Below are 57,671 nucleotides of genomic sequence, written 5' to 3' on the forward strand. Positions count from 1 at the left end.
ATTAAAAGCCCTAGAAACATGATTCAGGCTTCAAACGGCGATATCTTTGTAGTACTTTCCAATTCTGAACGTACAAAAACGGAAAAAATAAAAAATGACATCAGCGGAAAAAGCGATGCTGAAGTTGACGGAAAATCAGCCAACCGAATTATTTTATATCGTGACGCCAACAAAGACGGAGTGGCAGAATCATCATCTGTTTTTTTGGATAATCTAAATCAGCCTTACGGAATGTTGATTATTAAAGATAAATTTTACGTTGCCAACACCGATGGACTTTGGGTATATCCGTACAAAGAAGGCGAAACTAAAATTACAAAACCCGGAAAAAAGATTGTGAGTCTTCCAGCTGGAGGTTACAATAATCACTGGACGAGAAATATAATTGCCAATAAAGATCAGTCGAAAATTTATATTTCGATTGGTTCCGGAAGTAACGTTGGCGAAAACGGGATGGAATATGAGGTGAGAAGAGCCAATATCCTTGAAGTAAATCCTGACGGAAGCGGCGAAAAAATCTACGGAGCCGGACTTCGAAATCCTGTCGGCATGAGCTGGAACCCTTCTACCGGAGAGCTCTGGACGGTTGTGAATGAAAGAGATGAATTGGGTGACGAGCTTGTTCCGGATTATCTGACAAGTGTAAAACAAGGTCAATTTTACGGCTGGCCGTATGCCTATTTCGGGAAAAATGAAGACCCTAGAAGAAAAGGAGAAAAGCCTGATTTGGTGGCAAAAACAATTGTTCCGGATGTTCCTCTGGGATCTCATACAGCGTCTTTAGGTTTAACATTTTACACAGGAAATCAGTTTCCTGAAAAATATAAAAACGGAGCATTCATCGGACAGCACGGTTCGTGGAATCGCTCTTCACTGGTTGGTTATCAAGTAGCTTTTGTGCCATTCAAGAATGGAAAAGCTTCAGGATCATATCAGCCATTTTTAAGCGGATTTATTGCAAATGAAGAAAAAGGAGATGTTTACGGAAGGCCTGTAGGTGTTTTGCAAATTGCGGACGGTTCGCTCTTGGTTGCTGATGATGTAAGCGGAATTGTGTGGAGAGTGGCGCATACTAAAAAGTAAAGTATACAATCAATATCAATTTAAATGCAAAAAAATTACATCAAATTTTGTGGTATGAAATATGCAAGATTCGTTTAATAACCAATTGAAATTTTAAAATTTTAATTATTAAAGTTAAACGTCATGAAAAAATTATTGATATCAACAGTTTTGTTATTAGGATTATCGTTCAATGCTTACGGACAGAAACGTCCGCCTGCACCACCACATCCGTCTAAAACACAATTAGCAAATAGCAAAGCAAGTGAGCTGGATAAAAGATACAGAACCGAAAAGAAAATGATTATGAATCATCCGGTTGCGACTAAGAAAATGAAAAACGAACAGTTAAGAGCTTTGAATCTGAGATATCAGAATGAGAAGAAGCTACTTAGAGCGGCAAGATAAAGATTTCATAAAGACTATTTCACCCCATTGAAATTGAAAACAAAAATGCAAAGAAAAGAAGCTATTTCAACAGAGATAGCTTCTTATTTTACAGTGGATTATTTTAAAAATCTTTGCCAGATAAATGAATTAAAGGGATATCTATTTTAACACCTAAATGAAAAATTCCGGCATCAAATACTTTGTTATTTGCATCTTTTCCAGTGTTATATGGCTGAAATCTAAATCCTCCCGATATTACAAAAGGTGAATTTTTTATCCCCATCAAAAACGTAGTACCCAAACTGAAAACTTCAGAAAAATGAACGTCTTTTGCATAGTCTTTACCTGGTTGTACCAAATAATGATTAACCACATTTCCCAAATCTACAACATCGACTGTAAAGCCATAATTATCATACCAGCCATTTCTTGACCAAGTAAAAGCAATGCCAATCGGTGCCGTTATACCGTAGACGGGTTGAGAACCAATTGTTGTACTTTTCAAAGACATCAGCCCACCGCCAAATGCACCTACATAAGCGTTTAAATCTATTGAACTAGGTTGTTTTCTTTTCAATTTGTAGGAAGTTGGTGGTAAGGCATAAGAATCGATAATACCAGCTAACTGGTGTTCGTCTTTTACGGTTATTACATCGCCGAAAAAGGAGAGGAGGTTGGTGAGCTGTTTGGTGTATTTGTTATCATATTTTTCCATTAAATTTAAGCTTTGCTGTTTAATAAAATTAGTATCTAACTTTTCAAATATTTTATCAATGTTTTGTTCATTGCCAAAAGCGCTCATAGCTGTATTGGCGGTTTGTATATAGCTGATTAACTGAATGAGCTGCGTGTGGTCTATTCCCAAAGATTTTGATAGACTCACTAAGTTCTCAATTTTATAATTTTTTAATAAATTTTGCAAAAGTTCAATCTTTTCATTTTTGTTTTTAATATTGTATTGTGCAATACTTAAATAGTTGTTAAAATCTTCTAATGAAATATTTTTATGTTCTGTCATGTCATTAATTATGAAGCATATATTTTTACTATCCAAAAAATAAAAACGAACAAAATCTGTGTGATAATTTGGGGTGTTATCTTTGTTAAGAAAATTAATTTTTTTAATTAAAAATGAAGGTTGATTTATTTTTAGTGAGGGTTTTTCTAGTTTTTTATAGTATGTAATTGATATTTTTATATTTTTTCCACAATCAAAAAAATATTCAAGGGAATTTTCTGAATTTATAAGAGTTGGTTTAAGAGTTGTTATCAACTCAAAAGTCTGGTTTGCAGCCCCTACATAATCATTGCTTTGAAAATGTTCATATATTGACATTCCGGTTTTGATATATTTTATTTTGCTTTCAATTTCTGACGAATTAAACAAATCTTTATTTTGTAGATTTGTCGTCATTTGGTTAAGCACATTCCACACATTATAAAAGTTTTTAGAAGCCAAATCGTCTTTTATTTCTTCTTTTTTTGTTTTGTATTCATTCCTAATTTTGTCGAATTGGGAAAGTGAGATTAGTATATTTCCAATCCATTTGTTTATTTTTTCTTTTTTTTCGGTATCTACAATTGGTTTTCCATTAATATATTTATCACAGGTAAGAGAATCTAATTTGACTTTAGTACCATATTTAAGGGTAAGCAATTCGAGTAGAATCTTGTATTCCTGATGATTGAGGCCTGCAATTTCTTCATAAGACAAAAGTCTGTAAACATCTTTTCCGTCGATATTATCAATTGAAAAAAATTCGTTGGTAACGATGTAGAGAAGAGTGCTGCTGTTATCAATAAGTCTATTAATCTCCTGATTTACTTTATCCTTTCCATTTTTCTCTACTTCTAATCGTGGATTAATGTAAAAATATTTAATGATGTCTCTATAATTATATTGTTCGGTCATTAGTCTGTTCAAATCATATCCAAACTCCACAGACTGTCTTAGTCTTGCATGATTTATGGAGTCTTTAATGATTACCTTTTCCACCCAGGGGCTTTGAACTAGATTTCTTGGCATTTCTACGAAATCTTTAGCAATAGCATATTTCCAAGTCGCATTAAATGTTGGGACTTTATAATTTTCAGCTCCTTCCATAACCTTTATAGTCTCTGGGAAAACATCTAAAATCATGGGGTTATTCATTTTTAAACGAATCTGATCCATAAACCAAATGGCAGCTTCCTGTTTTGCTCTTTTTGCCAAGAAAATTGCCATTGCTTCAATCATTTGAGATTGGCTCGGTATTTTGATTCCTGAAGAACCTGTTTGTGCTTGGGCTGTTTGAATTTGGGAGTTGATGATAATCTGTTGTTCTTTTGAAACTGAAAAGTTAGAGACACTTGATACTTTTTTTATGTCTTCTTTTAGTTTTGTAGATAGTGTTGAGGAATTTTTATCTAATGAGATTTGAACAAACTCATTTGCAAAAATTTCAAGATCGTTAGTCAATAAATCAAAATCATTTGAATAAGTTGATATTAGTTTAGAAATGATTGTTTCTCTAATTTCTTTTTTTAGTGTTTCTAAGTTTTTAAAATAAAAGCTTCCATTTTTATCCATGTAATAGGAGCTTAGAATTTTTTTCTTAATATCATCTGGGAGTTGATTAAATTCTATACTAGAAAATAAATATTTAAGATTTTTTACTATCTGTTTTCTCTCTTCATCTTGCTCATTTTGAAGAAGTGTATTTTTTAGGTCTTCTAAACTTTTAATTATATATATATTATCTGCTTTATCTACTTTATCTACATTTGTATAATAATCACTTATAATTTGTTTTAATTTTTGTTCATCAAACTTATGTGTGCTTTTATAATTTTCAAGATCTTGATACGAGTGAGTTGCTTGTAGTTTATTAGTGGATTTTTCAAAATCTCTTATCTCTTTATCTAAAGAATCTAAATTTGTATTCTTTTTTTTAATTAGGTTGTACATCACTTCTAAAGTGAGTTTGGTTTTCTTACTTGTTTCTAAAATAATATCCTTATGATCAACTTTAAAATTTGGATTGCTGCTAATCCAAATTTTTACTTGTATAGCTTTGTCATTTTTTAATTTTTGAATAAATTCGCTTAATTCTGAAAACTTTAATTGACTGTTAGTAATTAAAGATTCATCATTAATAGTGCTTTTTAATGCATAGTAAGTTTTATCTCTTTCTTCCACAGACATAGAATTGTCCGCAATCAGTTTACTCAAATAAAACAAATTGTATCTCGGGAAGTTTTCAGTATGTTTTTCTTTATCTTCGACTTTTAAAGTATAAGTCTGCCCAAGGCAAAAAGAAAAATTTGCCATAAGAATTATGGCGAAATAGTAGAATTTCGTTTTCATGGTTTTAGTTTTTACCTTATAAATTTATCAATTTATTTTGAAATAATTATTTTTTTTTACATTATTTCTTTGTTAATTGATGAATTTTTCGCTTCGGTTAGTTATTAAATACCATGATTTAATTTTGCTTTATTTAAAAAAAACTATGTTGAAATATTTATCATACTTTAAGGCTATTTACATAATGGATTACTTTAATCAATCTGCTGTTCCGCATCCAATATTTTTCCGTAAATTCGCATAAAAATTTTAAGCTAATGAATTACGATATTATTGTCATCGGTAGTGGTCCTGGTGGATATGTTACAGCAATCAGAGCAGCACAATTGGGTTTTAAAACCGCAATTATCGAGAAAGAAAATTTAGGAGGAATTTGCCTTAATTGGGGTTGTATTCCAACTAAAGCTTTGTTGAAATCTGCTCAGGTTTTTCATTACATCAATCACGCTGAAGATTATGGTTTAAACAAAGTGGAAGCTAGTTTTGAGTTTCCAAATGTAATCCAGAGAAGCCGCGGTGTAGCATCTAAAATGAGCAAAGGAATTGAGTTCTTGATGAAAAAGAACAAAATTGATGTAATTCTTGGTACAGCTAAAGTTCAGAAAGGTAAAAAAGTTTCTGTAACAGACAAAGAAGGTAAAGTGACTGAATATTCAGGGACAAACATTATCTTGGCTACAGGAGCTCGTTCTAGAGAATTGCCAAACTTGCCACAAGACGGTAAAAAAGTAATCGGATACAGACAGGCATTGTCTCTTCCTGAGCAGCCAAAATCTATGATCGTTGTAGGTTCTGGGGCGATCGGAGTAGAGTTTGCTGACTTCTATAACACAATGGGTACTAAAGTAACTGTTGTTGAATTCTTACCAAACATCGTTCCTGTGGAAGATGAAGAAATCTCAAAACACTTAGAGAAATCTTTGAAAAAGACAGGTATCGAAATTATGACCAATGCATCTGTTGAAAGCGTAGACACAAGCGGAAACGGTGTGAAAGCGACTGTAAAAACAGAAAAAGGAAATATCACTCTTGAAGCTGACATCTTATTATCTGCTGTCGGAATCGCTGCAAATATCGAGAACATCGGTCTTGAAGAAGTGGGCATCCAAACTGACAAAGGAAGAGTTTTGGTAAACGAATGGTACGAAACTTCAGTTCCTGGTTACTACGCAATCGGAGATATCATCCCGACTCAGGCCTTGGCGCATGTTGCTTCTGCTGAAGGAATCACTTGTGTAGAAAAAATCAAAGGATTGCACGTTGAGAAAATCGACTATGGCAATATTCCTGGATGTACTTACTGTCACCCTGAAGTTGCTTCTGTTGGTCTTACAGAGAAACAAGCTAAAGAAAAAGGTTACGAAATCAAAGTGGGTAAATTTCCTCTTTCTGCAAGTGGAAAAGCTACTGCAAACGGAAATACAGACGGTTTCATTAAAGTAATTTTTGATGCTAAATATGGTGAGTGGTTAGGCTGTCACATGATTGGTGAAGGCGTTACCGATATGGTTGCTGAAGCTGTTGTTGCAAGAAAACTAGAAACTACGGGTCATGAAATCATTAAATCTATTCACCCGCATCCAACGGTTTCTGAAGCCATTATGGAAGCTGCTGCTGCTGCTTATGGTGAAGTGATTCACATTTAATTAAAAAATTATTATTTTAATATTTAAACCACAGATTTGTCTGTGGTTTTTTGTTTTTTAATCATGATTTTAAATTAATTTATAAAGTTATAATTTTCAGCAAAAATGCTACCGAAGGTTTAGTTCAACATCGGTTTGGCAGAAGTAGGGCAGGATGAATTAATGAACATTTTTACTTATATCAATATTTGTATTATATTTGCGGCAACGTTTTCAAATCCCTACCTTCGCCAAGCCATAAACAGTTGGTAGAAAATTTTAAACACGATTACTTTAAAAATAATGAATTATTAACATCTTAAATATCTTATAAATGAAGAAAAATTTATTCATTTCGTTAGTTCTTTTACCTATTTTTGGTTTTACACAAGTTGCATTAAATCAAGTTGATGATTTTGAAGATTATACTCCAAGAAATTGGACTAAATCATCATCCACACTACCAAATCAAAATATTACAACTGGAGGACCTTTGGGATTAAATGATAATTTTTTAAGAGTTCAATCCCCAGCTAGCGGACAACTTGTTACATTTAATAAAGCACAATGGCAGGGAGATTATTATAAAAATAACGCTTCAAGTAGAATTAAATTTATTTCTATGGATGTCAGAAATTCAGGTACAAATATTATTTTTGTAAGATTAGCGTTCACAAATGATAACTGGACTGGTACTGATCCTATATTTTGTTCAACTAATGCTATTGCTGTAATACCAGGTGAGGGTTGGAAGACAATTAACTTTCCTATTATAGAAAATGCAGTGACTAATATTAGTACTCAGCAAGGTTATTCAAGTGTTTTTAGTAATGTTACTGAATTAAGAATTTTGCATAATGATTCACCCGCTTGGGATTCAGACCCAATTGAAGCGACATTAGATATTGATAATATTATGGCAAGAAGTACAGCTGCTATATTAGGAGTTAATGATTTTGAAGAAAAAAAAGAAATAAAATTGTACCCTAATCCTTCAAATGAAAGTATTATATTTAGCAACAATGAAAAATTAAATGAAAATTTTAAATATAATATTTTTGATTCAACTGGTAGAAAAGTTCTTAGTGGAAATTCAAAATTTAATGAACAAATAAACATTAAGAATTTGATAAAAGGTAATTATTTTATACAAATGGAAACAAAAAAAGGAGAAATACTTAAAGAGAAGTTGATTAAAAATTAAATCTTCTGCCAACAAGCGTTTTGCAAGATTGATAGTTTTACAATAAAATCAAAAATAAATACGGTTTATCGCAAAGAAGTTTAATTTTTTACATAAAATTAAATCCGGAGAAACTCTTTTCTTCGGATTTTTTTATGCACTTTATCCTTAAGACTTAAATGAGGTCTTTTTTTTGTTATAAATATAAATACTTTCTTTTACTAATGAGTTTAAATCCTATATATTTTTTGTTTTGCAAAAAAGAAAGTCCTGCTTTAATATTCCATTAATTCTGTCTGCTAAAAATTGGAATTCTGTTATGTAAGGACAAAGATAATTATGTAATTGGATATGCTTTGAGCAGGAGCCTCTCTTCTACAATGATTTCAGTAGATAAAACTCAGCTCTCATATAAAAAATTACTTCAGCAAAAATTACATGAGTTTTTTGTACATTAACATACAGAACATATTGCAAAGTATATTTTCATTTATTAAATTGCAGAATGTTTAATGTTTTGTAAAACGTTAAAAAGTTTTACAAAACAATCTTTTTTTGATACAATCTGACTTATTTTCTTAATTTTATTTACTAAATAAACTACAAATTAAAATAAATTATGTTTAAAAAATTAGCTGCTGAAGCTTTAGGATTAGGAGATATCGGTAAAATTATTCCTTCACAGGATTATGATAAAGTAGATTCTGACGATTACATTCTTTCGGAAGATCAGGAGAAAATTTTCTTCTTGATTAAATCTAAAAGAGACGAATACTGCTTTACCAACAGAGCCTTGATTCACATTGATGGAGCAAGTGCGCTTGATAGAAAGAGAATTCTGAGAAGATATGAATACTATCAATTTCCTTTCTCGAACGTAGTTTTGCAGACTGCAGGAACGATTGATCTGGATGTCGAAATTTCATTTAATATTGGAAATGTTCCTTTGATGATCAGCGTGGCAAAAGGTCAGGTTGATCAGTTGAAAGATTTGTATAAAGCACTTTTGGCAATTCAGCAGGAAGTTCACCATAATCATTCTTTGTTGAATTTTTCTAATGACAGCATCCAGAAAGCGATTGGAAGTGTTGCTTCCGGAAAGCAGGAAAACGTTTCGAAAAGTCAGGAATTAAAGGCTATCAACGAATATATTTTCGCATGGAACACTAATAGTTTTGACAGATATAATCAAAAAGATTTCTCAAGAATTTTTGAAAAGTATATTAATAATTAGAATTTAATTCTGAAAATTATAAACAAACCACAGATTTTTTTGTCTGTGGTTTTTCTTTTTACATGCGATGAAAATTATTAGTATTGCATAATATTTAATACCATTATTTCTGTTTTTCCAAAGAGTTTTCATTAAATTTATTCAATGAATTTTGGGAAGACGGGTTTGGTTTTATCGGGAGGTGGTACAAAAGGTATTGCTCATGCAGGAGTTTTGAAATTTTTAAGCGAAAAAAAAATCGATGTAGATATTCTCTCATGTTGTAGTGCGGGCTCGATTGTGGGCTGTCTTTATGCCATCGGGAAAAAGCCTGAAGAGATTTTAGATTTCTTTCAGTCAATTTATTTTTTCAACTGGAAGCATTTTACCTTTAATCAGCCGGGACTGGTTTCATCTATTATTTTTGCCAATTATCTCAAACCTATTTTTGAGGATATGAAAATCGGTGATCTGGATAAAGAAGTAAGAATTGTTGCAACTGAATTGGTTTCCGGAACCGAAAAAATATTTGATAAAGATTTCAAAGTCATAGACGCAATGATTGCTTCCTGCTCAATTCCCGGAATCACAACACCTTATATTTTGGGTGAAGAAATGTATTGCGATGGAGGAGTTCTTAATAATTTTCCTGCTGATATCATCAGAAATGACTGTGATAAGTTGATTGGTGTATTTGTTTCGCCACCGCATGATATTAAAATCAGTGATCTGAAAACCATTAAATCAATTGTTTCACGTTCGTTCGATTTATTTTCATACAGAGTTGAAAAAGTAAAATTTGAATACTGTGATTGGTTGATTTCTTCAAAAGATCTTTCCGCTTTCGGGAATTTTGAACGGAAAAAAGACCGTCTCGAACAAATTTACAACATCGGTTATGAAGCTGCCAAAAACAGTTTTGTTGAAAACGATTTCTTTAGTAAAATAAAAAATTAGAACATAAAATTCTATTTATCTTTCACAAAAACATCCGTAAACTCAAAGCTTTTACCATTAAATAATCCCTTATCGCTTAATTTTAATTCAGGAATAACCAAAAGTGCCATGAAAGACAAGCTCATGTATGGTGCTCGTAATTGGCTTCCAAGCTCTTTTGCACGTTGATCTAATTTAATATATAATTCAGCAACTTCTTCGGCCGGAAGATTGGTCATAATTCCAGCAATTGGTAGTTCTAAAACTAGTTCTTCCGTTTCTGTGGTTAAAGAGATACCACCTTTTGCTTTGATGATGACGTTCACGGCTTTACAAATATCATCGTCATTGGTACCAACGACAACAATATTGTGGCAGTCATGAGCAACGCAAGATGCGATGGCTCCGTTTTTTAAACCAATATTTTTAATAAAAGCTGTGGCAACGGGAGCATCGTTATATCGGTTGACTACAGCAATTTTTAGAATATCTTCTTCGGTATTTGATTCTGCAAAACCATTAATTACCAAAGTTTTTGATTGTATTTCATGCGTTATTAGTTGTCCGTCAAGAGCTTCAATCACACGAATGGTATCGCTTTCACTTTTAATTTTAAAATCGGAAGGTTGTTTTAAATTACAGTTAAAATTATTTACGATTGGTGCTTCAACAGACTGAATAAATGATGTTCCCTTCTCTGCAACCAATTCACCGTTGATGTAAGTTTTTAAAATATTGAAGTTTTCAATAGTGTCAATTTCTATAAAATCTGCATTGTCACCAACCTGTAATAAACCAATGGTTAAATTATAGTGTTTTATGACATTAAAAGAAGCTGCACGAAGGACATCGTATAAGTCATGGCCGGCTTTCAAAGCACGTTTTACATGATCATTGATGTGGGATTCAATCAAATTATCAGGATGTTTGTCATCACAACAGAACATGATCTGTTCCGGAAAATCTTTTAACAATGGAATTAATGTGTCGAAATTTTTCGCAGCACTTCCTTCTCTGATCATTATTTTCACCCCGTGTTTCAGCTTTTCAAGAGCTTCGGTATGGCCAAAACATTCGTGATCTGTCGTTATTCCGGCATCGAAATAGATTTTCATTCCTTCTCCCATTAATCCCGGAGCATGACCATCGATGGGTTTGCCGTGTTTTTTAGCAAAAGCTATTTTCTTTAAAACCTCTTCATCATTATAAATAACGCCGGGGAAATTCATCATTTCAGCTAAATAGACAATTTCTTTTCTGCTTAAGAGTTGATCAATATCATTAGAATCAATTACAGCGCCTGCAGTTTCAAACTGGGTTGCCGGCACGCAGGACGGAGCTCCAAAATAAAAATGAAAAGGAACCTGCTGAGCATTTTCAATCATATAATCTACACCTTCAACGCCCAAAACATTGGCTATTTCGTGCGGATCAGAAATCGTTCCTACTGTTCCGTGTTTTACGGCAATTCGGGCAAATTCTGAGGGTACAAGCATGCTGCTTTCTATATGAACGTGCGCGTCGATGAAGCCTGGTAAAATATAAGTGTCTAAAGTTTCTTCAATTCTCTTTATTGATGCAATTTTCTTATTAAAAATAGATACTTCTGCGGGATAAGTTTCTCTTGAGATGATATCAATTAAATTTGCTTTGATTGTAAATTCCATTCTGTTTTTCTTAAAATAAAAAATTCCTAATCGTGAAATTAGGAATTATTATTTGATTTTTTGTTTAAATTAATTTTTAACAACCTGCGCATCTTGTCTTACTAAAGTTTCACCGTTTCCATCGATGACTACTAATGTATAAGGTGCTTTTTTCGAAGAATTGGTTAAATAATTTCTCCAAACCTGATAAAGTGTTCCGTTATTATTAAATTCAAAATAATAATTGCCACCAGATCCATCGGGAATGACTTCTCCGTCAGAGATAATCATACTTGGTTTGGCTGAGATTTTCGTATTAGCGCCCCAAGATTGATAAAGGTAATTTCCGTTGGGTTGTTTGTCAATCTTTATTTTAAACTTTTTAGTTTTAATAATAACTGTTTTGGGAATTCTTTCCTGAGAATCTTTATCTCTGTTATCGGTAATTGTTTCTTTGGGATTGGTTTCATTATTATCTTTAATATTTGCAAAAGATAAAACAGGCAGTAAGCATGCGCCTAGTATAATTTTCTTAATCATTGTATTGGTTTTATTTAAGATTATTCACCAAAGGGTTATCAAATTTAAAGCCAATAAGAAGATTTCCAGCTTTAAATTATTTCAGCTTTGAACTTCGAATTATTTTAAATCCAAATAAACCCTCTGATAATTCTAGTTCTACCTTATTTGCTTTTACAATCCTTACTTTATTATCAATACTGAATTGAATTCGTTTTGTGCCGTTAGAGTCAGTTTTAAAAATGATTGCAGGAGACTTTTTCCTTCTATTATATTTTGAGCCAAGAATTTCAGTTTTCCTGATAATTGGATATGTTTCTACTGATATTTTCTTATCAGCAAAATATTGATTGAGACCTAAAAATAATACTGTAAAATTTGCACCAATAACTATTGTACAAAATATTGCATTATTAAAATCGTTCCAACAACTAATTTTTTCCAATTTCCTTCTTATTGGAAAGTATATTAAAATTCCCAATATATAAAATAATCCTAAATATTCAACTCGGATAATCGTCTGTTCATACAATTTTAAATTGACAAGATTTAATAGTAATGAACCGAATAAAATGGCATTGAAGATTATAGATTTTTTTTTTCAAGTTGTTTCTAAGAAAAATATAGCTTAAATTTTGTTGATTTAGTTTATTGATTCTGTCTGCGTATAACTTGCAAAAGCCTCCTCCAGACTGTCAAATTTTCCTTTGAATTCTTCAATTGCACAATCCTGAAGAATATTTCCTTTATGAATTAAAATCACTCTAGAGCAAAGTGCTTCGACCTCCTGCATAATGTGTGTAGAAAGCAAAACTGTTTTCTCTTTACCGATTTCTTTTACTACGTTTCTGATTTCAATGATTTGATTAGGGTCAAGACCGTTGGTAGGTTCATCCAGAATCAATAAGTCAGGTTGGTGAATAATCGCCTGAGCCAAACCCACTCTCTGTTTATATCCTTTAGAAAGCTGACCGATTTTCTTTGATTTTTCGGGAGTAATTCCTACCAATTCGATCACCTCATCTACTCTCGCTTCAGAAATTTTATGAATATTGGCAACAAATTGCAGATACTCTTTCACATACATTTCCAAATATAACGGATTGTTTTCCGGAAGGAAACCTATGTTTTTCTTGCTTTCGATTTCGTTTTCAGAAATGTTTTTTCCGTTAAAAATAATTTCACCTTCATCAATTTTCAAAGCACCCACAATAGATTTCATCAGTGTAGATTTTCCGGCTCCGTTTGGACCGAGAAGACCTATGATTTCGTTTTTTTCAATTGAAATATTAATATTGTTGAGTGCAGTTTGCTCGGCAAACTTTTTGGTTAAATTGATTACTTGAAGAGACATAATTGTTAATCTTTTTACAAAAATAAAATAAAAAAACTCATTCGTAAAGAATGAGTTCAGGTATTATTAAAAAATAAATATTTATTTTCTTGATTTCTTTTTCTTGGCCGGAGTAGGATTAGCAACAGCAGCTGTTTCTGGTACGTAAGTGTTTGTACTTGACACATTAGAAACTGTATTTGCTTTACTGACTACAGATTTTTTGTACAAAGCAGATTTTGACGAACCAATTCCGAAAATTTTGTCGATCTGTTTCTTATTCAAAAACTGAGATTTCCCTACATATTTTTTATTCTTATTAATATACTGAATAAACTGTACGGTAGGCTGACCGTAGTTTTTTTCGTAATGAAGTTCAATGATGTCATTTGGAAGTTCCAAAGTAACATTGCCTGAAGGTTGGTCTATAAAGCCGTCAGTGATTAATTTGTAAAGATCATTAACGTCACTGTTAACGTCTAAAAATGAAAATGACCTGAACGTGTTAAGATTACTTGTGTTAATATCCTGGTAATTGAATGTGAACCTGTTTTCTTTTTTGTACAAGCCTACCGAATTTTCTTTACCAATTTCCACCAAGGTCTCATTTTTCAGCACCTTAATCTGGGAAAAAGCAGATATGCCAAACGTGCAGGCGAATAGTAGAAGTATTTTTCTCATGTGATGTATTTTAATATAATGTGATATGGTAGTGCTAAATTAGCTATTCTACAATTAACCACAATTTTTTATGGCACAAAAATAACGTTTTTTTTTGACTTCGGTTTTCTCAATATTGAGATGAAAGAAATTTTAACTTGCTCGTTTTCTTTTTTTGAAATTGCAGTACAGGTAATTAAGTGTATTTCGAACTGTGCTTTTATTTTTGTGCGAGATAATAAAAATTTTATTGAATTTTAACCACTGAATCAGCTTTGCGAATATTCTTCTTTTAATTTTTTATCTAATATAAAAGGTACGAAAGGCAAAACAGAACCTATTGTGTAGATAATAACCCTCACAAGATTCCATTTGTACTTTAGTGCTGTTGCGATGAGAATAACCATAAAAACAAGAAATAACACTCCATGTATCCATCCAAAATATTTCACAGCTTCCGAAATATTAAAAATATACTTTAACGGCATCGCAATAAAAAGTAAAATCAAGTAGGAGATGCCTTCAATAAGAGCTGTTTTACGATAGATATTGATCATACAAAATAAAATTTTCGACAGGTGAATGTTGCGGCAATAATAGTTTATTCTGATGAAATTTACAAATATATGTTTCTGTAAAAAATTAAAGACTCCCCACCGTAAAGACCAAACTAGCAAGTTTTTATTTAAAATAAATCAAATTTTAGTTTTTGTTTAGTTTTTTTTAATTTTTGGTTGATAAGTTGTATAGTAAAAACCAAAGCGATAAGTAAACTTTAATCATAAAAACAATACGATGGATATTTCTTACTACGATTTTACAAATTTACCAGATAAGACTCAATTTGACATGGTGTTGAGTAAAGGAAAGATAATCAGTGAAAATACGTTGAGTAACACAAAGTATATGCTGTATGAATTTTCCAGCTTTACGGTTGAGATTATTTACAGCTTACCCAAAAATTCTATTTTAGGGAAAAATGTTTATTTCAATAGAGCCGCATATTCGGCCTGATGCTGAATTAAAATACGCGTTTTTCATGATTATTTATAACAAAATAAAGGGTGAGCCTAATGGTTCACCCTTTCAATATGTATTTAAAAAACTTAAATTTTAAGCCTCAATAAACTCCAAAAGATCTTTATTAATAGTCGGAGCTTGCGTAGTCGGCATTCCGTGAGGGAAACCAGGATATGTTTTCAAAGTTCCGTTTTTCAACAATTTAATTGATTTTAAAGCCGCATTTTGGTAAGGAACAATCTGGTCATCTTCACCGTGAAGCACCAAAACCGGAATTTCCGTAGCTTTCAAATCTTCTGTAAAATCAGTTTCAGAAAACGCTTTGATTCCGTCATAATGAGCAACGATTCCGCCCATCATTCCTTGTCTCCACCAGTTTCTCTGTACGCCTTCTTTCACGTCTGCACCTTCTCTGTTGTAACCGTAGAAAGGGAAAGTCAAATCGATGTAAAATTGGCTTCTGTTGTTCAAAGTCTGGTCTCTGATTCCATCAAAAACAGACATTGGAACGCCATCCGGATTACTGTCGCTCGCTACCATAATTGGCGGAACTGCACTGATTAAAACTGCTTTTTTCGCTCTTCCGTTAGCATATTTATTCACATATCGGATAACTTCGCCACCACCTGTAGAGTGACCGATGTGAACTACATCTTTCAAATCTAAGAATTCTACCAATTCAGCTGCATCAGAAGCATATTGCTCAATCGTGTGATTGTAAAAATCCTGGCTAGAACGTCCGTGACCTCTTCTGTCGTGGGTCACCACTCTGTAACCTCTTTGTAGGAAGAAAATCACCTGTGCATTCCAATCGTCAGATGACAAAGGCCATCCGTGGTGAAACATTAAAGTTGGTCCTTCGCCTTGGTCTTTGTAAAAAATCTCTGTTCCGTCTTTTAATTTTAGTGTGCTCATTGTTTTAATTTTTTAATGTTGTGATTAATTTATTTTAATATTTTGTTGTCTTAATTCTTTAGCAAATGTAGGATGGTTCACATCGTTTCTCGTTAATCTAGTTTAATATCGTACATTTTTGATAATTTTTGTTTTGGGCAGCTTTATCCGCCTTCCGTTCCCGCTTTTTTTGTCATTGCGAACAAAGTGGGGCAATCTGTATAACTTTTGCACAGTCGCAATGACAAAAAAGAGCTCCGCTCAAGTCGGGCTGCAGATTCAGTATAGAAAACGACTTGATTTCAGCATTCGCTTAAGTGTTCTTATTTGCATTATCATAAAAACTTAAAATTACTTAAGTGTCACAAATCTTTTGTGCTTCAGTTTTCAGTATTCTCTCTTAAAAGCTCAAACAAATCTTCCGCATCACCATCGAATTTCTTTCCATTCACAAAGAAAGAAGGTGTACCGTTCACGCCACTCATAATTCCGCTTTCAAAATCTGAATCGACTTTGTCTGCCAATGCTGTACTTTCCAAATCCTTTTCAAATTGTGGAATATTCAGTTTTAATTGTTCGGCCAACTTCATCAGTAAGTTTTCATTCAAATCTCTTTGATTTTCATAAATCGCATCGTGCATTTCCCAGAATTTCCCCTGAAGATTTGCCGCTTCCGCTGCGATGGCAGCTGGTCTAGCATATTGATGCATTTCAGACAATGGAAAATTTCTAAAAACAAATTTGATTTGACTTCCAAATTCTTTCATCAATTCCTTCAGAACAGGATAAGCGGCGCCACAGTATGGACATTGATAATCGCCGTATTCTACGATGACAAGGTCGGCCTCTAAGTTGCCTTGTGCGTGGTCAGCGTTGTTGACGGCTGGTTTTAGTGACATAATTTATTTTGTGTTAAGGGTTTCTAAAGCATCTAAAATTCCGTCTGCTCCGGGATTGATGGCCGTTGGTGACAGATAACTCCATTCGATGATGCCATCTTTATTGATGACGAAAAGTGCACGTTTACATTCACCTTCTTCCTCGTCATAAACACCATATTTTTTAGCAATTTCTCCTTTCGCTTCAAAATCTGCGAGTAAAGGAAAATGTAAATTTCTTGATTGCGAAAATGCAAGATGACACCATTTGCTGTCTACAGAAATTCCGAAAATCTCTGCATCATATTTCTTGAAAAACTTCAAAGTTTCATTGTATAAAGCCATCTGGTCGCTGCAAACCGGACTCCAGTCGGCGGGATAAAAAGCGAGGATGACATTCTTTCCTTTAAATTCTGAAAGTTTAATTTTCTGGTCTGGCGTTGCATACAATGTAAAATCTGGGGCAACATCGTTTTTCTGTAACATAATATTAGTTTTTAAAGTTATCTTTTGAAATCAATAATCCGCAAATCATCAGCAATAAAGCAGGAATCATCAAAGTCCATTTTCCAAAATAATCGAGTAGGAAAGGAGCAATAAATGCACCTGATAAAAATCCAATCCATAAAAATAAAAGATGAATCGCATTGGATTTATATTCTATTTTTTCCGCTTTATCATCCGTCATACTTAGCATTGCGGTGTTCTTTGCCAAGCTGTTCAAAGTTCCTGTCACAAAGTCCGTATTCACTTTTTGGTTTCCAACGGAAGTCACAATCGTATTCATCATTCCCATTGAAAATCCGACGATTGCAATGGATAACAAATTATTGATATCATAAAAATAAGCAATAATTGAATAGAAAATGAAAATTCCGGAAACTATATAAAATGTTAATATTTGGTTCTTAATTCTCTTCCATAATGAAAGACAGGTTCCGGCATAAATTCCTATTAAAAAACAACTTATGACTGTAATTGAGGTAATAATGATTGCAGATTTCCCCGTTGAAATTGCCGCTCCCAGTGAAGTGGTATTTCCACTCATAAAAGAGACATACGTTTTCCACTGAATCAATCCTGTTGCATCGATGTAGCCTGCAATCAAAGCTAAAAATATGGCTAATCTCTCTTGTATTCTGATTGACTCAGATGAATTAGTAATGCCTGTTGAAGAAATAAATGGCGTTTCCATTTTGAAAGATTGAAAGAATTGATTCTAATACTTATTGATAAATAATTTACTTATTAAAAGCTGCAATAGCTTTCGTAATTCCTTCTCCTGCAGTTGTAAAAAATGCTGGTCCCGCAAGTAATGTTATTTTCTCAATCGGCTTAAATACAGACATCTTTTTACTTTTCAAATAAACCTGGGTTCTGTAAGCATTAATCGCTCCGGTCACGCCGTATCTTGCAACTTCCGCGGTTGGGGAATCTATTCCTGCATCTTTCAGGTCGGTTGCAAAAGCATATTTTGTAACGCCCAGTCTTATGGCTTCTTCCATTCCGACACTGGCAACTTGCTGCATCAGTTCGGGTTTGAATTGATTTCGGTCGCCTAAACCGATAAGCAATAATTTCTTTGCTCCGATGGTTCCTGAAGGAGGCGTAATGATTAATGTTTCCAAGGAATGTCCTGCAAATCTTCCAGATTTTCTGAGTTCTGTGATGATGCCGTTTAGACTTTTGTCAAGATGTACCATTCCGTTCACAGCTTCGGGTAAAGTGGGTGGCGAATTAAAAATATCACCTTCTGTATATTCAAAAACGCAGGCGATTTGCAGAGGCGCAATTTCTGTCGAAGGTCCCTGTACCATTCCTTCGATGGCGATTCCGTCAACTTTTCCCCAGATTTTAGAAGTGTTTGCGGGTGTTGTCTGTACTGTAGTTTGTGCGAAATACATTTGTGGTGTTGCAGAAATTATTGCTGCTAATAAACCAATTTGTACTGCTTTTTTGATGTTTAAAAGTTTCATAATATTAGGATTTATTAGATTAAATATTATTTCTCAGGCTGAATGAAAACTTTCTCGGTCGGGAATTTCTCAATTTCACCTTTTTTCAACCCAAAGTTCGTTATTACAACATCTTTCGGATTTCCGGAAAGCCATTGGCTCAAATCAATCGATTCATAATGTCCGCTGTTAAAGCCAATTAGAATTTTGCAAACTGTGTCGCCTGTATTTTTGATGTAATGTCCGGCTCCCATCGGCACATAGCCAACATCTCCCGCATTAAACTGCTCAGTAACGCAAGTAGATTCTGCTAAGAAAACCGACATTTCCGCTTGTCCTGAAATAAAATATTGCCATTCGTCCGCATTTGGATGCCAGTGCATTTCTCTCAAAGCGCCCGGCTGCAATTCCAAAATAGAACCGGACATAGTACTGCTGATAGGAAATTCTTTACTCGTTACCAATCTCTGCAACCCTCCACCCGGAACAATTCTCGGCTGTTGAGAATGCAACGGATAACGGTGAAAACTTGTCAATTCTATATCAGATTCATTTGGGCGAGCTTCAGCAACGAAAGACATCTCATCCGGAACAATTCCCGCAGCGAAATATGCTTCTTTTTGTGGCAAAGCAGCCACTTCTTCTAAAGTTAAACCCAAATTCTGAGCAACAATTTCAGGAGGTACGCTTGAAACAAAATCAGTCACGCTGAACGTATGGTCTTCAGAAAAATTACCATTATCAAAAATCAAAATGAAATGACATTCTTCTGTTCCCGTCGCCTGAATCGAGTGTCCGTAACCCTTTGGAAAATACCAGACATCGCCTGGTTCAAAATTATCTGTGTAGCTGTGACCGTCCGGATGGATAATCGTTGTACGAACGGTTCCTGAAATCACATACGCCCATTCTGCGGCATTGGCGTGCCAGTGCAATTCTCGCATACTTCCCGGTTGCAGTCTCATAGAAACACCTGCAATGTCTATAGAAGCAGGGAAATCTTTTACAGATGCGCCTCTTGTAGTTCCGCCGTCGTTGGTTCTTGGTTCTTTTTTTTCAAGTTCGTATTTGAAGCTAAGTGATGCAGTATTCATAATGATAAGTTTTTGTGATTAATGATAGTTTGTCTTTATTTCTACTGTAAAGCTACCGCGGTATCTTATGGTTTTGAAGTGGTTTTCGGTGAATAGGCAAAATGAGTCGGTGAGTTTTATGAATAATCCGATGATAGTATTTTTTCAGCTCCGAAAGAGCATTCTGTTAATAGAATGACATATTAATTGAGACGAGTTCCGTAGGAACGACCTGATAATTATTGGCTCTTACAAAGCTTTAATATATCTGCGTCTATTTATCTATTAACAGCTAATCCCTATGGGATAGTTTTACCTAAAAAATCACAAAGTAGTTTGGTTTCAAATAATTGTTTTAAAAAAAGTAAAAGTTGTTTTATTTTAAATTAACCGTGGGAAACAAAACAAAAAAATCACTGGAAAACTCCAATGATTTTAATAAAATATAATGTGTTGATTTTTAAAAAGGCTGATTGTATTTACCTGTCAACGCCTTGTTTTCGATACTTTTTGCAAAGTTGGGCGTTTCTTCGTGATTGTGAGTGTCAGATGCAGCTTGTCTGGAAGCGGCGGCATCAGCAAGATTTATATTGTGTTGTTTTAAATATTCGAACATTTCAGGTGTTGCGGTTGCGTGAATTTCGTTGGTGTACAACGTGGTGTTATCATCAATTTTTGTAGCTTTCAGTTCCCATAAAACCTGAACTTTGGTACGGCCATTTTGTGTAATTGAATCTGAAATTGATAACATTCTGCAGTAATCCGGACGGTGAACAACGGCAACATAATGCTGAACCATCAATGCATCTCCGATGGTTTCAACATTTAATGAAACCGGTTCGCCCTCGTAAGTTGAAGAGATTGCCGCACCGATGTGCTGAGTGGAGCAACGTTGATATTCTGCATCAGGAAGATTAAGTAGCCAATCTGCGATGTTAACTTTTTCGATTGGAGCATTGATGATTGCTGTAACTGTAGAATGAGACAGTGCGTTTTCTGGGGTTTGTAGGATTTCCATAATTTTTTTGATTTAAATTGTTTGTATTAATTTGATGATGTAAAGCTACAAGCAACTCAGTGCAAAATCAATTGGTGTTCGATGAATAGGCAGAAAATGTCGTTAAATGAGAAAAATACGATTGTAATATTCAAGTGATAAAAGTTGTTTTATTTCAAACGAGTTGCGGGAAAGAAACTGCAATGTTGTTTTGTTCCAAACAGAGTTGATTTAAACAAAAGTAAAAGTTGATTGGTTTCCCGCAGACTGTTGGAGACTTCCGTCAAATTTATTTTGTTTCAAACAAGTTGCGGGAAACAAACTGCAAAGTATATTTGTCTGAAGCAGATTGTTTGGAGAAAACGCAAATTGTGTTTTAGTTTAAACAAGTTGTTTTGAAGAAATATAAAGTGTGTTTTAGTCTAAACAGTTCGTTTAGAAAGAATACAAGTTGTATTTTAGTTTAAATGAGTTGTTTTTTAAGAAAAGCTTTAAACAAAAAATCCGACCCAATTTAGCTTGAGACGGATTTTACTTAATATCAGATTTAAAATTATTTATAAAGCCATTTCCTAATCAGCTTCGTATAATTCGGCATTACAACGAAAATTACTAAAAACACCAAACATCCGGTACTAATGAACGTGTCAAAATACCGATTGGCAGGAATATTCATTAATCGTAAAGAAGGCAATAACAGCAATTGCATCAACAACGATAAAGGATAAATTGCTGACCAAGTTGCCAAATATTGTTTCCAGCGAACCGGAACTTTAACATCCGATTTTTCACCATAAAATAGAAAATCAAGACCCGATTTGATTTCGTAATTATCTTCTTTTGTGAATAATGGATGGGCTTTGTCAATCAATTTTCTTCTGGTATCAGATTCCATCCAGTTTCTGAGATTTTCAATCGTATCAAAACGGATAATCACTGTGTAAACAAAAGTCAGATTCGGAATAGGGCGGACGATTTGCCAGTCGATAAAACCTTTGGCGCCTTTGGAAACGGGCAGAATTTCATCCAGCCATTTTTCATATTCAGCCTGTTTTCCGTCGAGAACGTGATGGGTAATCACCACAGATGCGCCTTGGGTTTCCATAATTTAATTTAATTGATTCAAAAATTGTTTCGCTTCTTCAAGTGCAGATTTGATGATACTTTTTACTTCATCCAAATCCTCTTTCAATATTGAATTCTGTTCTGTTGTCATTTCCAACACATTCAGTTTTTCTTCCAAAGAGGGTAGAAGTCCCATTATCGCAACACTCGATTTCAAATCGTGCGCTCTCAGTTTTACCGTTGTAAAGTCCTGATTTTGATAAGCTGCGGAAAGTTGCTCCAGATGTTGAGGAATATTATCAATGAATTGTTGAGTTACTGTTTTTTCGAAAGAAGTATCTCCACCGCTTATTGATTGCATATAAGTCAAATCAATGTATTGAAATTTGAGCTGAGTTTTTTCGATTTTTATTTCTTGTTGATGACTTTCCTGCAATCCAAAATTGGAGATTAATTTGAATAATTCTTCTTCCTTAATGGGTTTAGAAATGTATTCGTTCATTCCACGGCTCATACATCTTTCGCGTTCGCCCGCCAAAGCGTGCGCTGTCATTGCGATGATGGGTGTGTTCAATTTCAGTTCTTCACGGATTGTTTGTGTGGCAACATAACCGTCCATTTGTGGCATTTGGATGTCCATTAGAACCAAATCACAGTCGTTGTTTCTGAGAAATTCCACTGCTTCCAAGCCGTTATTTGCGGTGTCAAAATCGATGTTCCACTGTGATAGAAGATGTTTCATCAGACTTTGATTGATTGCATTATCATCCACGATTAACACTTTCAAAGGCGAATTTGTTATATCTTTAAAATAATCTGTATCAATTTTAGGAACCAGATTAAGTTGTTCTTTCGCAATTGTGTAAGGAATGTAAAAATGAAAAGTCGTTCCTTTTCCCTGTTCGCTTGTCACTTCAATGTCACCGTTTTGCAGTAATATCAGGCTTTTCACGATGGATAAACCTAATCCTGTTCCACCGTAATTTCTGGTTGTAGAATCTTCGCCTTGGTTAAATCTTTCAAAAACTTCGTTCAGTTTTTCTTTATCAATTCCAATTCCGGTATCCGAAATTTTGAAGGCGATGATGACTTCGTTTTCAGATTGTTGTTTATTGTAAATTTCAATAATAATGCTTCCATGATGCGTAAATTTGATGGCGTTTCCGATGAGGTTGACCAAGATTTGCGTCAGTCTCGTAGCATCACCGATTAAAGTATCCGGAATGGAAGTGTCTATTTTGCTCGAAATTTTTAATCCTTTTTCTTTGGCGCGTTCAACAAAAAATGTTTCGACAGAATTTACCAATCCATTGATACTGAATATTCCGGGTGTGATGCGCATCATTCCGGCTTCAATTTTTGATAAATCTAAAATATCATTAATTATGGCCATTAGATTTTCTCCCGACCGTTGAATTGACGAGACAAATTCCTTTGAAGTCTCATCCAAAGGTCTTTTCTGTAAAAGGTTGGTAAAGCCCAAAATTCCGCTCAAAGGTGTTCGGATTTCATGGCTCATATTGGCAAGGAAGTTTTCTTTGGTTTGTGCGGCGACTGAAGCTTTTCTCTCTGCAACGTCTAATTCTTTGATTAATAAATGTTGTCTTTTGAACTGTCGGATGATGTGGTAACCAATGATAGAACCACTTAAAACCAATAAGGCGAGTAGAGAAATGTCGTAAAGTTTGGCCTTACTTCCCATTTCTGCATTTTTTTTGCTGAGGTCTGCCATTTGAAGTCGGCGACTTTTATAAATCTTGGCGGTAATGTCTGTGATTTCGTTCGATATTTTTCTTGCTCTTGGATTGGCGATGGAAGTTTGGTCATCCATATCTCCGATTGAATGGTAGCGATGCAAAAGTTTTTCTTTGACGATTTTTTTGTCCATTGCCAGAACGCCCAATCTTTTTATCAGCTTGTTCTGTTCAGCATCTGCATTGTCTTTTGAAAGAGAATCTAGGAAGTTTTCTACCTCATCGATTTTTTGATCCACCCCATTTAAGTGTGTTGTGTCGTTCGTTGCAATTGAAGCTCTTATTCTACTTTCTACGCCTAAAATATCACGGTCGATTTCTCGTAAGTGGTTGCTGGAACTCAGTTCGTGCAGAAGGATATTGTTGTTTTTGATGAGCTCTTTCGTATTTCTTGCTGAATTGATTTGAACGGCAATCAACAATATAGAACCTGCAATGAATGTCAAAACAATCAAGTATGCAAAGCGTTTATTGCCCATTACTGAAGATGTATTTTTCATAAGTGTTTGTACTTATTTTAAAATTGTGATTAATCACCCCGTCAAAAATTCTTTGAATTTTCGCCACCCCTCCAAGGGAGGGGAATTTTTACAGTCGAATTGGAACGTTGAATTGTCGCAGCCCGACTTGAGCGGAAATCCTTTTTTGCTTGTTCTCAAGTTCTATTTAGACTGAAATCGTGTGCAAAAAAGATTGGGAGCGGAAGGCGGATTAAGCTGCCCAAATAATAGATAAAACCTAATCAGGTCTAAAAAACATTCATCCTAGTGTTGAGTGCCTTTCGGTAAGCATCTGCAACGGATATGAATTTTCCGTTGATCATAATTCCGCCGTCCTGAAGGGTATCTATCTTGCCGATAGAAACGATGTAAGAGCGATGAACCCTTATGAAATGGTCTTTGGGTAAGCGCTCTTCGGCAGTTTTCATTTTACCGTGGATGGCGAACATTTTTTCTCTTGTGTAAAACTTCACGTAATCGCCCATTGCCTCCGCATAAAAAATATCGTCTAGCTTCAAACGCCTTGTGATATTGGAATCTCTGACGAATAGGAACTCGTCTTTGGTGACTTCTACATCTTCTTTTCTGCTGTCCAAAATCGACTGCGCTTTGCTAACTGCCTGTAAAAATCTCGCAGGCATCACTGGTTTCAGGATGTAATCTGCGATATTGAGTTCAAAAGCTTCGAGTGCATAATCTTTGTTGGATGACGTGAAAATGATGATGATATCTTTCCCGGAAAGGTTTTTTGTGAGTTCGATTCCGGTCATTTCCGGCATTTCGATGTCCAAAAATATCAAGTCAATCTGATTGGTCTGCAAATGATTATAAGCTTCTATCGCATTAGAATATTCGCTGACAATTGTAAGATTCGGAATCTGCTTTGCCAAATGCGCCAACGTTGTTCTTGCAATGTCATTATCATCGACAATTAAAGCTTTCATAGGAATAGTTTATTATGGTTGACACAAATATAATTATTCCTTTTTTTATTTTCTCAATTATCTAAAGTAAGAACGAATCATCCAGGCCATTTCTTCATGCGTTTCTATCAGGCTTGTGATGAAGTCGCTGGAACCGTAATCTTTGTATTTTTCTGCAAAAGGCGTCACATTTCCTCTTAGAAAATCGATGATGCTTTCGTGGTCTTTTAAAAGGTCTTTCATGAAGCCCAATCCGTCATTGGTTCTCTCGCTGTATTCTGTAAGATGCGTCAGCTCAAGATACATTTTCATTGTTGCGGGTGCGTAATGTCCGATTTTTCTTAGACGTTCTGCAACGCTGTCGATCAATTCATCCAATTGTTTGTATTGTTCTTCGAAGAAAATGTGGTTGGCGTGGAAATTGTCGCCAGTCACGTTCCAGTGGGCGTTTCTGGTTTTGATGTAAAGTACAGTTTCGTCAGCTAATAATTTTGCCAATTGTTCTGCAACAGCTTCTGTGTTTTTTTCTGTAATTCCGATGTGAGTTTTCATAAGATAAGATTTTAAGTTTAAAGCTTTATTGCTCTAATTCTTGTGTAAAGGTCTGCAGGAATCTTATGAAAGTGATGGATTTTTCGGTGAACGGGCAAAAAGGGTCGGTGGAATTGCTGAAAAATGATTTCTATGTATTGGTAAACATTTACAAAAACAAATCCCAACTCTCGTCAGGATTTTCTTCATTCTTCAGTTTTGTAATTTATCCACCACAAGCAAAAGTCTTGTTATGCCTTAGTTTTTAAATATAGCTGATTTTAAAATCGATAGCCAATACTCAATCCAAACTTTGCAACCACAGTATGATCAGTTTTGTCTGCATTGAACAAAAGTTTTCCGTAAGCTGCGTTGGCTTCAAAAACCAATCCTTTTTTTGTGACTATTTTATAGCCAAGACCAGCACCCAGCACAACATCATAAACATCTTTATTTTCAGTGAATGTTATTTGGTCTGCTGCATATATTTTTTTTCCGTCAATGGAAGTGAATGCTCCAAATCCTTCGACAAAAAATCCAGAAGCATATTTTTTTCCAAAATAATATCTGTAATAGGGGGAAACGTAGTAATTCGTATCCTCATCTTTTGTATCATCGTAAACAAAAAATGCAGAAATCCCCAGTGATGAGTTTTTGTTGAGATGCCGTTCAAAACCTGCTTCCACAGCACCGAATAACGGCGAGATAAGATTCAGTTTAATTTCATTGTTCTTCTGATAAGGATTTGCGTCAGTTTCATTTTGAGCATTGACAGAGCAAAAAACAAACAAAATGATGAGTAGTAAAAAGTTCTTTTTCATAAAAAAGTTAATTTGAATTATTTAAGTGCAAAACTCAAATAATTCAAATTAGAACGGGTTTCAAAAGCTTAAAACTGGAGAAAATGGTACTTATTTGGTGGTGTTTTTATATTCATTGGGTGTTTGACCGGTAACTTTTTTAAAGGCATTGTAAAAAGTCGTTTTTGATGTAAATCCAGATTCTAATCCCATTGTCAACAAAGTATAGTTTTCATATTCTGGATCTGATATCATTTCTTTGACAGCTTCCACGCGATATTGATTGATATAATGGGCAAAATTATCTCCTGTTATCGTGTTTACAATTTGTGAAACATATCCTGCACTTATGCCTAATTTTTCAGCTACTTTTTCTCTGTTTAATGTACTGTCGGTATAAATGTGATCATCTTTGCAGAGCAGCTCAAGTTTTTGAAAATAAAGGTTATCTGCCGTGATAGATTCCTTATATTCTAGTGGTGTACTATTCTGTACAATTTGCAGATTGGGATGCGAAATAGCCGAATCATTATTTAAAAAATTGTAGATAGCCTCTTTATTTTTGGCCAATTTATATTTGTAAATACCAATATAAGCAATCCAATGAATGACGAATGTTGCACATAAAGCCAATACACTCATAGTAGAAGAAATGTCATAGTTTAAAAGTAAACCCGCTAGAGCGGTAATAAGCCAAACAAACAACAATAAAGAAACAAAGGTAAGTAAGGTAATTATCCATTTTTTTTCCTGTGAATCTTTTAAATGTCTTATTATGAAATAAGAGTAAATAGGCAAAAATGGGATAAATGTAACGGCTAAAGAAAGATGAATCAAACCAAGTATGCTGATTACAGCGATGCCTGACTCAGGAATAGTATAAATCCCAGCAACATAATCAAGATCATTTATAATGTTAAGAACAGCGGAATAGGCAAATGGAATAAAATACCAATAGTTTTTTAGTTTGCTTTTTCCAGTGGTATCAGTCCTGTTTTTAATAAATAAGAATAGGAAAGTAGGTATTAGAAATACCCACTCGATGTTGTTTATAAAACGTAGAAGAGGGTAGGAGGTGAATACCTGTTGAATCTCAAAAACATGAGTCAGTAATTTAATTGAAAGTGTAAATAGTAAGTAGGCTAAATATTTATTTGATTGACTATTGAATAGAGAAGACTTTAAAATGACTAAGCCTAAGATGATTCCCTGGAAAATTGCAATATTTAAAAGTGTTGTATAAATCAATTTTTTATGAAAGTTGTTTTGGAATATTATCGTTTAAATATAGCTTTTTCATACGAATTGATAAAAACAAATTTATATTTATACTAATAGTTTTTTTTTGTTTTAAACTTCGCAAAACTAAGCAATTTCTTTTGATTTAGGTTTGATGAGGTTCTTTAAAAATGATACGACTATGTTTATTTTTCTAGTATTATTTTATGTTTTGTCCCTTTTTCCATTTGCGAATTCTTCCTCTTGCATTGGTGTAAGGGGAAGCGGTATTGAATTGTATCATTCTTCCCAAAGTCCATTTTTCGTACCAGCTTACTTCGTAAAGTTCCTTATTCGATTTGTTTTCTATCAATTCTAAAATCTGTTCAACGGTTTTGTTCAATTTTTCAGTTAAAATATTGAAGTCATCATCTTTATAATCTGCATAGAATTTTTGGGCAAGTTTTCCAAGTTTGTTCCATTTGTAACTAGTTTCGGGAAAATCAACAATTTCTTTATTATCTATCTTCTTGTTCCATTTCAAAACCAATTCTCCCCAACCGACAAGATAAGCCACCAAATTATTGATGCTCATTAATGTTCCTTTGGAATGCCCTTCCAATTCTTGAAGGTTGGTCATATGGGAAGGAATTGTAGATAATTCTTTATTTAATTTGGAAAAATTTTCAACAATTGCTTTTTGTAATTCTTCTTTATTGGTTGGAACAGCCATTTTTATACTTCTATTTGATAAATTCGCAATTGCTCTTCCCATGGATGATACCTTGCCCGATGTAGGTAAAACCATATTTTTCATAATAGCCTGTGTGGCCTGTGCATAAGTTCAAATGTTTAAATCCGGCTAATTTTGTGTCTTCTTTTGCTTTTTCTAAAAGTAATGAACCGTAAGCATTGCCTCTGTGGTTTTCATCAATGTAAATCGCACAAACCCAAGGATACAAATTCATTCTACTGATGAAATCGTTTGTAATCAATCCTGCACAGCCAATTATTTCTCCCTCTTTTTCAAGTAGATACCATTGTGGTAAAGACTGTGTTGCGTGAATGCTGTTTGAAATGCAATCTTCATAAATGATGGGAGAAACTTCGGACCAACATCCAAAATTAAACTTTTTAGTGTTGATGACAGTCTTTCCAGCAACTGATGTAGGCAGTTCGTTGTTTATTTCTCGTTTATTAACTTTATCAAAGCACTAATAAATTTGTCTAATTGTAGTTTAGTTTCACTGTCAATTAAATTGCCTTGTTGGTCAAATTTCCCTTTAATACCTTGAATTAGCAAACTTGTTTCATTAGTAAATTTAGCCATAGCAGTTTTCATTATAAGTTGCAGTTCTTCGTGTCCTTTTTGTCCGTTTGCAGAAGCTGTTATCAGTCCAATAGGTTTGTCCGAAAAAATTGTTGTCGAAATGCACCATTCAATTGCATTCTTCAGTCCACTTGGAATACTAAAAACATATTCTGGTGTACAAATAATTATTCCGTCCGCTTGTTCAATCCTTTTTCTGAGTTCAATAATTTGTTCTGGTGGATTGTTTACCGTAAGTTCAGGGTCAAAATGAGGCAATAGTTTTAGGTCGTTATAAGTTGTCAAGTCAAAGTTATCGATTGTCAACACTGCAATTTGTTCAACAAGTTTTAGGTTTGAAGAATTTTCGCTGGCACTTCCAATAATTGCTAAAATGTTTTTCTTTTCTATCATTTTACTTCTGTAGGTTTTTTGTCTTTGGGGGCATAATGACCACTAAGGTTTTAGGGCTTTAAATTAAGTAGGGAAAAGCAAATGTTTAATCTTCAAAAACCTCTCCTGCAAATGGATTATCCACTAACCACAACCAAATTCCTTTGTCGTTTTTCTTCATTATACAACTTGTTGCGCCACTCATTTCGATAGGATTTCCGTCTGGCATTATTGCTTTTAATGAATATTTGTCAATCCAAATAGCAAGGTTTCCTACAATCGTTACTTTATGTTTGCTTCCAATTATTTGCGGTTTCCAAGTGCAAAGATGTACCATTGATTTTTTAATATTTTGTAAGCCGGAAATTTCTTTCCCGTCTCTCTCAATGTAAATTGCATCTTCGTCGAAACAACTCAACACTCCCTGTAAGTCCCCATTTAAAATACAATTACGAAAATATTTTACTGCTTCTGCTGGAACGGTTCTGTCAAATTTCTCTGTCATTATTTTTTTGTTTGTTGAATAATTGTTTGTAGCTATCTGCCAGATTTATCGGTTGGATATTCGGCATTTAAAAGATTTTCACCGAAATTATCAAGTGTTTGATTAATGATTTCATTTTTTTAATTGCCTTAAATCTTTGTTAAACAATATTTTTAAGGTTTCTATTAAAATAGTTATAAAATAAATTGCCCTTCAAGTACGGTTACTGCTTCTCCTAAAATTGAAACGTTGTTCTGTAAAAGTTCAGTACTCATTGTTCCCGTTCTCAACGACGATTGATAAGCATTCAATTTTGTTTTATTCAATTTTGTTGCCCAATATTTTGTCAAAAAAGTTTGAATACTGCCAGTTACTGGGTCTTCATTGGTTCCAGCCCAAGGCCAAAAATATCTGTAATGAAAATCAAAATTTTCATTGTCAGAAACGGCTGTTACTAAAACACCGTTTATTCCTGTATAGGAATTTATCAATGCTGCAAAATCAGGTTTCAAATTTGATAATTTTATTGCATTTTTAATTTCGATTAAAATTATTTTATTATTAGTATTGTATCTTGTATTTACAATTTCAGAGATTCCAAGTGCGTCTAGCATCTTTTGAGGTACTTCTATTTCTTCAGTTTCATAAACAGGAAATTGCATTTTTATTTTATTCTCCACTTTCTCAATAAACAGTTCAACATTGTTACTGTTGATGAATTTTATTGTATCAAATGAGGTTGTGTCGAAAACAATTTTTGATGATGCTAATGTTGCGTGTCCACATAATGGAATTTCAATCTTTGGTGTAAAAAATCTTATGCTATATGTATTGTCCGTGATTTGTTTTATAAATGCAGTTTCAGAAAAACCTATTTCTGAGGCAATGCTTTGCATAGTTGCATTATTCAAATCGCTTTCGGCAATACATACCGCAGCAGGATTTCCTTTGAATTTTTGATTAGTAAAAGAATCTACAAAATATGTTTTCATTTCTTTATTTTTTTTGTGCATTTTCAATGATGTTCAGGTTGACACACTCGTTTCCCTCTAACGTTTTTTTAGCGGATAGTTGAATGAGGTTTCCAATTTCATCATCTTTTAAAACATTGAAGGTTTTAAGGTCATTTTTTATCATTACTATTTAGCTTTTGACAAAGCCATTTTAATTGCAAGTCCGGTTAAAATACTTGCCATAAACCATTTTTGTACTTTTACCCAAGAAGGTTTTTGGGCAAAAAATAGTGCCACCCTCGAGGCTGTTAGTACAATAATAAAGTTGATTGTAAAACTAATTACAACTTGTACTACCCCAAGTTGTAAACTCTGCGTCATTATAGAACCATATTCTGTCTTGATGAACTGCGGAAAAAAGGATAAATAAAATACTGCAACTTTCGGATTGAGCACATTTGTTAAAAAACCAGTGCTGAATAGTTTGCCAGGCTTATCGTAAGGCAAGTCTTTGTTTGTTTCAAAAATATTTTTGCTGTTTGGTTTTATTGCCTGATAAGCTAAGTACAAAAGATAAATAACGCCTAATGATTTCAATGTTGTATAAGCAAATGGTACCGCAAAAAGTACCGCAGTAAGCCCAAAGGAAACCATAACGATATGAAACATAAAACCAAAAACAACGCCTGCCAACGAAATTAGACCAGCCTTTCTGCCTTGCGTTATAGAACGGGAAATCAAATAAATCATATTCGGGCCCGGACTGATAACAAGTACCAAAGCAGATAGTGCAAAAATCAAAATGTCATTTAATGGAATCATATTTTAGTTTTGTATTTTATAATGATTAGTATGTGTTTTCAGCTTTAAGCAGATGTACAATTAGAATTTTTTACGTCAAATTTAGTACAAAAGCTGAATTTATTCTGTATCAGTTTAAATGGTTTTGTTTTCTTGTAAATATTTCATTGCTTCTGTTACTGCTTGTTTCGAATTCTTGGGACTGAAACCTAATTCTGTTCTCGCCTTTGTGATGTCAAAATCTTGTTGAAGGCCAGAAAACATCGCAATATCTTTTGTACTCAACAAAGGTGCTTTGCCACTTATTTTGCTACCGATTTCCCAATGCGATCTTTTGTCGAATGCTTCTATATAGAAATTGATTTAGCAACAGCCTCCGCCAGGTTTGCACGTATTAGCACTATTAACAGGTAGTTCCGCCAAATTCTTTTTCAATTTTTCCGAAGGAATTCCGCAAGCATCCTGAGCAAGACAAGCAGTGGTCTTACTTTTCAGAACAAAAACTTTCCCATTGAACTCCAGATCATATTTGCCAATGGTATTGCTTTGATATTCCACTTCGATCTCATTATTTTCAATCCCTAATTTTTCTTCAGAAAGTTTGATAATATTAAGCAGTTTTCCGGGTTTTAACCTGTGCTCATAGTCGTCTGCATTCCATAACTGGAAATTGACCACTGATTCTTCACGAATCACTCCGCCACAATCGATGAATTTTTTATTAATCTGTCCGACTTCCGTCACGTGGAAATGCTCAGGCACAAAAGTGCCGTCTTCCAATTGAAACTCTACATTCTCCAATGTTGATAAGATCTCTTTTATTTGTTCTAGTGTCATATTATTTTGTTTTAATTGTTTTTAATTTAATGGAAGCGATTTAAAAGTCTAAAAATATATTGTATTAATGCAATATTGCGATGATTAAGAGTAAAAAAATGCATCAACAACATTTCTGATCAGTAACGGTATTAATGATTTTTGAAAAGTAATCTTTCAGTATCTCGAAAGTATTTTCATCGATACAGTAGCATACTGAATTACCCTCGATGCTACCTTTTATCAAACCGGCATTTTTCAGTTCTTTCAAATGCTGGGATATGGTGGGTTGCGCCAAAGGTAATTCATTAACGATGTCTCCAGTGATACACGTATTTACCTTGAGCAGATATTCTATAATAGCAACTCTGGCAGGGTGCCCCAATGCTTTTGATATCACTGCTATTTTATTTTGTTGATCTGTAAAATGATCGGTCTTTGTAGCTCCCATAATGATTTAATATTGCAATATTACGATATGTTTTATTTGTAAAAAAAATTAAATGATGTAAAATTGAAAATTTATAAATTAATGTAAATTCGTAGTATATTTTCACATAATGAATCCCAATATAATTTCTTCCGAATTCAGTTCTTCTAAGGAATTAACTGATAAACTTTACCAAAACGGTATTCTGAAAACATACCACGAAGGCGATATCATTTTAGATGAAAATGCTTCCATACGCTCGATACCTATTGTAATGAAAGGATTGTTAAAAGTCATCCGGACGGAAGAAGACGGTCGCGAAATCTTACTCTATTATATCAAAACCGGTGAAAGTTGCATTATGTCGTTTCTTGGTGGGATGCACAATGAGAAAAGTATTGTAAAGGCCGAGGTGGAGGAAGATTCTGAGATCTTGTTTTTACCAATGGATAAAGTTACATTATTCATCAAAGAATATCCAGAATGGCTGGATTATATTTTCAGGCTGTATCACAAACGTTTTGAAGAATTGCTCGATATTATCAATGCGATTGCCTTCAAAAAAGTAGATGAAAGATTACTCAATCTGCTCTATAAAAAATCTGAAATCTCCCAATCTAAAACCATCGTAATCACTCACGAACAGCTTGCCAATGAGCTTGGTACGGCTAGAGTAGTGGTGTCAAGACTTCTGAAACAGCTGGAAGATTCCGGTAAATTAAAATTAGGTAGAAACAAAATTATCCTTTCAGATTCTATTTAATTTTCCCTATGTAACAAAAGTAGCGGTATGTCGTTTATTATATTTCCATTTTTGCTTCATAAAAAGTTGTAGAATGGAAATTTTTGGTTATATCGCATCGGTTTTTATAGGTATTTCTTTAGGATTAATAGGCGGTGGCGGAAGTATTCTTACCGTTCCGGTTTTGGTTTATCTCTTCGGAATTGACGCTTTTCTGGCAACAGAATATTCACTTTTCATTGTCGGAATCAGCAGTTTGGCAGGTTCGTTTTCTTACTTTAAAAAAGGATTGGTCGATCTCAAAACGGCATTTATTTTTGGCGTTCCATCAATCATTTCTATTTTTCTTACCCGAAATTTTCTTCTTCCATTAATTCCTGATGAAGTCTTTAGAATAGGGGATTTTATTGTGACCAAAGACATTTTTCTTCTCTTACTATTTGCAGGATTAATGATTACCGCTTCCTACAAAATGATACGGAAAAGTGTAGAATTAAAAATAGAAACAATCCCTTCACAAAATAACAATACACCTTTGGCAGTAGCTGAAGGTTCTGTAGTTGGTATTCTGACAGGTCTGGTAGGAGCAGGAGGCGGATTTATGATTATTCCTGCCTTGGTCAATCTTCTGAAAACGCCAATGAAAACTGCCATCGGAACTTCTCTGGTCATCATTTCTTTAAATTCTCTGATCGGATTTTTTTCATCAATGAATCACGTCAAAATCGAATGGAATTTATTATCAACCATCACCGCAATTGCCATCGTTGGAATTATCATTGGCTCGCAATTATCCAAAAAAATTGATGGTAAAAAACTGAAACCTGCATTCGGCTGGTTTATTCTGGTGATGGGAATTTACATTATCATTAAGGAACTTTTCTTTTAAATATCTAACAATCAATAATTTTTGGGCAGCTTTATCCGCCTTCCACTCCCGCTTTTTTGCTCGTCGTTCCTCCTTACAAAAAGAGCTCCGTTCAAGTCGGGCTGCAATCATTTGGTGTTTCAAAATAGGAGATAATTAATTAAAACTCTTATGTAACAAAAGTAGCTGTACAACAAAATTCAAACCCGGAAATTTGTATCAAATTAAAATTAAATAAAAATATCAAAATGCAAATAGAACAGATTTATACAGGATGTTTGGCTCAGGGAGCTTATTACATTGTTTCAAATGGTGATGCGGCGATCATTGATCCTTTAAGAGAAACCCAGCCTTACATCGAAAGACTGGAAAAAGACAATGCAAAACTCAAATACATTTTTGAAACCCATTTTCACGCAGATTTTGTGAGTGGCCACGTTGATCTAAGTAAAAAAACAAATGCGCCAATCGTTTATGGACCAACGGCAAACCCAGAATTTAATGCGATTATTGCCGAAGATAATCAGATTTTTGAAGTGGGGAAAATCAAAATAAAAGTTCTGCACACGCCGGGACACACAATGGAAAGCTCTTCTTTTTTATTAATTGATGAAAACGGAAAGGAAAAAGCACTTTTCAGTGGAGACACTTTGTTTCTCGGCGATGTTGGTCGCCCGGATCTGGCTCAAAAAGCGGCGAATATGACTCAGGAAGAATTGGCAGGACTTCTTTACGAAAGTTTATACCAAAAAATTCTGCCTTTGAACGATGAAATTATCGTTTATCCTGCGCACGGAGCGGGTTCTGCTTGCGGTAAAAATATGCAGAAAGAAACGGTTGATACGTTTGGTAATCAAAAGAAAACCAATTATGCACTGAACCAAAAGGATAAAGAAAGCTTCATAAAAGCTGTTACAGACGGGCTTCTTCCACCGCCTGCCTATTTCGGGATGAATGTAGGGATGAATAAAAAAGGCTACGACAGTTTTGATGAGGTTTTGTCAAAAGGTCTTCACGCACTTTCTCCTGAAGAATTTGAGGAAATGGCAGAACTTTCCGGAGCTTTGATTCTTGATGTAAGAAATAATAATGAGTTTGCGAAAGGTTTTGTTCCCCAGTCGATTAATATCGGATTAGACGGAGATTTTGCACCTTGGGTCGGAGCTCTGATTGTAGATGTAAAACAACCGATTTTATTAATTACCGATGAAAATAATGAGGAGGAAACGGTCACGAGACTTAGCAGAGTAGGGTTTGATAATGTTTTGGGTTTTCTGAAAGGTGGTTTTGAAGCCTGGAAAAACAGCGGAAAAGAAATTGACAAAGTTCATCGAATTTCTGCTACAGATTTTGAAAAGGAAATTGAAAATAAAGAGGTGAAAATTATTGATGTACGAAAAGAAAGTGAGTATGAAGCGGAACACGTCGATGAAGCCTACAATAAGCCTTTAGCTTACATCAATAAATGGATTAACCATATTGAACCGACCAATCATTTTTATCTTCATTGTGCAGGTGGTTATCGAAGTATGATGGCGGCGAGCATTCTTCTGGCAAGAGGTTACCGAAATTTTACCGAAATTGGAGGTGGATTTAATGCAATCGCACAAACTAATGTTCCCAAAAGTGATTTCGTTTGTCAAAGTAAAGTTTTGAAGTAATTTTGAATTAAATAAGTAAATTAATGTTAGATATCATAAAAGAACCTTGGCCGTGGTATATTGCTGGTCCGTTGATTGGTCTTACCGTTCCGGCTTTGCTGATCTTAGGCAATAAATCTTTCGGAATCAGTTCGTCATTGCGACATATTTGCGCAGCCTGTATTCCGGCAAACGTGAGTTTTTTCAAATACGACTGGAAAAAAGAATCCTGGAATTTATTCTTTGTCCTCGGAATTTTCTTCGGAGGAATGATTGCCGCTCATTTACTGATGATTCCTGGAGAAATTAAAGTCAATCCAAACCTTAAAGCAGAATTGGCAACCTATGGGATTACAGATTACAGCAATCTTGTCCCGACACAACTGATGAATTTTGAAAGTTTATTGACGTTAAAAGGATTCATTCTGATGGTTGTCGGCGGATTTTTGGTTGGCTTCGGAACCCGATACGCAGGAGGCTGCACCAGCGGACACGCCATAATGGGACTTTCCAATCTGCAATGGCCGTCTTTAGTAGCAACGATTTGTTTTATGATCGGCGGTTTTTTAATGGCAAATGTGATTTTGCCCATCATTCTTTCACTTTAAAATTGATTTAAAAATGACAAAAGAAAAAGATATACGTCATCAGGACAGTATTTGCACCAACGAAAGCCATCTTCAGCACAAATGGTATCACAATTTGAAATACCTTTTGGTAGGAATTTTATTCGGAATCGTGTTTGTGAAAGCTGAAATTATCAGCTGGTTCAGAATCCAGGAAATGTTCCGTTTGCAGTCTTTTCATATGTACGGCGTGATTGGAAGCGCAGTTCTAACGGGAATGATTTCCGTTTGGGTCATCAAAAAATTTAAAATAAAAACCATTTACGGAGAAAAAATTTCAATTGCTCCTAAAACTTTTAACAAAGGGCAAATTTACGGAGGTTTGATTTTCGGTCTTGGCTGGGCCATTACAGGAGCTTGTCCGGGACCTTTATTCGCACAGATTGGAACAGGAGCTTTTGCTGTTATTATTACTTTGCTGAGTGCTGTTTTCGGAACTTGGGTCTATGGATATTTCAGAGATAAGTTACCGCATTAATTTTTTAGAATGCCATTTAAAGAATTGTAATATCATTAAGTGGGAAATTTTGCAAATGAAATATTATAAAGTTCATAAATCATTTGCTGTTGCTCCAAAGCAGATTAATAGTGTTGAAGGAAACATTATATTTATTTCGAATTACCAAATTCCAATTGGCAAAATTTATAAGATGAATATTGTGAAATTTTTAAAGTAGTTTATCTGTTACATTCTTGATCTCGCCATTTTAAGTTCAACAAAACCAAGTAAGGCAATAATTATTATTTAAGTCAAAAAATAGGCTGTTCCTAACATTGTGAGGAAAGAATAATATTTAATCAATAATCCTAATGTCACGACGCAATAAAGAAAGTTTGCAACAGCAATAATACTGATAAAAAGTGTTCAACTTTCTTTTGTTATGTGCTGTTTGTTTTTTACTTTACATTGATGTCATTATACAATTTATCAACTACTTTTTCTAAAATTTTTCCTGTTTCGTTAAAGCTGGTGTTTGTCAATATGGATATGCCTATATTTTGTTTAGGATAAATCATAAACCAATTCTGCATTCCGTATATCCCTCCGTGATGTCTATAAATTAATTGATTATCATTTTCTATGATGTACCAATGATAGCCTTCCCAAAAATCTGAACCTTCTTTATGTAATTTTTTATGAGATTCGTTTATAATAGGATTGGAATGGTCTAGTTGCAATTTCATATATTTCACTAAATCCGTAATCGTAGAGTGCAATCCTGAAATTCCGCCCCATAAAGTTCTGTTGAAATTAGGCATTAATTCATTTTTATCGTTATAGCCTTTTACCAATCTTGTTTTGTCATTATCATTGAGTGTAAACTTGGTTTGGTCCATTTTATTTGGTTTCAAAACAAATTCAGTTACCAATTCCTCAAAAGGTTTTTGATACACTTTTTCAAGTATATATGCCGTCAACTCTGGAGCCGTGTTTGAATAGAAATATACTTTTCCTGGTTTCGTTTCAATTTTAATTTCTTTTAATCCTTCAAAAAAAGCCTTTTTATTTTCGCTTTTTATGGGCATGTTAGGGAATCCACTTGTATGGGTGATGAGGTGTTTGATTGTTATGGGTTCACCTTTGAATTCTAAATTGGGATAAGGTTCGTTAAGATAGATTCTAATATCATCATCTAAATTTATTTTTTTATCAAGTACGGCTTTAGCGGCTATATAACCTGTAAAAGTTTTAGTTACAGAAGCTAATTCATAAAGTGTAGAATCGTTGGGTTTGTTTCCTTTTCCAATCGTTAATTCTCCAAAATGTTTTATGGTGGATTTCCCATTTTTAAAAACTGCAACGGAAACAGAATGAAATCTCTTGTCTTCTAATAACTGAAGCGCATTTTTTGTAATCGCATTTTCAACATTTTGTTTATTGATTTGTTGAGCACTTTTACACCCAAGTAAGACAAAAAATAAAATAGGGATTAAATATTTCATAGCTTCTAAATTTTTATTTGATATTCGTAATCTGATGCAAATATGCTGTAGAGAGTCTTGAAAAAAGTCCGTGTAAAAAAAGTCGGACTCATTTTATTCATTAAAATGAGTCCGATTATCTACAAATCAAAGTTCGATTATTTACAATTGGTTAACTATCAGCTGTTTCTAAATGCTACTGGTGTTTGATTCGTGTATTTTTTAAATGAAGTATGAAAAGAAGATTTTGAATTGAAACCTACTTCATATAAGATTTCTAAAACTGTTACCTCTTTTTTTGTGGGATCTTTTAGAATCGTCATTGCTTTTTTAACCCGGTATTCATTCACGAAATCAAAAAAATGCTGATTGATGTGATGGTTAATTAAAACAGACAAATCACGAACGGGAATTTCCACCTGATGTGCCAGTTCCTGAATCGTTAATGAAGGTTCTAAAAAGGGCTCTTTTTCAACCATAAATTTTTTAAGCTGTTCGATCTGCAAACGTTTTGTTTCGTTGGTTGTATTTTCAGTTTCCAGCGTTTCAGCAAAATCTTTTGTCGGTTGTAGGGTAGAATCAATTCTGCGAAAAAGCTCAGGATAATTTAATGCCTTTAATATAAACCAGCAGGCAGCCAATAAAAATACTGTTCCCGCAACAATATTCAGCCAGATAAATAGATCTCTATGCTCTGTATATCTTACTATGTTTTTAAAAATAATACATAAATGGATGACTAAGAAAATCACTGTAAGCTGTGACAGCCATTTATATAACATGGTGTTGGGATTCGTGTAGTTTTCAAGATAAATTTTCTTGTATTTTTTAAGGATAAAAAATACGCCAACGATATAAAAAAAATACTGCAGCTCTCCGATTATTTGATAAAAAAACATTTCAGGGGAGTGCCACATCGTTGTAAAGAAATCTTGTTTAGCAGCTCCTTCTGCCAGATAAAGTCTTGGAACTAAAATCAAATTGGCAACAATGAAAGGAATAAGATGGAGTAAATGCTTTCTTTTTAAGGTGAAATCAGAATAACAAACGGCATTAACGTACACATAGAAAAGAGGCATTACCAATAAGTAAGCAGATATTTTGAAAGCTTTCAGATTGTAGCTATCAACAAAAAGATGCATAAAAATTCCGCTGATATCAATGGCATTAATGATAAGGAACGCTGCAAATAATCTGTTTTCTAGTTTTCTTTCTGTCTTTACCGTTAATAAAAAAACAGAAAGCAGCAGCGATACAAAAACGGCAATCGCTGCAATAACTTCCAGAAAACTTAGTTTGTCCATTTGATCTTTTTGTAAAAATAGGATTTAAGTAACAAAAAAAAATGATTGTTAATAATCATTTTTCAAATATTGTATTTTGATTATGTTTTCATCACCTAAAAACAATTATTCTCATTAAATAAAAATGGCGCCAACTGTCTTTAGTTGGCGCCATTTGGCTGTTTGTGAACACGACAGGACTATACTCAAACCAATTAATAAAAGATATTGACAATATTTTAAATGTTCTATATGATATTTAATAATTATACTATATCAGCCGTATTTTTATTTAAAATCTTTAATGTTCTGAAATCAGTTGAATCCAATGGTGTTTTTTGTATTAGAATTACTTTCCAATCTTATCAAAAATAAGAGGCATTGTGTTTGGGTCTAAAGCGGTCATATCTACCAATTTTAAGGATTTAACCATTTTGAGGGTTGTGGTTTTATAATGTTGAAAATGGGGTGTCTGCAAATGAGATTTATAGGCTTTTTGATTGGCGTATATTTCTATTATTCTTATCTGTAAAGGATTTTCCTTTTGAAACATAGGATAGATTGCAATGACTCCCGATTCCAATTTTACCGATTCCGAAGATTCTTTTTCAAGGATGGTTTTGTATTCTTCCAAGTATTCCGGAACAATTTCGATTTCAGAAATTCTCACCAGCATGTCAGGTTCAATAATTGGCACAGAAGGTTGACCAATGGTATTTCTTAAAACATTGGCTTGTGTCTTTCCTGCTACTTTTTCGATAATAGCTGTAAGTTCCAAAAGCTGGGCATCTGTAATTCCTGTATTTTTGCCCATCAAGAGATGCGCTTTCAGCTGTGGTTGAACTCCGGGCATTGCGGCAAGTGCTGAGATGGTTACAAATTCTCGCTGGCGGAAATTCAACACATCACGATTGAAAATGTCGGCAAACAAATGTTCTTTCAAAAAAGTATCGACTGCAGGAGCAAAAGCGGCAGCGCCTGTTTCGGGATCCGTTTCTTTTTTACCTGTTAATTTTTGAAGATTATCTTTGCCTGATTTGTATTTATCCGTTACAGATACGGCTGAAGCATCTTTACCTTCAATATCTTTTTTTCCTTGAGATTTTCTTTCTTCGACAACTGCCATTAAAGTGTTGATCGCATTTAAACTTCGTGGAAATCCGCAATAGGCATACAATTGTACCAAGGCTTCTTTTATTTCATTGATGGTCAATCCGGCATCGAGTCCGGTATTTAAGGCAGGTTTTAATTGTTCCAAATTTCCTGTTGCAGTCAGTGCGGCAATGGAAGCCATACTTTGCTGATGTGAATTTAAAACCTGATTGTCTTGATTGTTATCCTGTGCAGTCATCGAATTAAAAATTAATAAGAAAATGAAAAAATAGATGAGCTGATGAAATTTCTTGTTCTTCATAATCTTGTGGGTTTAAAAATTAGTATTTTGATATTTTTTTGGAAATTTAATTGAATTATGAGAGATGAAATCTTTCATAAATATTTTAACTGATACAAAGTTAGACACTTAAGCTGAAGTAGATTTATACAGAACACGGATGTTTTTACCATTTTTACTGATTTTGAAAACATATCGTCAATTCCATAAGTCAGTTTGCTAAATTTGTATAAACGTTTGATTATGGAAAATATTGATAGAATTGAAACTGTTAAGCAATACAATGATTCGGTGGGAGTTGAGACATTGCATCCGCTTGTAAGCGTTGTCAATTTTGATGAAATACCAACATATCAGTATTTTAAAAGATATATGGGTGTTTATTGTGTTTTTCTGAAATACATTAAATGCGGCGATATGCGCTACGGATGCCAGACCTATGATTATGAGGACGGTACGCTGGTTTTCATTTCACCCGGTCAGATTTATGGGATTGATGGGAGGAACGATATTATCAAACCTTGGGGCAAAGCGCTGGTTTTTCATCCTGATCTGCTTGCCGGAACGAGTCTCGGCAGACAAATCAAAGACTATTCTTTTTTCTCTTATGAAGTTAATGAAGCATTGCATTTATCTAAAAAAGAGCGACAGACCATCAACGATTGTTTTGCAAAAATTCTGACTGAAATTGACCAAAATATAGACAAGCACAGCAAAACACTCGTTGTTTCTAATATTGAGCTTCTATTGAACTATTGTATGCGGTATTATGACAGGCAGTTTATCACCAGAACGCACGTAAATAAAGATATTCTCATTCGTTTTGAAAATCTGCTGAGGGATTATTTTACTTCCGGCAAGTCAAAAACTTTAGGGCTTCCTACAGTGACCTATTGTGCTGAGCAATTATTCTTGTCGCCTAATTATTTCGGAGACCTTATAAAAAAAGAAACAGGAAGTACCGCTTTAGATTACATTCAATCAAAACTGATTGACGAAGCCAAAACAATATTATTTGACCACGAAAAATCTGTGAGTGATATTGCTGATGAATTAGGTTTTAAGTATCAACAGCATTTTACCCGATTATTTAAACAGAAGACAGGACTAACACCGCTTCAATACCGTATCAATGCATAATTAAAGTTACATATGAAGCCAACATCATTACAAGACTTTTACGAACAGACCCTTTCGGTTTCTCCTGACGGCATTGCTGCTTAGACGGGGCATTTTAATGTGTTTTGGGTAAAGGATTTAAACAAACTGAAGCCTGCCGATGCTGCAATGTTTTATAATCGTAAATCTTTCTTTAAAATTGCATTGCTTGTTGGCAGTACCAAAGTTAAATATGCAGATACAACAGTTGATGTAGAGGAAAGCGGACTTTTGTTTGCGGACCCCAGTGTTCTTTACCAATACATCGACCAAGACCTTGAGTATGAAGGCTATTTCTGTATTTTCAGTGCTAATTTTCTTTTTAATAAGAAAAGTGAAATATTACCTGATGCACTTCCTATTTTTAAACCCGAATATTATCCTGTTTTCAACATTTCATCAGAAGAGAAAAAAGAACTGAGCCTAATTTTTGAAAAAATGTGCACGGAAATAAATAGCGATTATCCTTATAGATATGACCTTATAAGAGCCTATGTTGCAGAGCTGATACATTATGGACAGAAATTATTACCAAATATAAGCAGGAGTGAATTGCGTAATGCTCCCCAAAGAATTACTGAAAGATTCTTCAGTCTTTTGGAACAGCAGTTTTCTATTAATTCTCCCGACGATAGGGTAGAGGTGCGAACGCCAAAAGAATATGCTGCGAAGCTTTGTGTGCATGTCAATTACCTTAAGAAAAACCTAAAAGAAATGACCGGAAAATCAACTAGTGAATTGTTAAGTGAAAGAACTGCCCGTGAAGGGAAAATCCTTCTAAAGCACAGTGACTGGAGTATTGCTCAAATTGCATTCTCTCTGGGTTTCGATGAGATTTCTCATTTCTCTAAATTCTTCAAAAAGCAGAGTGGTTTGACGCCGATTTCTTTCCGTCAGATATAAAATAGTTTGATTTGTATAAAAGTCTGTTTTGTATTGTATTTCCTTGCTGGTTAAACAATTGCGAACTTTGACAATAAATAAATTAAATAAAATTATATGCAACTTAGCAACAATAAAATTTTAATTACTTTATCATTGGATTGAGAAAGAACATAGCGACTTGAATGTCTTGGTAAATAATGTAGACATATAAAACTGGATGTCATCGGATGACCCAGAATTTTTCAACAAAGCCAAGAAAGAGATTACCATCAATATCAAAGCACCATTGCACCTGATTCTTCTGTTCAAAGAGCTTCAGTCATTGACAACAATTATCAATGTTACTTCAGGGCTTGCCTTTGTACCGATTGTCAAAGCTCCTGTGTATTGTGCTACCAAATCCCCCCCCCACTCTTTTACCCTTTCTCTTGGGCGTCTGCTTGAGAATAAAAAAGTGGAGGTCATCGAAATTATTCCTCCAGCATTGAATACTGACCTTGGAGGCAAGGGAATCCACGATACGTGGGATTCGGTCGATACTTTTATTGCTTCGGTTTTTGTTCAGTTAAAGGTAGGTAAGAAGAGTATCTCTCACGGTTTCAGTGTAGCAATGAGCAACGCAGGAAGAGAAACGATTGATGGTATTTTTAATCAGATGAATCCGAAAGAATAGTTTTTTTCGAATGATTAGATATTTGTATAACCGTTATTGAATTATAGTTGAATAGCGTTTTGCTATGAATAGGAAGTAAAAAGCGTCACTTGTCGTAAAGTGGTTTTTTGGGGCTTTTGGTGAATTTGACAGGACTATATTCAAACCATTTACTAGCAGATATAGATAACATTTTGAAGGTGTTTAATGATGTATGACTGAGAAAAAATCGTAGATATTAACCACTTAATTTCGCATTACATTAATCGTTAAAAAATGAATAAAAATCATCCGTGAAAATTATGTTATGATGTTTATTTTAAACTGAAATTATATGCTTAATATAAATTAGAATGAGATGGTATAAGCTTTTAAAAGTTACAAAAGAAATTGAATTTTAATGATTTGAACTTCTTGAAATTTAATGTTTTTCATATCTATCTCAAATTTAAAAACTATATTTTTAAATAATACTACTTTTAAGATTATAATATAAAAAAGGTGCAATATACTTGGATGTACCAAATTGTTTTTTTTACGTAAAGTATTAATTTTAAGACTTATAACAAATAAACTAAATTATAAAACGAATAATATTGTAGTTTTTGATTCGGTACATTCAAGTATATAATTGCTTTGATTTAAATTGAAAATAGGTGGTCAATATCGCTGGAATTTACATGTATGGTATAAAATCCATATTAGTGTTAGTTGTTATTCTTTTTCGTCCGTGTTCAACCAGACTACTTTTTGTTCCGAATTGTGATCTTTCCCTATAATGTCTCGGTATAATTCTGGTCTTCTGGCTTTTATATAACGATTTCCACCTGCATTAGCAAGTTTTTCGGAGGTAATGGTTGCCGTAACAAAGCTGTCGTCAAATGAACGACATTCTGCAAGAATATCTCCATATGGATCTATTATCATTGAGCATCCATTTTTCAATTGATTATCGTCCATTCCAATTGGATTTGAGAATACTGCATATATCCCATTGTCATACGCTCTTGCTGGCAACCATTTCATGAGCCAAGCCCTGCCTTTCATACCGTCAAATTCCAAACGTAATGAAGTTGGGTCAGCTTCACGGTTTTCCCATAACTTGGGGTCAACAAAGCCGGCTCCCGGTCGGGTTGATGGTGTACACATCGTCACATGAGGCATGAAAATGATATTTGCACCCAATAGCGTTGTCGCTCTTACATTTTCAATGATGTTATTGTCGTAGCAGATCAAAATACCACATTTCCACCCGTTGATTTCAAAAACAGTATAGCCTTGCCCAGGAGTCAAATATGCATTTATGAAAGGGTGTATTTTACGATGTTTCGCAATTAACCCATTTTTATCTACACAGATGTATGGCTTGTATAAATTCTCATTTTCATCCTTTTCAAACAGTCCGGCTAAAATTACGATGTTATATTTGGTGGCGATCTCTATTAGTTTTTGTGTGCTCTCACCACTGGGGACGAATTCGGCCAAATCAAGCATTTGTTCTTTGTTAAGATGCCTTGCAAAGGTGTAACCGGTAATAGAACATTCGTGAAAGGCAATTACATCAGAACCTTCTTCGGATGCTTTTTTAGCAAGTTTTTCAATTACTGATAAATTGTAGGCTTTGTCAGCATTTTTAGCCTCGAATTGGGCTGTTGAGATTTTTATTTTGTCCATTTTTTTTGTTTTAATATTTAGGACAAAAGTAGCTTGTGAGTTTTTCTATAAATTGTACAAATCCGACATCGGTATCTCATTAGATTTTATTTCCATAAAATTTATTGCTAATCTATTGGTATTTTTTAAATATTGAGTAGGAGTTATGCCCGTATATTTTTTAAATTCTTTGATTAAATGCGATTGGTCAGCATACCCAGCGTCGTAGCATAAATCGGTAATATTGCTTTGGCTTGACTTGTACTTGAGTAGGTTCAAAAAGAAATGCAACTTTACAATGTTTCCAAATTTTTTTGGATTTAAACCAATACATTCTTTAAAAATTCTTTCGATGTGCCTTTCCGAATAACCAGTATGTTTTACCAAATGATTTACAGTTATTGCCCCTTTGTTTTTCAGAATGTAATTTAATGTTGGATGAATAAGATTTTGGTTTGAAAGAAATTTTTTAGCAGCCTGTTCAATAAAAAAAGTGTTTAGGATTTGTATTTTTGTTTCTAAATGGGATGATTCAGCTAATTTTTCATAAAGCAAAGAATCCTTACTGCCAAATATACCTTCTGTCGCAATAATGCTTTCTCGTATTTCATTTGCAGATATTCCCAATAAATGATTGAAACCATAAGGTTGAAAAACTACAATAATTATTGATGTTTTTTCTGCCAAATATAAATCTCTAAACGTACTAATCTGTCCATACAAAAACGAATTCGGATAATTTAAAGTACTAGTGCCATGAGTGTTTGAAATAAGATTGCCTCTAAAAGTCAAAACAATACCAGTGTTACCATCAGAAAACAAGCGAAGTTTTTTTGATAGAGTTACTTCACTCTCTAAAAAAAGATAGTGTTTGATGTAAGGTGATAATTCTTTTGTTGGTGCTATCTGCATTGTAGTTTTAATATGAACTTGCAACTATTTTTTGAGACAAAATTTATAGACTCCTTCCTCTGCACTTTTTAGATTGAATAGACATTAAATTTTACTATTCTATTATTAGTAGATTTCTAAACTGTAATTTTTTTTGATCTCTTCTTAAAGATAAAAAGTAGGAATCGTGTCCTAAATAAGCTAACAACTTCATTTGTGTTGCTATATTTATTGTTTGTTTTGTAAGGTTTACGGATTAACTGGGATTTAGGCTATAGTTTCTATTTCAAAGGCAATTCCATTTCGTATTGTTTAATGAAAATATTCATCCCTATGTCAGTCATAAATTTTAGTGTTTCTTCAGAAGTATTGTCAACATTCGTAGCAGAAATATCTTTTCCATAATTTGTCGCAATGTGTGCTAAAAGTTGCCGACCAACGCCTTTTCTTCGGTAATTTTTGTCAACTGAAAGTTGATGTATCCTTTTTGTTTTTGGATTAAAAATCGTGTAACCTAATAATTTTTCCCCGTCATATATTCCTATAGGGATGTTAGCATTTTTCAGCTTTTCGACCGTTGTAATTGAATTTTGCCACGATGGTTTCAAATCCCAAAAGGAATGAAGTTTTTGCCAATCATATGCTTCCAGTTCACGAATTTCAAAATCATTATTGATGTTGATTATATTTAATGAACCTTTATAACAATTTAATTCCCTGACAATTTTGAAGCCTATGTTTTTGTAGGTTTTGATTGCCGGTTCATTTGTGGTAATCACTTCCAATAACAACTTGTCAATATCATTTTCGTGCAAAATTGGTAAAACATATTCATACAATTTCGCGGTTAATTTATTTCCTCTTTTGGCCGGAATTACACCTGTTCCTGCATTGTAAACAATTTTCAGGTTGTCGATAGTGTCATATCCATGAAGTATGAAAGCAATTAATTGTTCATCCTCGAACGCTCCTACAGAAAATTCAAGTTTAATACTGTCACTTTTTATTTTGTCTTCGAGTTGTTCTTTAGTTAAGCAAAAAGGAACAACATAGTCTGAAAATGATAAATTGAAAACTTCTAAAAGTTTTTCGGTCGTGATGTTCTCTAATGTTTTTAGGATAGTCATAAATTACATTAAAAATTAGCTGGATTAAGCAATTTACTTTTCGTATTCAGTTTGTTTGCTCACCTCAAACTTTTTTGAGGCTTCTCCCTTTAGAAGTTTATAGGCTACCTGTCTTACTTTTTTGGTTTCTACATTGTTTTCAAAAACTGGAAAACGTTGAACTAAATTACCTTCCATCAATGTAAATTTATCTTGCCCCTTATAACCAGTGTTAATTTTTTTGTTTTCTACAGTTGGTTGGAAATATACAGAGCTCATAGATTTTTTGTTGTTTACAGAATAAGCATATACATTTTCTTTATTACTGCTATCTTTGGTAAATACCACCAATTCTGGTGAACCATCAGCATCTAAATCATCTACTTCTGCATTTACAACTATTTGGGTGTTAATGTTTTGAGTTTCGCTAAACTCATTTGGAAGTCCGAAAGTAGAAATACTGAGTTGTGTTGCTCCATTTTTTTCGATAGACGAAACATTAAAGCCAACACCTTGTAAATTTAAAATTTTGCTGAACCTTGTTTTATCAATTTGAGTTTCGTCTAACGGCTCATTGATTTTGGTATAAGTATCTGCAATACTCGCTCCGCCTGAGCAATAAAAATTGAGGATACCGCTATCTTCTTTTTTCTCGGTTTCGATGGTAATGCCATTTTCGCTAAAACGAAATAGTACTTTCTTATCTTGAACAACCGATGTGTAGGTATTTTCATCAAATTTTTGGGCAATAACGTCGAAGGTGCAGGTAGGTTTCTTTTTGTCCGCTCGTGAACGAACTGCTATTTTTAATTGATTGTCGCTTTCTTTACTCACAATAACAGCAACCCAATCGTAGCCTTCCTTTCTTTGGTTGTAGGAGTTGTTCACATAATTTCCTTCAAAATTATCATTTTCAGCAACTTTTTGTTCTGTTTTATTTTCTTCTTTTTCTTGTTTTTTGGTTTCAGTATTACAGCTGTAAACCAATAGGGTCATCGTTGTAACGAATAGTATCTTTTTAAGATTTGTCATAATTTATTATACTTTGTTGTCTGCTGTAAAGGTACCATTAAATAACGGGTCGGCTATTCCAAATACGATGTTAGCTGACGTAATTTTTAAGATTTTTCCGATTTTTTCAGAGGGTTAATTCTAATATTTCTCCGGGTAAACCATCGAAATCCTTGAATTCTTTCGATACAAATCCGTTGTTGATTAAGATTTTTCTTGAAGGTAAATTTTTCGGGTCGATTATAGCAAATAGTCTGTTTATTTCTTCTTGGCTTTTCGCTATTTCTATTAATTGTTTTCCTACTTTACTGGCAATTCCTTTTCCCCAAAATTTCGGTAATATCATATATCCAATTTCGGCTTCTTGGTTGTCTTTTGCCTTAATTTCAATTTTAGCTAAACCGATAAATTCTTTGGTAGCACTGTCAAGTATTTTGAAGTTTCCAAGGTTCTCACTGAGTTTGTTGTTTAGGATTTGTTTATCAAAGTCGGCTTTTGCTTCGTCTGTTTCAAGTGCTCTTTCTGTAATCATTTCCATTACTTTCTCATCGTTAACTAATTGAAAGTAATGCGTAAAGTCGTTTTCGGTAAATTTTTCAAGTTTGATATTGATTTCCACTTTTTTTGTCTTTGAATTTTGTTTAGATACGTTGTTTAACATATTGCCAAACCGATGTTTTCGGTTGTTTTTTTGTCGTCTTTATTTGGATTGGGACAAAGCAATTCTGTTTCCTTCTGTGTCTTCAAATTCTGCAACAAGACCAATTCCATTGTCTGTTTTTGGATATAGAATTTGTCCACCATTTGAGGTAGCTAATTTCAGTGTTTCATCAATATTTTCTGTCTTGAAATAAATCACAATTCCGTCTTTTGTTGGCTTATAGATTTCTCCTTTTGCTAATGCACCTGAAATCCCTGAATTTTCGTCAAAAAAAGGAAACAAAGCCATTTCATTGTTGTCAATATTTTCTTTGTCGAAATCAAAGTGGAACACAGTCTGATAAAACTTAATTGCCCTGTCAATATCGCTAACTGGGATTTCAAAATATACAACAGGGTTTGATTTTTTTGTCATATCAGTTTGTTTATTTGTTGTTTTTGGGTTTTCGCTACAAGAAGTCAGTAGATGAATTAAAACTCCAAAAATTATTGTTGTCAATATGTTTTTAGTTTTGTTCATTTTGTCTAACTATCAATTTATTGGTCGTTTTTAAAATCTTCGCTTGCTTTTTGTCATAGAATATGTTAGCGATTTGGGAATTAATAGACTTTCTCAATGTCGATGTTTAAAGTTTCCCATTCTCTAATTGCTTATTATGTTTTGTTGTTGTTTTATTTCTTGTAAAACTTTACGTCAACAGGTACTATTGGAAAATTTTTAGGCAAATCATTTTTGTTCAATTCAACAAATCCGTTCTTTTCATAAAATTTTTGTGCACCTATAAACTGCGCTGTTGTTCCTAAAAAAATCTCTTTTATTCCTTTTTCATTTGCCCAAAAAATTAGTGTTTCCAGCAATTTCTGACCTATTCCAAAATCTTTACCTCTGTAATTTTTCGCAACAAACATTTTTCGTAAAGCACCTTGGTTGTTCCCAATGTCTAACAATGAAATTGTTCCAATCACACCATTTTCGTTTTTTGCAATCCAAAAATTTCCGTTGCCTATTTGATAATATGTTGGAATTTTTTGTAAGTCAGGTTGGTTTTCAACTGTCAAATCAACACCAAATTCTTGACGCTGAATATCAACAATGAGTTTTACAACTTCATTTTTATATTTATCCGTGTATTGTTCAATTATCATCTTATATTTATTTTGTCGTTGATTTGTGTCTCTTTTTTGCCAAACCGTTGAGTTTTGGTGTTGCAATTAGCTTGACTGCTAATAACGAAAGTAGTTAAGTTTTTTACCAAATAGTTTCAAATAAAAATGAATTTAGGTATAAACCATGGATAATCATTTATTTTTTTATGTAAATAAATCCTTTTTTACCTGATTGAAATTCGACCTCAATTCTTTTGTAATCATCCACTTCATATTTATCAGCGTTTAGTATTTCAGTTTCTGATATTTTGAAAAGCATACCTTCAACTTTATCATTTAAGTTTCCTGTAGGTTCAATTATTGGATGAAATTGTTGTCCGCTTTTTCGTAAAACTTCGGGGTCTGTAATTTCAACCATTTTTAAAATATACCCTAATAAAGTATCTTTTTCTCCATTGAGCAGTCTACCAAAAGTTTCCATTTGCACTTGCTCTTTCTGTAAGGTTCCGTAAGAAAATAAATTTTGCATTTTTAAATTAGTTTTATCAAGTATAGGCTTGTTATATAATTCATAATTTTTAAAGTCTGGCTCTTATTTTATTAGAATATTTTTTTATAAGCTTCCGGCGCAAAATTATAGATATTTAGTAATGAATACAAGCTCAAATATTATAGCTTATACTTAGTTTAGGAACCTATGTAAAGTCTAGTATTAGCGTTTCGGGCTTTTTGTCCAACGTTAATATTTTGTCTATTTATCTGCGCGTTTGTAATGAAGTTGGGTTAGTCCTTTTTCAAAGGATTTTACCGAAACAAGTTCTAATTTTTGTTCAGGTCTGCCGTCTTATCTATGTTTCGTAGATTTTATTTGGCGAATTTTTTTGTACCAGCTACACATAGGATTACACCTACAGTAACCGCAAACATACCAAGGCTTACCTTCTCGTGAAGTAAGTAGCTCGCTAATGTCAATCCAAAAAACGGTTGTAACAACTGTAATTGCCCTACAGTTGCAGTGCCGCCCTGCGCCAAACCTTTATACCAGAAAACGAAACCAATAAACATACTAAACAGAGATACATAAGCTAAGCTAATCCAAGCTCCTGTACTAATGCTTGCAAACGATGCAGGCATATAGATAAATGTAAGTGGTAGCATTATTGGCAATGAAAGCACCAAAGCCCAAGAAATAACCTGCCAACCGCCCAATGTTTTTGTCAGTTTAGCTCCCTCTGCATAGCCCAATCCGCAGAGAATGATGGCACCAAGCATTAGAACATCGCCAACAAGCGAAGCCGTAAGACCTTGTGCTACTGCATAACCTACAACAAAAAGACTACCTATAATAGAAAAAAACCAAAACACAGGTCGTGGATGCTCACCTCCACGAATGATACCAAACACTGCCGTTGCGATAGGTAATATTCCTACATAAACAATAGAATGAGCCGAAGAAATGTGTTTTAAGGCTAAGGCACTCAACAAAGGAAAACCAACTACTACACCGAGAGCCACAATAGCCAACGGAAAAATTTGTTTTCGCTTGGGAAGCTTTTCCTTAAAGACCAATAAAGCGATAAGGGCAAGTATTCCTGCAATGGAAGCTCTGGCAACCGTGAGGAATACAGGATTAAACTCTAAAACCGCTATTCTCGTAGCCGGCAAAGAACCGCTAAACAACAACACTCCGATAAAGCCATTCAACCAGCCTTGTGTTGTGTTTTCTTTTACTTTACTCAAATTCAATTCTGACATTGCATTGTATTTTGATGTAAAATTCGGTAATTGATATAAATAAGCACAGCCACAATTTTGTGTATTTTAACGGACACAGTTATATTTGTATAATGAAAAAAGATTTTTTATATAATGAGATAGCAAACAATATTGCAAACAAAATAAAAAACGGAATTTTGAAAACAGGAGAACGTTTGCCCTCTGTAAGAATTTTGAGCAAAGAGCACCGAATAAGCGTAAATACTGCAAAAAGGGTGTTTCTTGAATTAGAAGCTCAATCACTTATACAGTCCAAACCTCAATCGGGTTATTTTGTAAGCCGATTAGAACATTTGAAACTTCCGCTACCCGAAACAAGCCAACCCTTACCAGTTGCTAAAAACGTAGAACCAAATGAAATAATAAGTAGTGTTTATTCCACTATGGGTCGTAAAGATTTAATGCCTTTTTCCATTGGTGTTCCCTCTGGTAGTCTTTTGCCATTAGCAAAGCTGAAAAAAGAAATTGTGCTTGCTACAAGAGAACTGAAAGATGGCGGAACAGCATACGAACCTTTACAAGGTAATATTAAGCTACGAAGAATGGTAGCCGCTCGTTCACTTGCTTGGAACGGCAACCTCAAAGAAACTGACTTGATAACTACGAATGGCTGTATGAATGCTTTGGCTTTATGCCTTATGGCATTAACCAAACAAGGCGACACTATTGCATTGGAAAGTCCTTGTTATCCAGGTATTCTGCAACTTGCAGTTAGTTTAGGATTGAAAGTTTTGGAAGTCGCTACACATCCGGTGAGCGGAATAGATATTGAAGCGCTGAAAAAATTATTACCTAAAATCAATGTTTGCCTTTTAGTACCCAATTTTAATACGCCTTTGGGATATTGTATGCCTGATGAAAGCAAAAAAGAAATAGTAACTCTTTTGTCAAAGTACAATATTCCATTGATTGAAGATGATACTTACGGCGATATTCATTTTGGTACTGAACGGCCTAAATGCTGTAAGTCATTTGATACAGATGGTAATGTTTTATGGTGTGGGTCTGTGTCCAAAACTCTTTCGCCCGGCTATCGTGTAGGTTGGGTTGCTCCAGGTAAATTTAAAGAGCAAATTTTAAAATTGAAACTTGTGCACTCTTTGTCTGCAACATCTGTAGTTCACGAAGCTGTTGGAAATTTCCTGCTGACAGGAAAATATGAAAACCATCTTCGTCATTTTCGTAAAACATTACAGGAAAATTATGACCGCTATGCACTTGTTATAGCCGAACATTTCCCTAACGGTACCAAAATAAGCCGACCGCAGGGCGGGCTTGCTTTATGGGTAGAATTCCCTAAAGAAATTGATACCACCGAACTGTATGATTTGGCTATCAAACAAAAAATCAGCATCGCTCCTGGCAGAATGTTTACATTGCAAAATCAATTTCAAAACTGTATACGTCTTTGTATTGGCTTGCCCTGGACGGATGAATTAAAATTTAAGCTAAAACAATTGGGAAGGCTTGCGAAAAGTTTGCAATAAGTTTTGCATTTTTATTTTGCAACTATTCTCAATAATCTTCGCCCATCTTCTTCAAATGCACATTGCCCAATCTGATTTTGGAAGGGATGTTATCATTGTTTTTTATATTCCATATTGTACATATCAAATCCTTCTGCCCAATAGTCCTTTTTAATTTCAAATAACTCAAAACCTTGTTTCTCATAGAATTTGTATGCGACTTGTGAAGTCCTTACAGTAATTTTCTGTATTCCTTCAATAGAATTTAGTTTATCTATACGGTGCTTCAACAATTTTGTACCCAAAGATTTTCCTTGGTAATCAGGATGAAGGATGTCCCAACTAATTTTTCCTGTCGTGTTGTTGTCGGCGAAATTAATTCCACCACAGCCAACAATTTTTTGGTCATATAGTAAAACATAATAAAGTTCTCTTTCTGTTTCCAGATAATTTTTCAAGTCTTCTTCTTCGTCAACTGCGAAATATTCAGGTGTATTTAACCTTAATAAGTTAATGATTTCATTTTTGTCCTTCGTTTCGTATTCTCTTATCGTAATTATATCTTTCATTTTAATTGTTTTGTAAGCATTAGCATATGTTTTGCCTGAATACCATTTTCATAAATAGGTTCAGGATAATTGTCTGTAAAAAAATCTTTTCTTATTTCGGATATTTCAAACCCAAGTTTCTGATACAAATAAAGTTGTCCAACACTTGAATTTGCAGTCCCGATACAAATCCTCCTTTGTCCGTTAAATAATGCAACTTTAATAACATTATTTATCAAATAACTGCCGATTCCCTTTCTCTGAAATTTTGATTTTACAGCAATATTTTTTATTTCAACTGTACTACTTGTCAAAGGGAACAATACTAAAATACCAATCGTTTCGTCATTTTGTTTTGCAACAAATACCTCTGACCGTTTTAGATATTTATCAATCAATTTTTTTGAAGGGTCTGCAAGTAACAAAAGTTCATAAGGTATTTCGTCGTCCTTGTCAAGTTTGTCAAATATTATATTTTGGTTTTTAACTCTCATTTTTTCTTTGTATTCGTGTCATCCATTGTCCGACCGCTAACACACAAATGTCCGAAAGTTAATCAAAACACACAATATTCATCAATGACTTATGGCTTTTTTATATTTGTAGGTATTCAAAATACGAAGCACAAATTTAATAGCCATTTTTGCTTCGTCTGTTGAACAAATACAGCAATTTTTACTTGTGTCTTAATTCATTATACTTTGTTGTCAAGGTACCATTTATTAATACAGTTTCCGGGCTTTGCGATGGTGGAAATCGAATTACAAATCTTCAGTTTTTGTGCAAAAGTTCAATCGGAGAACTACCTGTTGAACTTTGCAGTTCCACTATTGCAAAAGCCTAAAGTTTTTTGGCGTTATTTTTTATCGTCTAAATACTTGCGGGCATTTGTGTTGTCTGGATTTAGTTCCAAAGATTTTCTATAATTAATAACTGCTTCTTTTCGGTTTCCTAAAGTTTCTAGGGTTTCACCATAGCTATCATATACATTCCAACTTTTAGGGAATAAAAGTGTATTTAACTTAAAAATCTGCAATGCTTCATTTTTTTTATCTTGTTCCAATAGTTGATACCCCCAAGTGTTCACTTCTTCTTCCGTTAAGGTATAATTTTGATTTGTTTGTCTTAACTTTTGATAATTATTATAAGGGTTTTGATAGTTGTTTTTTATAAGGTTTTGACGTAATAATTTTAAATTTTTGCTGAGGCCAAAGCCATTTTTTATTTTCATATCAGGGAAATAATATCCTGCAATTTCATCTACGAACCATTCTGGATTTGAACCTTGAAGATTCGTTAATACCACAATAGATAAATTATCTTTTGGGTATACAAATAAAGTAGAACGCATTCCGCCGACTGGTGCTACAGCACGGTGTTCGTCTCTTTCTACAGTTGGCCATCCTAAAGCATAACCATTTGTCAATTTATTGAACCCACCAATTTCACCGTTGTTTAATTTTGTTGTAGTAAACATTTGACTGATGCTTTCTTTGTTTTTTAATAGTTCCCCATTTTGTAAAGCAATAAGCCATTTACTTAAATCTTCGGAAGTAGAAATAATTCCAGTTGCAGTTCTAAAAAACAAAGGGAATGAAATATACGAATTGTATAATTTTCCGTCATTAATCCATTTACCGCCATCATTAAAAATCGTTGAATATGAATTTGAATTATTGGGAATAATATCATCAGAATCTCCAAATCGGGTAGAAGTCATTTGACAAGGTTTGAATTGATTTTCTTCTATGAATTGTGTGAAATGTTGACCACTTAGTGAATTAATAATTCTTCCTAAAATATAATAACCAGTTTGATTGTAACTAAATTTTTCACCAGGTTTAAATTCCATTGGCAATTTCTTAACCATTTCCCAATTTTTACTTTCCATGCCATCTCCCAAGGGTTGTTCCTTTCCATCTATATTGTTTGGAAGTCCAGAAACATTGCTTAATAATTGTTTGATTGTAATTGATTTCCAATTTTCCGGAATATCAGAAAGATAAGAAGAAATGGGATTATTAATATTTAGTTTTCCCTGCTCTTGCAATTGCATAATAGCAACTCCTACAAAAGCCTTCGTCATAGAATTAATAGAAAAAGTTGTTTTTGAATTTGTTGGTACTTGATGCTCAATATTTGCGAAACCGTAATTACTCAACTTATCTAATTTTCCATTTTTGATTATAGCCAATTGAAGTCCCGGTATTTTGAGTTGGGTCATCTTCTCTTTGATAAAAGTATCAATGCTATCAGCAGTATTTTGCGCCATTAGTTGTTGTGAAAATAATGCTATGATAAGTAGCAAGATTGAGTTAACAGTTTTGAATGTTTCTTTCATCTTATTTATTGATTTGTAAGTATAACAACTATGAACTTTATTATGTTACATAGTCGTGTGAAAGTACATCTAACACACAAATATCTGAAGGTTTTTCAAAACATTACTTATTGATAGTCCTCAATGCTTTTTTCGTGATGTACTTTGTTTCTTTCGTATCACTTTCTTTTTCCCAACGTTGGCAAAGTTCTTGAACAAATTCGGGTTGGGTTTTACTTGCATCGTTCAACCAATTACCAACGCTATCCTGAACGTATTTTGATTTATCGGAATTTAACGGTTCTAAAATTGACAAAGCCAATTCGGGATTTTGTTTTAACTCTTCGATGTGTTCACACCAAACGCCACGAGGTCGGGTTGCTTCGCTTGCAAAACGTCTTATGTTTTCGTCTTTATGATTTGTCCAGCCTGACAATATTTCGATACTTTTGGTAAGACTTTGAGCAATTTTCGCTCTTACAGCCAACCAACTGATTTCCCTTACGCCAAAATGTTTATCCGCTGAAAAGGGCTGGATTTGTTTAAGCATTTCAGTAATGTTCAGCTTTTCATTCTTACCAATGGTGTAAGTTGCCCAACAACGAACTAAATCGGCATTATGCTTTGATATAATTGCTAAAAATTCTTTGTCATTATTTTGTGTTGCCTGTTCAAATAGTCCTGTTCCGATAGCTTCGTTTATCGTATTGACGGTTTGTTTTTTCAATTGGTCAATTTTTGATAGAATAGGCTTTAAATAATTTGTTCTTTGATGTTCTACAAGTAAGTTTTCCAATAAAAGGCGTTGGTCAACAGCCAACCATTCTACGAGATTGGCTGTCTCAATTTCCCCACGATTAAGCTGTACTAAAATATTTGCCGGAATATCCTTTGTGCTTCTTGCTCCTTTTCTTTTTATTTCTGTCATAATTGCTCAATCAATTCTTTGATATTTATCCTCTTCATATAATTGGTATCAACAAATTTGTATGTAATGCTACCATTTGTATCTATTACGAAAACGGCAGGCACAGGCAATTCGTTATTATCATTTTCGTTGTATTCTGACAGCTCAATACCTAAACTACCATAAGTAGGAATAACATAATCCTGAAGTCCGAATGAAATACCAATCTGTTTAGCCAAAGCATTGTTTTTGTCCGTCAATAATTCAAAATCTAAAATGTGATTATCCTTTAATTCCTCACTATAATCAGCAGTTTGCGGTGAGATTGCCACAAGTGTTGCTTTTCTGT

The 57,671-nt window shown here is 33.9% G+C and carries 63 protein-coding genes (2 of these 63 running past the window's edge); 16 read left to right on the forward strand and 47 right to left on the reverse strand.

Features of this window, described 5'->3' with window-relative positions; translation table 11 throughout:
- Both MQX03_RS07950 and MQX03_RS07955 read left to right on the forward strand, forming a co-directional pair.
- Positions 1–1,083, forward strand: the 3' portion of a protein-coding gene (locus MQX03_RS07950; protein WP_242802439.1) for a PQQ-dependent sugar dehydrogenase. The gene continues 228 nt to the left of window position 1, outside the view; 1,083 of the gene's 1,311 nt are visible here — the last part of the coding sequence; the start codon falls outside the window, past its left edge; the stop codon is at positions 1,081–1,083.
- 123 nt (positions 1,084–1,206) lie between these two features.
- Positions 1,207–1,470: a hypothetical protein gene (locus tag MQX03_RS07955; RefSeq protein ID WP_242802440.1), complete on the forward strand. Its 264-nt coding sequence runs from the start codon at positions 1,207–1,209 to the stop codon at positions 1,468–1,470.
- Positions 1,471–1,573: 103 nt separating this feature from the next.
- Here the strand turns inward: MQX03_RS07955 and MQX03_RS07960 are convergent, their stop codons facing one another.
- A complete protein-coding gene (locus MQX03_RS07960) occupies positions 1,574–4,798 on the reverse strand; it encodes a hypothetical protein (RefSeq protein WP_242802441.1) in 3,225 nt (1,074 codons plus the stop codon).
- Between the two features lie 257 nt (positions 4,799–5,055).
- Between MQX03_RS07960 and lpdA the strand changes: the two genes are divergently transcribed.
- The 4 genes from lpdA (at position 5,056) to MQX03_RS07980 (ending at position 9,776) form a co-directional block, all read left to right on the forward strand.
- A complete protein-coding gene (gene lpdA / locus MQX03_RS07965) occupies positions 5,056–6,444 on the forward strand; it encodes a dihydrolipoyl dehydrogenase (RefSeq protein ID WP_242802442.1) in 1,389 nt (462 codons plus the stop codon).
- Positions 6,445–6,757: 313 nt separating this feature from the next.
- Positions 6,758–7,627, forward strand: a complete 870-nt coding sequence (locus MQX03_RS07970) for a T9SS type A sorting domain-containing protein (protein ID WP_242802443.1) — start codon at positions 6,758–6,760, stop codon at positions 7,625–7,627.
- A gap of 598 nt (positions 7,628–8,225) precedes the next feature.
- The gene (locus tag MQX03_RS07975; RefSeq protein WP_242802444.1) at positions 8,226–8,840 is read left to right on the forward strand and encodes a PH domain-containing protein; all 615 of its coding nucleotides are present in this window, start codon (positions 8,226–8,228) and stop codon (positions 8,838–8,840) included.
- Between the two features lie 144 nt (positions 8,841–8,984).
- A complete protein-coding gene (locus MQX03_RS07980; RefSeq protein WP_242802445.1) occupies positions 8,985–9,776 on the forward strand; it encodes a patatin-like phospholipase family protein in 792 nt (263 codons plus the stop codon).
- 11 nt (positions 9,777–9,787) lie between these two features.
- Here MQX03_RS07980 and ade read toward each other — a convergent pair whose 3' ends face one another.
- The 6 genes from ade to MQX03_RS08010 form a co-directional block, all read right to left on the reverse strand.
- Positions 9,788–11,422, reverse strand: coding sequence for an adenine deaminase (gene ade, locus MQX03_RS07985; protein WP_242802446.1), 1,635 nt, complete (start codon positions 11,420–11,422; stop codon positions 9,788–9,790).
- A gap of 69 nt (positions 11,423–11,491) precedes the next feature.
- Entirely contained in the window at positions 11,492–11,941 is a 450-nt protein-coding gene (locus tag MQX03_RS07990) for a hypothetical protein (protein WP_242802447.1), read from the reverse strand.
- A 76-nt stretch (positions 11,942–12,017) separates the two neighbouring features.
- A complete protein-coding gene (locus MQX03_RS07995; RefSeq protein WP_242802448.1) occupies positions 12,018–12,452 on the reverse strand; it encodes a hypothetical protein in 435 nt (144 codons plus the stop codon).
- A 111-nt stretch (positions 12,453–12,563) separates the two neighbouring features.
- The gene (locus tag MQX03_RS08000; RefSeq protein WP_242802449.1) at positions 12,564–13,274 is read right to left on the reverse strand and encodes an ABC transporter ATP-binding protein; all 711 of its coding nucleotides are present in this window, start codon (positions 13,272–13,274) and stop codon (positions 12,564–12,566) included.
- 81 nt (positions 13,275–13,355) lie between these two features.
- Entirely contained in the window at positions 13,356–13,934 is a 579-nt protein-coding gene (locus MQX03_RS08005) for a hypothetical protein (RefSeq protein WP_129534413.1), read from the reverse strand.
- Positions 13,935–14,182: 248 nt separating this feature from the next.
- Positions 14,183–14,470, reverse strand: a complete 288-nt coding sequence (locus MQX03_RS08010) for a DUF3817 domain-containing protein (protein WP_242802450.1) — start codon at positions 14,468–14,470, stop codon at positions 14,183–14,185.
- A gap of 238 nt (positions 14,471–14,708) precedes the next feature.
- Here MQX03_RS08010 and MQX03_RS08015 point away from each other — a divergent pair, with 238 nt between their 5' ends.
- Positions 14,709–14,927, forward strand: coding sequence for a hypothetical protein (locus MQX03_RS08015; RefSeq protein WP_242802451.1), 219 nt, complete (start codon positions 14,709–14,711; stop codon positions 14,925–14,927).
- Between the two features lie 99 nt (positions 14,928–15,026).
- Here the strand turns inward: MQX03_RS08015 and MQX03_RS08020 are convergent, their stop codons facing one another.
- From MQX03_RS08020 to MQX03_RS08130, 23 genes are all read right to left on the reverse strand, one after another.
- Positions 15,027–15,848, reverse strand: coding sequence for an alpha/beta fold hydrolase (locus MQX03_RS08020; RefSeq protein WP_242802452.1), 822 nt, complete (start codon positions 15,846–15,848; stop codon positions 15,027–15,029).
- A 359-nt stretch (positions 15,849–16,207) separates the two neighbouring features.
- Positions 16,208–16,726 (reverse strand): DsbA family protein, encoded by a 519-nt coding sequence (locus MQX03_RS08025; RefSeq protein WP_242802453.1) that lies wholly within the window; start codon positions 16,724–16,726, stop codon positions 16,208–16,210.
- Between the two features lie 3 nt (positions 16,727–16,729).
- On the reverse strand, positions 16,730–17,191 hold the full coding sequence (locus MQX03_RS08030) for a redoxin domain-containing protein (RefSeq protein ID WP_242802454.1): 462 nt from the start codon (positions 17,189–17,191) through the stop codon (positions 16,730–16,732).
- Positions 17,192–17,195: 4 nt separating this feature from the next.
- Entirely contained in the window at positions 17,196–17,900 is a 705-nt protein-coding gene (locus MQX03_RS08035) for a YoaK family protein (RefSeq protein ID WP_242802455.1), read from the reverse strand.
- 46 nt (positions 17,901–17,946) lie between these two features.
- A complete protein-coding gene (locus MQX03_RS08040) occupies positions 17,947–18,681 on the reverse strand; it encodes a M17 family peptidase N-terminal domain-containing protein (protein WP_242802456.1) in 735 nt (244 codons plus the stop codon).
- A 26-nt stretch (positions 18,682–18,707) separates the two neighbouring features.
- Positions 18,708–19,754 (reverse strand): cupin domain-containing protein, encoded by a 1,047-nt coding sequence (locus tag MQX03_RS08045; RefSeq protein ID WP_242802457.1) that lies wholly within the window; start codon positions 19,752–19,754, stop codon positions 18,708–18,710.
- Between the two features lie 439 nt (positions 19,755–20,193).
- Positions 20,194–20,751 (reverse strand): hypothetical protein, encoded by a 558-nt coding sequence (locus MQX03_RS08050; protein WP_242802458.1) that lies wholly within the window; start codon positions 20,749–20,751, stop codon positions 20,194–20,196.
- 532 nt (positions 20,752–21,283) lie between these two features.
- Positions 21,284–21,835 (reverse strand): antibiotic biosynthesis monooxygenase, encoded by a 552-nt coding sequence (locus tag MQX03_RS08055; RefSeq protein ID WP_242802459.1) that lies wholly within the window; start codon positions 21,833–21,835, stop codon positions 21,284–21,286.
- A 3-nt stretch (positions 21,836–21,838) separates the two neighbouring features.
- Positions 21,839–24,049, reverse strand: a complete 2,211-nt coding sequence (locus MQX03_RS08060) for a hybrid sensor histidine kinase/response regulator (RefSeq protein WP_242802460.1) — start codon at positions 24,047–24,049, stop codon at positions 21,839–21,841.
- Positions 24,050–24,297: 248 nt separating this feature from the next.
- A complete protein-coding gene (locus MQX03_RS08065) occupies positions 24,298–24,993 on the reverse strand; it encodes a LytR/AlgR family response regulator transcription factor (RefSeq protein WP_242802461.1) in 696 nt (231 codons plus the stop codon).
- Positions 24,994–25,050: 57 nt separating this feature from the next.
- The gene (locus MQX03_RS08070; protein ID WP_242802462.1) at positions 25,051–25,524 is read right to left on the reverse strand and encodes a Dps family protein; all 474 of its coding nucleotides are present in this window, start codon (positions 25,522–25,524) and stop codon (positions 25,051–25,053) included.
- A 260-nt stretch (positions 25,525–25,784) separates the two neighbouring features.
- Positions 25,785–26,324, reverse strand: a complete 540-nt coding sequence (locus tag MQX03_RS08075) for a DUF3575 domain-containing protein (protein ID WP_242802463.1) — start codon at positions 26,322–26,324, stop codon at positions 25,785–25,787.
- A gap of 90 nt (positions 26,325–26,414) precedes the next feature.
- Complete coding sequence (locus MQX03_RS08080; RefSeq protein ID WP_242802464.1) at positions 26,415–27,551, reverse strand: helix-turn-helix domain-containing protein; 1,137 nt, start codon at positions 27,549–27,551, stop codon at positions 26,415–26,417.
- Between the two features lie 190 nt (positions 27,552–27,741).
- The gene (locus MQX03_RS08085; protein WP_242802465.1) at positions 27,742–28,254 is read right to left on the reverse strand and encodes a ClbS/DfsB family four-helix bundle protein; all 513 of its coding nucleotides are present in this window, start codon (positions 28,252–28,254) and stop codon (positions 27,742–27,744) included.
- A gap of 10 nt (positions 28,255–28,264) precedes the next feature.
- Positions 28,265–28,708 (reverse strand): GNAT family N-acetyltransferase, encoded by a 444-nt coding sequence (locus MQX03_RS08090; protein ID WP_317224565.1) that lies wholly within the window; start codon positions 28,706–28,708, stop codon positions 28,265–28,267.
- Complete coding sequence (locus MQX03_RS08095; RefSeq protein ID WP_242802466.1) at positions 28,705–29,244, reverse strand: NADPH-dependent FMN reductase; 540 nt, start codon at positions 29,242–29,244, stop codon at positions 28,705–28,707. Before MQX03_RS08095 ends, MQX03_RS08090 begins: the two co-directional genes overlap by 4 nt.
- An 85-nt stretch (positions 29,245–29,329) precedes the next feature.
- Entirely contained in the window at positions 29,330–29,728 is a 399-nt protein-coding gene (locus MQX03_RS08100; protein WP_242802467.1) for a YybH family protein, read from the reverse strand.
- A gap of 173 nt (positions 29,729–29,901) precedes the next feature.
- Positions 29,902–30,699 carry a PhzF family phenazine biosynthesis protein gene (locus MQX03_RS08105; protein WP_242802468.1) on the reverse strand — a complete coding sequence of 266 codons (798 nt, stop codon included), beginning with the start codon at positions 30,697–30,699 and terminating at the stop codon, positions 29,902–29,904.
- 4 nt (positions 30,700–30,703) lie between these two features.
- A complete protein-coding gene (locus MQX03_RS08110) occupies positions 30,704–30,844 on the reverse strand; it encodes a hypothetical protein (protein WP_242802469.1) in 141 nt (46 codons plus the stop codon).
- A gap of 2 nt (positions 30,845–30,846) precedes the next feature.
- Entirely contained in the window at positions 30,847–31,482 is a 636-nt protein-coding gene (locus MQX03_RS08115; protein WP_242802470.1) for a LysE family translocator, read from the reverse strand.
- Between the two features lie 114 nt (positions 31,483–31,596).
- Positions 31,597–31,746 (reverse strand): hypothetical protein, encoded by a 150-nt coding sequence (locus MQX03_RS08120; protein ID WP_242802471.1) that lies wholly within the window; start codon positions 31,744–31,746, stop codon positions 31,597–31,599.
- 78 nt (positions 31,747–31,824) lie between these two features.
- Positions 31,825–32,298, reverse strand: coding sequence for a DUF6428 family protein (locus MQX03_RS08125; RefSeq protein ID WP_242802472.1), 474 nt, complete (start codon positions 32,296–32,298; stop codon positions 31,825–31,827).
- Positions 32,299–32,401: 103 nt separating this feature from the next.
- Positions 32,402–32,728, reverse strand: a complete 327-nt coding sequence (locus MQX03_RS08130; protein WP_242802473.1) for an ArsR/SmtB family transcription factor — start codon at positions 32,726–32,728, stop codon at positions 32,402–32,404.
- A 109-nt stretch (positions 32,729–32,837) separates the two neighbouring features.
- On the opposite strand from MQX03_RS08130, the gene MQX03_RS08135 reads away from it, so the two are divergent.
- The 5 genes from MQX03_RS08135 (at position 32,838) to MQX03_RS08155 (ending at position 37,061) form a co-directional block, all read left to right on the forward strand.
- A complete protein-coding gene (locus MQX03_RS08135; RefSeq protein ID WP_242802474.1) occupies positions 32,838–33,470 on the forward strand; it encodes a Crp/Fnr family transcriptional regulator in 633 nt (210 codons plus the stop codon).
- Positions 33,471–33,543: 73 nt separating this feature from the next.
- On the forward strand, positions 33,544–34,338 hold the full coding sequence (locus MQX03_RS08140) for a sulfite exporter TauE/SafE family protein (protein WP_242802475.1): 795 nt from the start codon (positions 33,544–33,546) through the stop codon (positions 34,336–34,338).
- Between the two features lie 227 nt (positions 34,339–34,565).
- Complete coding sequence (locus MQX03_RS08145) at positions 34,566–35,978, forward strand: MBL fold metallo-hydrolase (RefSeq protein ID WP_242802476.1); 1,413 nt, start codon at positions 34,566–34,568, stop codon at positions 35,976–35,978.
- 23 nt (positions 35,979–36,001) lie between these two features.
- Positions 36,002–36,565, forward strand: a complete 564-nt coding sequence (locus MQX03_RS08150; RefSeq protein ID WP_242802477.1) for a YeeE/YedE family protein — start codon at positions 36,002–36,004, stop codon at positions 36,563–36,565.
- A gap of 13 nt (positions 36,566–36,578) precedes the next feature.
- The gene (locus MQX03_RS08155; RefSeq protein ID WP_242802478.1) at positions 36,579–37,061 is read left to right on the forward strand and encodes a DUF6691 family protein; all 483 of its coding nucleotides are present in this window, start codon (positions 36,579–36,581) and stop codon (positions 37,059–37,061) included.
- Between the two features lie 419 nt (positions 37,062–37,480).
- Here the strand turns inward: MQX03_RS08155 and MQX03_RS08160 are convergent, their stop codons facing one another.
- The 3 genes from MQX03_RS08160 to MQX03_RS08170 form a co-directional block, all read right to left on the reverse strand.
- Positions 37,481–38,527, reverse strand: a complete 1,047-nt coding sequence (locus tag MQX03_RS08160; protein WP_242802479.1) for a serine hydrolase domain-containing protein — start codon at positions 38,525–38,527, stop codon at positions 37,481–37,483.
- A gap of 158 nt (positions 38,528–38,685) precedes the next feature.
- On the reverse strand, positions 38,686–39,810 hold the full coding sequence (locus MQX03_RS08165) for a helix-turn-helix domain-containing protein (RefSeq protein ID WP_242802480.1): 1,125 nt from the start codon (positions 39,808–39,810) through the stop codon (positions 38,686–38,688).
- A 328-nt stretch (positions 39,811–40,138) separates the two neighbouring features.
- Positions 40,139–41,203, reverse strand: a complete 1,065-nt coding sequence (locus MQX03_RS08170) for a carboxymuconolactone decarboxylase family protein (RefSeq protein WP_242802481.1) — start codon at positions 41,201–41,203, stop codon at positions 40,139–40,141.
- A 222-nt stretch (positions 41,204–41,425) separates the two neighbouring features.
- Here MQX03_RS08170 and MQX03_RS08175 point away from each other — a divergent pair, with 222 nt between their 5' ends.
- The 3 genes from MQX03_RS08175 to MQX03_RS08185 all read left to right on the forward strand — a co-directional run bounded on the left by MQX03_RS08175 (position 41,426) and on the right by MQX03_RS08185 (position 43,898).
- Positions 41,426–42,322 (forward strand): helix-turn-helix domain-containing protein, encoded by an 897-nt coding sequence (locus MQX03_RS08175; RefSeq protein WP_242802482.1) that lies wholly within the window; start codon positions 41,426–41,428, stop codon positions 42,320–42,322.
- Between the two features lie 99 nt (positions 42,323–42,421).
- On the forward strand, positions 42,422–43,243 hold the full coding sequence (locus tag MQX03_RS20525; RefSeq protein ID WP_242802483.1) for a helix-turn-helix domain-containing protein: 822 nt from the start codon (positions 42,422–42,424) through the stop codon (positions 43,241–43,243).
- Between the two features lie 199 nt (positions 43,244–43,442).
- Positions 43,443–43,898 carry an SDR family NAD(P)-dependent oxidoreductase gene (locus MQX03_RS08185; RefSeq protein WP_242802484.1) on the forward strand — a complete coding sequence of 152 codons (456 nt, stop codon included), beginning with the start codon at positions 43,443–43,445 and terminating at the stop codon, positions 43,896–43,898.
- Between the two features lie 693 nt (positions 43,899–44,591).
- Here the strand turns inward: MQX03_RS08185 and MQX03_RS08190 are convergent.
- The 9 genes from MQX03_RS08190 to MQX03_RS08230 all read right to left on the reverse strand — a co-directional run bounded on the left by MQX03_RS08190 (position 44,592) and on the right by MQX03_RS08230 (position 52,060).
- Positions 44,592–45,551 (reverse strand): nitrilase family protein, encoded by a 960-nt coding sequence (locus tag MQX03_RS08190; RefSeq protein WP_242802485.1) that lies wholly within the window; start codon positions 45,549–45,551, stop codon positions 44,592–44,594.
- A gap of 45 nt (positions 45,552–45,596) precedes the next feature.
- Entirely contained in the window at positions 45,597–46,442 is an 846-nt protein-coding gene (locus MQX03_RS08195; RefSeq protein ID WP_242802486.1) for an AraC family transcriptional regulator, read from the reverse strand.
- Positions 46,443–46,702: 260 nt separating this feature from the next.
- The gene (locus MQX03_RS08200; RefSeq protein WP_242802487.1) at positions 46,703–47,548 is read right to left on the reverse strand and encodes a GNAT family N-acetyltransferase; all 846 of its coding nucleotides are present in this window, start codon (positions 47,546–47,548) and stop codon (positions 46,703–46,705) included.
- Between the two features lie 33 nt (positions 47,549–47,581).
- On the reverse strand, positions 47,582–48,559 hold the full coding sequence (locus MQX03_RS08205) for a hypothetical protein (protein WP_242802488.1): 978 nt from the start codon (positions 48,557–48,559) through the stop codon (positions 47,582–47,584).
- Positions 48,560–48,665: 106 nt separating this feature from the next.
- Positions 48,666–49,199 (reverse strand): GNAT family N-acetyltransferase, encoded by a 534-nt coding sequence (locus MQX03_RS08210; protein ID WP_242802489.1) that lies wholly within the window; start codon positions 49,197–49,199, stop codon positions 48,666–48,668.
- A 39-nt stretch (positions 49,200–49,238) separates the two neighbouring features.
- Positions 49,239–49,613 (reverse strand): VOC family protein, encoded by a 375-nt coding sequence (locus MQX03_RS08215; protein WP_242802490.1) that lies wholly within the window; start codon positions 49,611–49,613, stop codon positions 49,239–49,241.
- A 257-nt stretch (positions 49,614–49,870) separates the two neighbouring features.
- Positions 49,871–50,344 (reverse strand): GNAT family N-acetyltransferase, encoded by a 474-nt coding sequence (locus tag MQX03_RS08220; RefSeq protein ID WP_242802491.1) that lies wholly within the window; start codon positions 50,342–50,344, stop codon positions 49,871–49,873.
- A 157-nt stretch (positions 50,345–50,501) separates the two neighbouring features.
- Positions 50,502–50,834, reverse strand: a complete 333-nt coding sequence (locus MQX03_RS08225; protein WP_242802492.1) for a gamma-glutamylcyclotransferase family protein — start codon at positions 50,832–50,834, stop codon at positions 50,502–50,504.
- Between the two features lie 335 nt (positions 50,835–51,169).
- On the reverse strand, positions 51,170–52,060 hold the full coding sequence (locus MQX03_RS08230) for a DMT family transporter (protein ID WP_242802493.1): 891 nt from the start codon (positions 52,058–52,060) through the stop codon (positions 51,170–51,172).
- 92 nt (positions 52,061–52,152) lie between these two features.
- On the opposite strand from MQX03_RS08230, the gene MQX03_RS08235 reads away from it, so the two are divergent.
- A complete protein-coding gene (locus MQX03_RS08235; RefSeq protein ID WP_242802494.1) occupies positions 52,153–53,568 on the forward strand; it encodes an aminotransferase-like domain-containing protein in 1,416 nt (471 codons plus the stop codon).
- Between the two features lie 92 nt (positions 53,569–53,660).
- On the opposite strand, the gene MQX03_RS08240 is transcribed toward MQX03_RS08235, so the two are convergent.
- From MQX03_RS08240 to MQX03_RS08260, 5 genes are all read right to left on the reverse strand, one after another.
- Positions 53,661–54,116 (reverse strand): GNAT family N-acetyltransferase, encoded by a 456-nt coding sequence (locus MQX03_RS08240; RefSeq protein WP_242802495.1) that lies wholly within the window; start codon positions 54,114–54,116, stop codon positions 53,661–53,663.
- The gene (locus MQX03_RS08245) at positions 54,113–54,589 is read right to left on the reverse strand and encodes a GNAT family N-acetyltransferase (protein ID WP_242802496.1); all 477 of its coding nucleotides are present in this window, start codon (positions 54,587–54,589) and stop codon (positions 54,113–54,115) included. Before MQX03_RS08245 ends, MQX03_RS08240 begins: the two co-directional genes overlap by 4 nt.
- Positions 54,590–54,951: 362 nt before the next feature.
- The gene (locus MQX03_RS08250; RefSeq protein WP_242802497.1) at positions 54,952–56,436 is read right to left on the reverse strand and encodes a serine hydrolase domain-containing protein; all 1,485 of its coding nucleotides are present in this window, start codon (positions 56,434–56,436) and stop codon (positions 54,952–54,954) included.
- Positions 56,437–56,539: 103 nt separating this feature from the next.
- Positions 56,540–57,343 (reverse strand): DNA alkylation repair protein, encoded by an 804-nt coding sequence (locus tag MQX03_RS08255; RefSeq protein WP_242802498.1) that lies wholly within the window; start codon positions 57,341–57,343, stop codon positions 56,540–56,542.
- On the reverse strand, positions 57,340–57,671 hold the 3' portion of the coding sequence (locus MQX03_RS08260; RefSeq protein WP_242802499.1) for a peroxiredoxin-like family protein. Its footprint extends 307 nt past the window's final position; 332 of the gene's 639 nt are visible here — the last part of the coding sequence; its start codon lies beyond the right edge, outside the window; the stop codon is at positions 57,340–57,342. Before MQX03_RS08260 ends, MQX03_RS08255 begins: the two co-directional genes overlap by 4 nt.

The sequence above is a fragment of the Chryseobacterium aahli genome, from assembly GCF_022699665.1.
Taxonomy (GTDB): Bacteria; Bacteroidota; Bacteroidia; order Flavobacteriales; family Weeksellaceae; genus Chryseobacterium; species Chryseobacterium aahli.

Coding starts and splice junctions, on each gene's coding strand:
- MQX03_RS08005 (WP_129534413.1), bottom strand. CDS start 13,934: ATGAGAAAAATACTTCTACTATTCGCCTGCACGTTTGGCATATCTGCT.
- MQX03_RS08150 (WP_242802477.1), top strand. CDS start 36,002: ATGTTAGATATCATAAAAGAACCTTGGCCGTGGTATATTGCTGGTCCG.
- MQX03_RS08010 (WP_242802450.1), bottom strand. CDS start 14,470: ATGATCAATATCTATCGTAAAACAGCTCTTATTGAAGGCATCTCCTAC.
- MQX03_RS08095 (WP_242802466.1), bottom strand. CDS start 29,244: ATGATAGAAAAGAAAAACATTTTAGCAATTATTGGAAGTGCCAGCGAA.
- MQX03_RS08225 (WP_242802492.1), bottom strand. CDS start 50,834: ATGCAAAATTTATTTTCTTACGGAACCTTACAGAAAGAGCAAGTGCAA.
- MQX03_RS08185 (WP_242802484.1), top strand. CDS start 43,443: ATGTCATCGGATGACCCAGAATTTTTCAACAAAGCCAAGAAAGAGATT.
- MQX03_RS08055 (WP_242802459.1), bottom strand. CDS start 21,835: ATGGAAACCCAAGGCGCATCTGTGGTGATTACCCATCACGTTCTCGAC.
- MQX03_RS08105 (WP_242802468.1), bottom strand. CDS start 30,699: ATGAAAACATATTTTGTAGATTCTTTTACTAATCAAAAATTCAAAGGA.
- MQX03_RS08130 (WP_242802473.1), bottom strand. CDS start 32,728: ATGGGAGCTACAAAGACCGATCATTTTACAGATCAACAAAATAAAATA.
- MQX03_RS08240 (WP_242802495.1), bottom strand. CDS start 54,116: ATGAAAGATATAATTACGATAAGAGAATACGAAACGAAGGACAAAAAT.
- MQX03_RS08100 (WP_242802467.1), bottom strand. CDS start 29,728: ATGACAGAGAAATTTGACAGAACCGTTCCAGCAGAAGCAGTAAAATAT.
- MQX03_RS07980 (WP_242802445.1), top strand. CDS start 8,985: ATGAATTTTGGGAAGACGGGTTTGGTTTTATCGGGAGGTGGTACAAAA.
- MQX03_RS08205 (WP_242802488.1), bottom strand. CDS start 48,559: ATGACAAATCTTAAAAAGATACTATTCGTTACAACGATGACCCTATTG.
- MQX03_RS08085 (WP_242802465.1), bottom strand. CDS start 28,254: ATGGCTGTTCCAACCAATAAAGAAGAATTACAAAAAGCAATTGTTGAA.
- MQX03_RS08040 (WP_242802456.1), bottom strand. CDS start 18,681: ATGAAACTTTTAAACATCAAAAAAGCAGTACAAATTGGTTTATTAGCA.
- MQX03_RS08210 (WP_242802489.1), bottom strand. CDS start 49,199: ATGTTAAACAACGTATCTAAACAAAATTCAAAGACAAAAAAAGTGGAA.
- MQX03_RS08045 (WP_242802457.1), bottom strand. CDS start 19,754: ATGAATACTGCATCACTTAGCTTCAAATACGAACTTGAAAAAAAAGAA.
- MQX03_RS07970 (WP_242802443.1), top strand. CDS start 6,758: ATGAAGAAAAATTTATTCATTTCGTTAGTTCTTTTACCTATTTTTGGT.
- MQX03_RS08065 (WP_242802461.1), bottom strand. CDS start 24,993: ATGAAAGCTTTAATTGTCGATGATAATGACATTGCAAGAACAACGTTG.
- MQX03_RS07960 (WP_242802441.1), bottom strand. CDS start 4,798: ATGAAAACGAAATTCTACTATTTCGCCATAATTCTTATGGCAAATTTT.
- MQX03_RS08175 (WP_242802482.1), top strand. CDS start 41,426: ATGGAAAATATTGATAGAATTGAAACTGTTAAGCAATACAATGATTCG.
- MQX03_RS08000 (WP_242802449.1), bottom strand. CDS start 13,274: ATGTCTCTTCAAGTAATCAATTTAACCAAAAAGTTTGCCGAGCAAACT.
- MQX03_RS08245 (WP_242802496.1), bottom strand. CDS start 54,589: ATGAGAGTTAAAAACCAAAATATAATATTTGACAAACTTGACAAGGAC.
- MQX03_RS08015 (WP_242802451.1), top strand. CDS start 14,709: ATGGATATTTCTTACTACGATTTTACAAATTTACCAGATAAGACTCAA.
- MQX03_RS08155 (WP_242802478.1), top strand. CDS start 36,579: ATGACAAAAGAAAAAGATATACGTCATCAGGACAGTATTTGCACCAAC.
- MQX03_RS07990 (WP_242802447.1), bottom strand. CDS start 11,941: ATGATTAAGAAAATTATACTAGGCGCATGCTTACTGCCTGTTTTATCT.
- ade (WP_242802446.1), bottom strand. CDS start 11,422: ATGGAATTTACAATCAAAGCAAATTTAATTGATATCATCTCAAGAGAA.
- MQX03_RS08035 (WP_242802455.1), bottom strand. CDS start 17,900: ATGGAAACGCCATTTATTTCTTCAACAGGCATTACTAATTCATCTGAG.
- MQX03_RS08160 (WP_242802479.1), bottom strand. CDS start 38,527: ATGAAATATTTAATCCCTATTTTATTTTTTGTCTTACTTGGGTGTAAA.
- MQX03_RS08200 (WP_242802487.1), bottom strand. CDS start 47,548: ATGACTATCCTAAAAACATTAGAGAACATCACGACCGAAAAACTTTTA.
- MQX03_RS08170 (WP_242802481.1), bottom strand. CDS start 41,203: ATGAAGAACAAGAAATTTCATCAGCTCATCTATTTTTTCATTTTCTTA.
- MQX03_RS07955 (WP_242802440.1), top strand. CDS start 1,207: ATGAAAAAATTATTGATATCAACAGTTTTGTTATTAGGATTATCGTTC.
- MQX03_RS08125 (WP_242802472.1), bottom strand. CDS start 32,298: ATGACACTAGAACAAATAAAAGAGATCTTATCAACATTGGAGAATGTA.
- MQX03_RS08070 (WP_242802462.1), bottom strand. CDS start 25,524: ATGAAAACTCACATCGGAATTACAGAAAAAAACACAGAAGCTGTTGCA.
- MQX03_RS08140 (WP_242802475.1), top strand. CDS start 33,544: ATGGAAATTTTTGGTTATATCGCATCGGTTTTTATAGGTATTTCTTTA.
- MQX03_RS08255 (WP_242802498.1), bottom strand. CDS start 57,343: ATGACAGAAATAAAAAGAAAAGGAGCAAGAAGCACAAAGGATATTCCG.
- MQX03_RS08230 (WP_242802493.1), bottom strand. CDS start 52,060: ATGTCAGAATTGAATTTGAGTAAAGTAAAAGAAAACACAACACAAGGC.
- MQX03_RS08235 (WP_242802494.1), top strand. CDS start 52,153: ATGAAAAAAGATTTTTTATATAATGAGATAGCAAACAATATTGCAAAC.
- MQX03_RS08020 (WP_242802452.1), bottom strand. CDS start 15,848: ATGAGCACACTAAAATTAAAAGACGGAACAGAGATTTTTTACAAAGAC.
- MQX03_RS08195 (WP_242802486.1), bottom strand. CDS start 46,442: ATGCAGATAGCACCAACAAAAGAATTATCACCTTACATCAAACACTAT.
- MQX03_RS08220 (WP_242802491.1), bottom strand. CDS start 50,344: ATGATAATTGAACAATACACGGATAAATATAAAAATGAAGTTGTAAAA.
- MQX03_RS08190 (WP_242802485.1), bottom strand. CDS start 45,551: ATGGACAAAATAAAAATCTCAACAGCCCAATTCGAGGCTAAAAATGCT.
- MQX03_RS08030 (WP_242802454.1), bottom strand. CDS start 17,191: ATGTTACAGAAAAACGATGTTGCCCCAGATTTTACATTGTATGCAACG.
- MQX03_RS08165 (WP_242802480.1), bottom strand. CDS start 39,810: ATGGACAAACTAAGTTTTCTGGAAGTTATTGCAGCGATTGCCGTTTTT.
- MQX03_RS08145 (WP_242802476.1), top strand. CDS start 34,566: ATGCAAATAGAACAGATTTATACAGGATGTTTGGCTCAGGGAGCTTAT.
- MQX03_RS08215 (WP_242802490.1), bottom strand. CDS start 49,613: ATGACAAAAAAATCAAACCCTGTTGTATATTTTGAAATCCCAGTTAGC.
- MQX03_RS08110 (WP_242802469.1), bottom strand. CDS start 30,844: ATGATAAAAAATGACCTTAAAACCTTCAATGTTTTAAAAGATGATGAA.
- MQX03_RS08075 (WP_242802463.1), bottom strand. CDS start 26,324: ATGAAAAAGAACTTTTTACTACTCATCATTTTGTTTGTTTTTTGCTCT.
- MQX03_RS08250 (WP_242802497.1), bottom strand. CDS start 56,436: ATGAAAGAAACATTCAAAACTGTTAACTCAATCTTGCTACTTATCATA.
- MQX03_RS07975 (WP_242802444.1), top strand. CDS start 8,226: ATGTTTAAAAAATTAGCTGCTGAAGCTTTAGGATTAGGAGATATCGGT.
- MQX03_RS08135 (WP_242802474.1), top strand. CDS start 32,838: ATGAATCCCAATATAATTTCTTCCGAATTCAGTTCTTCTAAGGAATTA.
- lpdA (WP_242802442.1), top strand. CDS start 5,056: ATGAATTACGATATTATTGTCATCGGTAGTGGTCCTGGTGGATATGTT.
- MQX03_RS08060 (WP_242802460.1), bottom strand. CDS start 24,049: ATGAAAAATACATCTTCAGTAATGGGCAATAAACGCTTTGCATACTTG.
- MQX03_RS08025 (WP_242802453.1), bottom strand. CDS start 16,726: ATGTCACTAAAACCAGCCGTCAACAACGCTGACCACGCACAAGGCAAC.
- MQX03_RS08115 (WP_242802470.1), bottom strand. CDS start 31,482: ATGATTCCATTAAATGACATTTTGATTTTTGCACTATCTGCTTTGGTA.
- MQX03_RS08050 (WP_242802458.1), bottom strand. CDS start 20,751: ATGGAAATCCTACAAACCCCAGAAAACGCACTGTCTCATTCTACAGTT.